Genomic DNA, 54,966 nt, shown 5'->3' with positions numbered 1-54,966 from the left:
CCGAACAGAAAACCATTCGGGAGCACGGGGAACCAGCGAGCTATCCGATGCGCCGCACACGCCCTCAAGGTAAAACCCGAGGGGGATGCGGGCGCACCGATGCGACGCGCTTAGCGAGCCTGGTATGCCGCGATCAGGGTGGCCAGCTCAGCCTTGGTCACCATGTGCTGAGCATCAAAAGTGCCGTTAGCGTTCAGCACCACCTTGTTCTGCTGAGCCCACAGAATCTCACGGTAGAAGGCCGAACCGGGGGTCACGTCCTTGTAGGAGGAGGTGCCCGTTACCGCAGGCGAACCCGCCGCGCGGTAGGTGAAAGCCGCAACGGTTGCGTTCGAAACGCCGGCGTCAGCGTGGAACTTGCCGTCCGACCAGCCGAAGGTGATGCCCTTCTGACGGGCCCACACGTAGGCGGGGAAGTTCGGGTCGGTGGTCTTCACATCCGGCCACGGGGAAGTCTCGGGGAGCTTCACCTCGGGGGTACCCGCCTGCACGTAGAGGGCAGCCGTGAGCTCACCGCGGGTGGCCTTCTGAAGCTGGTTCTGGTCGGGCTGCGGGGTCGGCTGAGGCTTCGGCTCGGGCTTGGGGGTCGGCTGCGGTGCCGGGTCAGGCTTCTTGTCATTGTCCTGAGCCGTGGGCAGGTTTGCATCCTTGTAGCCGTTAGTGCCGTTCAGATCCAGGTCCTGCCATGCGAGCAGGGTGCCGCGACCCTCGGTGGACTTGCCCACGACCGGCGCGAGCAGCTCGCCGTTCTCGCTGTAACCGTCGTTAGCCCAGACCTCAATCACGTACTTCTTCGAAGCATCCAGGGTGTTTGCCGGAAGATTCACGGTACCGTTCAGGTTGCCGTCACGGTAAGCCGAAGCCTGGGTGGGGTGGTCAAACTCGATAATGTCGCTGGTTGCCAGAACCGGGGTGTTCGAGCCCTTCTCGCGAACCACGAACTGAACGCCCTTAACGGAGTGGATATCGCCGTTGAACCCCTGACCGCCAACGTGCAAAACCTGTGCCTTTGCAGAATCAGCCACAGCGTTGTAGCTCAGGCGCGGCGCGAACGGCTCCGGCTTCTCGCCCAGAGTGTTCAGCACCCGAGTGCTCACTACGTTCTTGCTGGTCCACAGCTCCTGGGCGGTCAGCGGCTTCTGGCCCTTCTGCTCAGCAACTACGTGAATATTGTAGCGGACGTCGTATTTCGTGCCGCCGGTCGGGTCGTGGAAAATGTCGTCGTCAATGAAGTAGTAGGCGGCAAGCTTGTACGCCTCAACCTTCAGATCAGCCTCGAAGGTGCCGTCATCGGCAATGGTAAAGTCCTGACCCTCCACAAAACGCAGCATATCCGAGGTCGGAATCCTGTAGCCAGAGGGTGCGTATTTTGCGGGGGCAATGTATAGCGCCACGGTGCCGTGCTGGGCACGCCATTCCTTGGTGTAGCCCGAACCCTTCACGTGAACGGTGCCGCCCTCGGTCGTGATGAGGAAGGGGACCACGCCGTCGTACTTGTAGCCGTCGGGAACGGATGCCTCAAAAGTGGTGGTCTGCTCCACTGGCTTGGGATCCGGCGTTGGCTCGGGCTTCTTGTCGTTGTCCTGAGCCGTGGGCAGGTTGGCGGCCTGAACGCCGTCCGAACCCTTGAAGTTCAGATCCTGCCAGGCCAACAGAGTGCCGCGGCCCTCGGGGGCCTGACCCACGACGGGAGTGACGAGCTTGTCGCTGCCCTCGTAGCCGTTGTTGCCCCACACCTCGACGGTGTACTGCTTCGCCGAATCCAGGGTGTTAGCGGGAATCTTAACGTTGCCGATGAGGTACCCGTGCTGGTACTGGAACGCATACTCGGGGTCGTTGTACTCGACAATGTCGCTGATAGCCAGGACGGGGGTGTTCGAACCCTTCTCACGAATAAGAATCTGCACGCCCTTGGGGGAGTTAATATCGCCGTTGAAGTCCCAGCCATTGAAGTGAAGATCCTGGTCCTTGGACGTATCGGTAAGGGCACTGTAGCTCCAGTGCGGGGTGAAGGCGTTGGTCTCAGCCTTCTGGTCACCGCCGGCCTTCGGGGTGTGGTCAGCCGGCAGGGAGCCGGCGGCAACGGCCGCGGGTGCTTCCGCAGTCACATTCTGAGCCAGCGCCGGGCTCATGGGAAACACCATGGCACCGGCGAGAACCAGCGCACCGCATCCTTGTGCTGCGCGGGCAAAAGAAGAAGGGGCCTTAGAGTTCGGCAGAGAAGACATCATTATCCCTATCGGTTCTATTGTGTCTCGCACCGCGGTGTGCGGTACCGCGGGAAGCGGCGCGCAACATTGCGGAATACCGCACCGAAAACGGTGAGGCACCCCCGCGCGTATGGGGACGCGGGTGCGATGGGTTGGTTGGTTGTCCCCGTCGGTTTCGGGGATGATTTCACCCTACCAAACCCTCAACCGGAAATCACAGACCCGCTCAATGATGAGTTGAATGTTTCCCTTTATTTCAACCTCTAAGACCCCGTGGGCCATCGGCTACAGCGTGCGGAAGTACAGGTACAGCATCATCGCCATGCGTGCCTTCGACGTGTGCTCCGTCGGGGCGAACGCGTCGCCCTCGGACACGGTCGACACGCCGCGGCGAGACGCCCACACAATCTGGCGATAGAAGGGGGTCGAGGAAGTCACGTCACTAAACGGTGAGGTGCCCGTCAGCTGAATCTTCGAGGAGCCGTCAGCACGGTGCAACAGGGCGACGGTCGAGGCGTTTGACAGGGGTGCCTCCGGGTGGAACTTGCCATCATTCCAGCCGCTCGTAATCTGCTGTTCGCGCGCCCACAGGTAGGCGTCGTAATTCGGGTCGGACTCGTCAACATCCTCGTAGGGGGAATGGTCCGGCCGAGTCACGGACGGCGAGCCCGCCAGACGATAGAAGATGCGAATCAGCTCGCCTCGTGTCACCGTATTATCCGCGCCGAAGAGAGTCTCGGAATCGGGATCCATCACCTGCGCGCGCACGGCCCAGCGCACACCATCGTAGTAGGCAGAACCCTCGGGTACATCCTCGAAAGCGGGCTGGTAATCGGGCGAGGCAATGACCGGACGGTGCAGCTTCGTGTCGGGGGAAGAGAGGCTTAGCGAGGGGCTACCGTCCGCGGAGGCATAAAGGCTGGCCGATGTCGGGACGGTGGCATCTGCCGCCGGAGTATTCGCCTGCGAGGGATCGGTCATCGAGAGAAGGGGAGAGAACGGCAGGTACAGCACACCCGCCAGGATTACCGCGCCCACGCCCAGCTCGATGCGGCGGCGGGAAGTCGACTTCTTCCGCTGCTCGGCGGATGCGTCGGCAGAATCGGCGGGGCTAAGAACCTGTGCGGACTCGTGATGATTAGGTGAAGAATTAGACGTGGCGGAACGCTTCGCGTTGCGGGACATAAATCCTCGATGTGGTTGGTGTGTCGGTGTGTTTCTTGTACCGCGCTACCGCGTGTTCCCCGCCGGAAAAGGGGAATACGCGCACGGATATGCAATAGACCTAGCATAAAACCGCAGGACCCAAAATGCGAACTCAACCCGCTGAAAGGCCTTGGACACGCTGGAATACTGTCGGGGTGGTTTTATGGAAATAGGCTCAACGGTGAGAGATGAGCCAGGTGATCGGCGCGGCTTCCAGCCCCGCAAAAACCTGCCGGGCGGATGCGCGACGCACCTCTCGGTAACATCTGCATCCGCCCGGCAGAAGAAGGCCTTGTCAGCCCTTAGCGGCCCGCGTAGTTCATCAGGAACCCGGCCAGCTCGCCACGGCTTGCCAGAGCCGTGGGGTAGTAGTTGCTGCCCGGGAACACCTGAAGATTACGCTGCTTAGCCCAGGTAATCTCGCGGTAGAACGCCGAACCCACCTTGACGTCCGTGTACGGAGCCTGGGTGACGGTTACGCGCTTCTTGCCGTCGTAACGGTACAGGAAGGCCGCCACGGTGGCGTTCGAGACACCGGCCTCGGCATGGAAATTACCGTCGGCCCAACCGTAGGTAATACCCTTCTGACGAGCCCAAATGTAGGCAGAGTAGTTCGGGTCGGTGGTCTTCACGTCCTTATAAGGGCTGGTCGCGGGAAGGGTGACCTTCGGCGAACCCGCCAGACGGTACAGGGCAACGGTCAGGTCGCCGCGGGTCGCGTTATCGTTCGCCCCGAACCAGGTCTTCTCGTGCGGGTCCAGGAGCTTCTTCTCGTTGGCCCACTGCACGGCCTTGTACAGTGAGTGGGTGGAGGGAACGTCGGCAAAACCGTTCTTCTGCTGCGGCGAGGTTCCGGTCAGGTTCAGGTAGGTGGCCGAGACGCGCTTGCTCTCGCCCTTGGCCGATACCACGTTCACGAAGATCGCGTAGTGGCCATCGGCCTCGAGCTGGGTTCCGTCAATCGACAGGGCAGTCTCGAAGGCACCCTGGGACACACGGTTGGCGGGGAGCACAACCTTCTGGATGGGGTCGCCGGTGGGCTGACCGTCAGCCTCGGCCGCGGAGAAGAGAACCTGGACCGAAGAACCGGCCGGAACATTGAGGTGGGAGCCCTTCACACGAACCGTCGTGGAAGAGCCCAGATCCACCGAATCGGTGCTCAGGGTAACCGAGGGGTCTGCGTGGACGGCGTTCACGCCGGTCACCGGCACGAATGCCTGGGTGCTCAGGGCCTGCTCGTTCGCCTGGTCGTTGTCTTCCGGGACGGTGTACTCGAAGGTCTGCACCACATAGGAAGTGCCAGCCTTCAGGGTGCCCGCGGGGATGTTCAGGTTCGTGCTGAAGCGGCCGTTAACGTAGCCCATGTACTGGCCGAAGAAGGCCGAGTAGTAGGTGAACTTTGCCTCGGACTGAGCCAGCGCGGGGCCGGTCGGCTTGCCGGTGGCCGGGTCAACGGCGCGCACGGCCAGAATCAGAGACTCGTTGCCGTTGTAGGAGATGTCCTGGAATCCAGCGCCGTTCACGGTGATCGAGGTGTTTGCCGAAGCATCCACGGTCGAAGCGCTGTAGCTCAGGGTCGGGGACGAAACCGTGGGAACGGCGGCAACCTTCAGCTCGGTGCGAGTCTCGCCCGCCGGAATCCAACCGTCCTGGTCGGAGTCGCGGTAGCCGAGCACCACGTCGAAGGAGGAGCCTGTTGCCTCAAAGAAGTTGGCGTCCACCGATGCGGTGAGCTTCACGGTGCCGTCCGCAGCAAAGGCGGTGGAGGGCACGTCCTGGGCGTAGTAGGGGTAGCTGCGCGGGTGATGCGGCGGGAAAGCGATGCTCTCACCCTTGGGCACGATGTAAAGACGGAAAGACTTATCGTGCACGAACTCGGGGGAGAATCCGGAGCCGTTAACGGTGATGGTGCCGCCCTTGAGGATGTCGAAGGTGCCGGAGGTGACCTGCAGGTGCTGCGTGTTCTGTGCTTCTCCCTGCTGCACGGCACCGGCTACTGCCGGGGTATTCGCCGTGGGGGCCGCCATGGCCGGGGAGAGAGGCAGGAGCATCGCGCCGGCAAGGGTGAGGGCGCAACCGCCCTTCACCATATTCTTAGAGAATACGAAACGCGGATGGCTCTGAAGTGAGGACATTGGTATCCAATCAGTTTTATCGGTGTGACGCATTGTGTGGAAGTGCGTATCAACACCGTAGCAAATAGATAAGACCTGCCGTAATCGGGGCGGTTGTGGACTTGGAAAAAGTTTCACACCAGAAGGCTGATCTTAAGCTGAAGTATAACTTTAAAAACTATGTGCATGAGGTGGAAAATATGCCTAAATATTGTGCTGATAAGCACAAACACTGAGTCGCGGGCAAAGCTCCATGCTCCAAACGGGGCAGAAAACCCACCGCACAATCGATAAAAACCAAATTATCAACTATATAAAGTTGATAAGTCTCGTCGTGCGGTGGGTTTGATACGCAATTGCAAGATGGGGTATCTAGCGATGAAAAATTAGGGAAAGGCCGGGTGAGGCCCGACCCGCCCTTAATCTCGCATATTGGCACACAGGGTATCCGCGTGCAGCATAATCAGAGCTCGCGCCCATTCCGCACGGGTGACTTCCTGGTCCGGGAAGAAATTTGCGCTCTTGTACGCGAAATTCGGGTCGATATTCGCGCGCGTATGCAACCACACGGATTCCCTAAAGAAGGGAGAACCGGGGTGCATATCCGCAGGCACCACCGGAGTGGGGTGGGTTCCTTCGGTAAGGGCCGGGTACGCCTCGTTGAAGCGATATAGGAAAGCGGCCATCGTGGTGCGGCGAGCCACCGCCTCCGGATGCATCTTGCCGTCGGACCAGCCGCTCGTCAGTCCCTTCTGCACGGCCCAGATGTAGGCGGCGTACCGGGGATCCTGCGGCGAAACATCCGGGTACGGCGAAACTGCGGGGAGAGCTACCTTGGGCGAACCCACCGTGCGGTACAGCGTATCCATAAGGTCGCCGCGCGTGGCCGCGCGGTAAGGGTAGATGCGGCGGTTCTTGTCGATGAGCATCATCTTCTGCTGGCACACGGTGTACACGTCGTAGGAGTACGGATCTTCGTCTTCCAGGTCAATAATGAAAGGCGCCCGCGCGTAATCGGTATTGACGGTAACGTCAGAAACCATCGTGCGCAGAATGGTGTACTGCTTATTGTAGGGGCGCAGGGTAAGGCGAATACCGTACTTTCCCTTCGGGCCGGTCGTCATATCCGTGGGAAGAATGACCGTTTGGCGGTACACATTATCGGTATCCAAGCGATTCTTCTCGAGGGAAATAAAATAGAATACTTTAAATCCCTTATCCTTGGTGTAGTTACCGATTTCAAAATAGGGAGTATATAGCCCGTTTTCAAAAATCGGTTGCAAACCGGAAACTTCGTAGGAGAGGGTAAAGCCGCTGATATCAATCATTGCCTGATTGACCCGCAAATCCAGAGGAACGCTCTGAATGTCCAGGGTTGCGGCCTGTGCACCCTGCAGGGCGAGCTGGCCAGCGCCTAGCGCCCCGGCGATACCGAGGGCGGCGGTGCCCTTCAGGAAGAGGCGACGAGATGACGAGGTAGACATATCGTGTCCAATCGGTGTGTTTCTGAATGAATTGTTATACCGCCGCTAGACCTGTAGCTCGGCCATAATCCGAGCGAGACCTATCGGCGTGCAGGACGTACCGGGCTTCGATAGCGCTGAGTCGAGAGAACGCGAGGTGAATATGCAATCCCTCTCGGTGAGGGGTTAATTAATACTATAAACACATCGAATGGTTAAAGAAAACGGTGCGCTGAGTGATACCTCTGCCGTAGAGCGCATTAGGAAAGCGTCGATGAGAGGAAATGCTAAATCACTGAGAAAGAATGTTATTTCCCGCGACTCTTTTAAAGGTAAAAATTTCTTAATATTTAAATTTTTAGCCGGGCAGCACGATCGCACCGCCCGGCTAAAATCACGACATAAAGCCCGCTGGGATTTATTGCCCCTCGTGCACGAGGAGGGTCAGGACACCCGCCTTACGAGCCGTGGGCAGAGCGCACTCCACCGCCCAATCCTCGCTGACCGCCTCCAAGAATTCGGCGATACCCGCCGTGGAACCATCCAGGGGGCGCGCCGCCAATCCCGACTGAATCAGATACCGAGCAAAGAGGCCGCGGTAATACTTCGCCATGTGTGAGACGACCTTGCGAGAACCATCGGCCGCCACACGCTCCACGCGAACCGCCAGAGTCTGCGACGGGGGAGTCACCCACGACTTCGCGTAGGCTGCAGAACGGCAATCCAGAATCAGCTGGTCCTTCGCGGTTGCCTCCAGGGCGGTGCCCAGCGCACCCTTCCAGAAGTTTGCCAGCGCACCAATCGAACCCAGCTTCACACCCATGGACAGACGGTAGGCGGGAATCGCATCCTCGGGGCGCAGAACACCCCACAGGGCCGAAGAAATCAGCAGCGACCAGTGCGCCGCATCGCGCTCGGCGGGGGAGAAGCTCGCGTAATCCAGCGCCTCAAACAGCACGCCCGTATAGGTGCGAATCGCGGGCTGCGCCGGCTCGGACAGCAGACGCGTGTTGCGCTCCACCTCGGCTTCGAGGGACGCACCCACCTTCAGCTCCGCCAGGGCATCGGGGCCCGAGCTGACCGCGGTCAGCTCCTCCAGGACGCTCTCACGCTCGGCAGTCAGCTCCGGAAAGGAGAGATCGGCAAAAGAAACCGGTGCGTTGCCCGCCGGGGCGGGGGTCTTACCTTCAGACGGGGGAAGAAGAATTAGCATCTACCCAGTATACCTGGCAGGCTGCCAGCGCATCCGCGAGATTCCAGCGTACCCGCGAGACGAACCCGGGAAATAACCGCCCCGAGAGGTATGCGTATAATGAGTGGGGTGAAAACGGGCCGTCCGGGCAATCGCGAGGCACTCGGATGCTTCGAGGAAAGTCCGGGCTCCACAGCACAGGATGGTGGATAACATCCACTCGGGGTAACCTGCAGGCCAGTGCCACAGAAAGTAAACCGCCGCGGTTCGCCGCGGTAAGGGTGAAAGGGTGGTGTAAGAGACCACCAGCGGGCGCGGTGACGTGCCCGGCTAGGTAAACCCCATCCGGAGCAAGGTCAAATAGGATGCGCCATGGTAGGGTAGTGCGCCCGATCCCCGGTTCTCGGGGTGCGTATTCGGGTAGGCTGCTTGAGACGTGCGGCAACGTACGTTCTAGATAGATGATTGCCTCGAAACGCCCCTTCGGGCGGCGTTTTAGACAGAACCCGGCTCATAGGACGACCCGTTTTCATGTCACCATCCGCAGATGGTAAGCGAAGACCGCGAACGCATTTTCTAACGCGTTCGCGGTCTTCGCTTTAAAGCTTCGCGGGAGGCCCGCCCGACCTTTGGGAAGGCTCTAGGGGAGCCCGCGATTAGTGGCCGAAGGGATCGGGATCTACGCCCGGCATCCACGAGTTGCCGTCCACGGTCCAGCCTTCCTTCTTGACGACCTTCTTCATCTTGCTGGTCCACTTCTTGTTCAGGCGGTTCACGTACAGCTTGCCGTCCAGGTGGTCGGTCTCGTGCTGCATGCAGCGTGCGAACCAGCCGGTCGCCTCGAAGTGGACGGGGTTGCCGTGCTCGTCAAGGCCGTTCACAGTGACCCACTCGGCGCGCTTGAGGGGGAAGCCGTAACCGGGGAAGGACAGGCAGCCCTCTTCCTCCTCGTAGGGGTCCGGGTCGGCGGTAGAAATCTTGCCCAGGGTCAGCACCGGGTTGATGATGCAGCCGCGCGGGGGAACGCCGTCCTCGTTCTCCATCTTGTAGGTGAAGATGCGCAGGCCCACACCGATCTGCGGTGCCGCCAGACCCACGCCGTTGGATGCGTCCATGGTCTCGTACATGTCAGCCACGAGCTCCTTGAGCTCATCATTAAACTCGGTGACGGGTGCCGCGGGGCGGTGCAGAACGGGGTTGCCGTGAATAACGATGGGGCGAATAGCCACAGAATCATCCTTTGCTTGTGTTGAACGGGGACCTATCGGGTGCGCCTGCCGCATGAAGTCGCGGGGCATGCTGTTCTCGTTCGAAGGGTTGAAAATGCTGGTGTAAAAGTTTTTGCTCCGGTAAACCTTGTACGGGTAAACCGAGGTGAGGGTAAAGCGAAAGGGCCGTTACGGATAACCATAACGACCCTTTCCATCGGGGTGATCGACGGGGGTTGAACCCGCGACCTCCTGGACCACAACCAGGCGCTCTGCCAACTGAGCTACGACCACCATGTGCTTCGCTTGGTTTCCCTTGCGATGTGCAACGGATACTACTGTACATGAGTTCACGAACCCTGCCAAGCTGAGATCGGGTGATGCTCGTTACAGTTTGAGATAGGGGTTGGGGGGCGCCGGACGCACGCCCCGGGACCCCCTCGAGGGCCCGGAGGACGCGCATCCCGGTGCACAGCTACATCGCGCTCAGGCGCCGTTGCATAGCGCTCGGCTACTGCTCGGCAGGTTCGGCGGCCTTCGCCTCCAGCTCGACGCGCTCCGCCTCAACCTCGCGGGCAATCTTAGCGGCGGCCACGGCATCCGGACCCTGCTCCACAAAAATTGCGCGACGGTAGTACTTCAGCTCGTCAATCGAATCCTTAATATCGCCCAGCGCGCGGTGGTGACCGGTCTTCACCGGGGCGCTGTGACGGGCGGCGGGGTACCAGCGCGAAGCCAGCTCCTTAATCGTGGACACATCAATCACGCGGTAGTGCAGATGGTCCATCACCTGCGGCATGTAACGTTCCAGGAAGCGCTTATCCATGCCCACCGAGTTACCACCCAGCTGCGCCTTGCCCGCCACAGGAACATACTTCTTCACGTAGCGGAGCACCTGCTCCTGGGCGTAATCCATCGACACGCCGTTCTCGAGGTCGTCCAGCAGACCCGAGGACTCGTGCATCGAACGCACGAAGTCGTTCATGTTCTCCACCGCACCCGCGGGGGACTCGTCGCCGGGCTTAATGACGAACTCCACGCCCGAACCCAAAATGTTGAGGTCGGCATCGGTGACCAGAACGCCCACCTCAATCAGGGCGTCATTGGCCACGTCGAGGCCGGTCATCTCGCAGTCAATCCATACAATACGTTCACTAGAAATACTCACACTCCAACTCTACCCTCATTCGCGCCCGCCCGCCCCTCCGCGCGTCGGAACATAGTCGGAACGTATAAGAACGCTCAGGTGTGTGCAGAGGCGCTGTCCACACCGCGCGCTCGCACCCGAATCCGCCGAGCTCCGGTGAAGCGCTCGGGTATGATAAAAGCCAAAGAGACGACGCATACAGAAAGGGAGTAATGCGCTCACTGAAAGAGCCCGCACACCGGCTCGCCGCCACCAGAGCACACGACGCACCCCTCTCACCCCGGCTGCTGGATTACGTCAATAACCACCGTCTGCGAACGCTCGTCATTGGCACCATCGGCTCAATCATGGTCACCCTGGGGTCCTACACCGTCGGATGGCTCTCGGATAGCTCCAACTTTTGGCGCTACGACCTGATTCGCGCCATCAGGTTTGACGCCGTATGGGTCATCGCCGGCATTATCCTGCTGGCCCTCGGCGCCATGATTATGTGCCGTGAATGGCTGCGCATCTACCAGAAGATGGGCGATTGGAACGAACCCAACACCATGCGTTGGATGATTGCCGTCATCACCAGCTGGTCCCTGCCGCAGATCTTCGCCTTCACCATCTACAGCCGCGATATGTTCTCTTACTACGGTCAGGGCATGGTCATGGCGCACGGCCTCAACCCGTACAAGCACGGAGTCTCCGAAATCTCGAACTTCATGCAGAACGGTGCGGACCCCATGTGGGCGGAATCCCCGCCCCCGTACGGCCCGGTCTCCCTCAAGCTTGAAGAGTGGATCGTGCGCCTGGCGGGGGAGAACATCGACCTCTCCCTCTTCTACTTCCGCCTGCTCTCCGTGCTCGCGGTCATCGGTATTCTCTTCTACGTGGCAAAACTCGCCAAGGCACACGGCTTCAACCAGGTCCGCGCCCTCTGGCAGATCGGCCCGAACCCGCTGTTCATCGCATCGTTCATCGCCAGCGGCCACAACGACTCGCTCATGACCATGTTCATGCTCGGCGGCCTCTACTACGCCAAGCGCTACCGTCACACCCTCTGGGGCGGCCCGCTCGGCGTGACCTTCGTAGCCCTTGGCGTTGCCGTCAAGCCGCTCGCCCTCGTGGTGCTGCCCTTCGTGGGTCTGCTCTGGGCGGGCAAGAACGCCTCCTGGCCGCGCAAGTTCATCTTCTGGGTGCTCTCCGGTGTGCTGTTGCTCGCCGAAATGGCGCTCATGGGCTGGGTGACCGGACTGGAATTCGGTTGGATCAAGGCACTGTCCACCACCGGCGGCCAGTACATCTGGTACACCCCCTTCGGCCTGGTGATTGGCGCGGCATCCCTCTTCACGCAGGGGGATACCTTCGAGGTCATTCGCAAACTCATCGAGACCGTCGGCAAAGGCATCGGTATGCTCGGAGCGGTAGCAATGGCATTCGTTGGACGCGACCGCAACATCGTGCGCCACGCCGGCCTGGCCATCCTGTTCATGCTCCTGTGTAGCCCCATGATTCAGCCGTGGTACCTGCTCTGGGCTATCCCAATGCTTGCCGCGACCGGTCTGCGCTCGCACTTTCAGCTCATGTGGTACTTCATCACTACGCTGTTCTTCATGGCCTACGGCGTGAGCGACCAGCTGAACGTTTCGCCCTATCTGCGCGATTTCAACCAGGATATGGGCCGACTTATCGCAACGGTGGTCTGCCTGGGCTACATTGTGTACCTCATGGTCCTCGACCCGGCAACCCGCCGCATGGTGTACGTGAGCTTCCGCCCCACGCAGGTGCGCCGCACCGCGATTCGCCTGTGGTGGCAGCTGTTCCCCGGCGCATCGAGCCGCCGTGCACGCCGCCGCGAGGCGAAGAAGCAGGATCGCGAGGTGCTGACCGGCTCCACGCGGAGCTAACCCCCTCGAGTGTTCCGCCCCGACGGTTCCTCTGGGCGTCCAAACGTGCGGGGAACAGCTAGGACTCGTGTACCCTAGAGGAAGGCCCCAGTAGCTCAGAGGATAGAGCAGGAGCCTTCTAATCTCTTGGTCGGGGGTTCGATTCCCTCCTGGGGCGCCGTAACGAAAACCGCCCCGCACCCTTCAACGGGGGTGCGGGGCGGTTTTCTTTATACCCTTGAGCTACCGCAAAGATGCGGGGCGCGTTACTTCTTGGTCGGGTTCGTGTCCTTGCACGAGTTGAGGGTGCGCTCCATGACCTTCTTCTCGTCGGCGGTCACCCACAGCTTGTACTTGGCCTTCACGTGCACCTGGCGAGCCACGTAGGTGCAGCGGTAGGAGGCGTTGCTCGGCAACCATTCGGAGGCATCCGCATCGGACTTCTGCTGGTTGGCCGGGCCGTCCACGGCGAGTAGGTTCTCGGGGTCGTTTGCCAGCTGGCGACGCTGCTCGGCGCTCAGGTCCTGCGCGCCGGTCTGCCATGCGTTCGATAGGGCGACCACGTGGTCAATCTGTACGGCCGCGGAGGTCTTCTTGCCGCGCTTGAACTCGATGGTCTTACCGGTGTACGGGTCTGCAAGCGTGCCGGTAATGACGGTGCACGCGTGGGTCTTGACCTTGAAACGAATATTGGTCAGGTCGCGGCGCAGAATGTCGTCGCGGGTATTGCACTTGTTGCCGTCAACGTCATCCCAGGCGGGGCCGAACTGATCACGAGAGTAGCCAGCCTTCGACGCGCGTTCCTTCACCTGCAGGGACGCCAGCTCGCTCTTCGCGGTGGCCAGATCCGGCGCGAGCGCGGTGGCGGGATCAACCGCCTTGTACGGGTTCTTGACCTCGGAGAGCGTCTCGGTTGCTACGTTGGCGTCATCGTCGTCGGTAGCGGAGGTCGAAGACTCCGAACCGAAGAGGCCGCCCTCGCCGTGCTTGCTCACGTAGATCATGCCGACAATCAGCAGAATGATGGCCAGAAAGGCCAGCAGGCCGTAGATGAGGCGCTTCTTCTGCGGGTCCATGGACTCGGGGAGCCTGGGTAGGTTGCGTTGAATCCGCTGAAGATCCTGCAGCGTGGGCAGGTCGTTGCTGTTCATGGGCTTTTTGCTCACGGAAACTCCGGGGGTAGCACGGTGTATCGGTCAAGTATTGGTCAAAGCAGCGGGTCGCCGCTCCATCAAGGATAGAGGGCTTGCGGTGTAAAAGGTAACTCGCTCGCCGTGAATTAGCTCGCCTCTGCGAGGAGGGGAGCGAGGATGCGGATGGCGTCATAATTCGTTCCAATGACGGTTCCTCGCGTCGGTTTTTTGAAAAAACTACCCCAAACGTTCAAATATTTCGTCCACAGGCGGGATGATAGCGCGATAAGACCGTGAATTATCCACAGATGCGCGAGGGGCGGGCACCCGGTGGCGGCGCACGCGGCACAGTAGAAGAAACCTACCCTAAGAACCGACTGGGTAACCTGCCGGCCCAACTTGACCGAGGCTGATCAACCGGCCCAACCCAACCTGGGGCAACCGACCGGGAGCCCGAACGGAGGCGCCTCAACCGGTTCGGGCCAGCCGGTGCAGAGGCTTTAGCCCGGGGTTAACCCCAAGAAATCATAGGAGATATCGTGAGCGACACCATCGTAATCCGCGGATTCACCGCATCCAACCCGACCTTGGCGGCCCTGCCGAACGGCGTGCCCGTCGTGAACTTCCGCCTGGCCAGCACACCGCGCTGGCAGGACGCTACCGGAACCTGGAAGGAGGGCACGACCAATTGGTACACCATTAAGGCCTACCGCCGCCTGGCGCAGAACATCGCTGTCTCGGTGCAGAAGGGGCAGCCGCTCGTCATCAGCGGGCGCCAGCGCATCAACCGCTGGAACCGTGAGGACGGCACGCAGGGAACTACCGTGGAGATTGACGCGCAGGGCATCGGCCACGACCTGAACTACGGCACAAGTTCCTTTGCCCGCACCGTGGAGAAGCGCGCGCTCCACGAGGATGCCCCGCTGGGCGCGCTGCCGAATACGCCGCAGGGCGCGCCGGATGCGGTATTGCATGTGCCCCAGAACGCCGAGTTGCCGAGCACGGTGGCTCAGAGCGCTGGAGTGCAGGTTGCGGGAGCACCGGGCGGAGGAACGCCGGGCGGCGCATCCCAGGGTGGGGGCGTGCAGGGCAGCGCATCCCAGGGTGGGGGAGCTCAGAGTGACGAACCCCCCTTCTAAAAGTGCTCCCCGGATGCTTGCATAAACGCGGGTGCATTGGGATAATGGAGCATTGTGTTGACATTGGGCACGCCCCTGCCGCAGGGGGGAGAGCGACCAACGATGTCAACCTTCGGGCACCAATCCTGTCCGAAGCATGAAGTTTTCTGTCCCGCTGTGGGGCAGAGCAATCTGAGTCTATTTGACCTGCGGCAGATGGCTCTGGAGATCTACAACTATGCAGACTCTTGACTTCCTCGACAAGAAGTCCCTCCGTGACGACGTCCCCGCCTTCGGCCCCGGTGACACCCTGAACGTTCACGTTAAGATCGTTGAAGGTAAGAACCACCGTATCCAGGTCTTCAAGGGCTTCGTCGTTGGCCGCCAGGGTGCAGGCGTTCGCGAGACCTTCACCGTCCGCAAGGTTTCCTTCGGCGTTGGTGTTGAGCGTACCTTCCCCGTTCACTCTCCCTCCATCGAGAAGATCGAGGTTGTGACCCGCGGTGACGTCCGTCGTGCAAAGCTGTACTACATGCGCGACCGCCACGGTAAGGCTGCTCGTATCCGCGAGAAGCGCGAGTTCTAATCTTTATCGATTCAGAATTCTGTTGCAAACCGCTCCCATCCGCACCCGTGCGGAGTGTGGGGCGGTTTTTGCGTATCCGGGCGAGCACCCCGAATACGGTGATGCGCTGTCTAGAAGCGGGGGAGGCGAACGGAGGAGCACTCCCGCGGCCCCTGCTGTCGGCGAGCTGTAGGGCTCGGAGGGGCTTCGCTATACGAGTCAAAGAGGCGGCGGCACGGGTGCTCTCGTTACAATAGCTAGGTACCGCCTCACTCAGGTTGGCCTACATGTCTCTCAAACGAAAGGCTCTTCAGCATGGCAGATGACAAGACGACTGCGAACAACAGCCCCTATCCCGAGGGATATAAGCCCCAATCCCGTCGCGAGCGCCGTGAGATGGAGGAGTACGCCGCGCGTCTGGCTGAAGAGAAGAAGCGTGAACAGGCCGAGCTGGCCTCCTCCGAACAGGGCGAGGAATCCCACGTAGGCGACGCTCGACCCGCCGCTGCCGAGGCGGCGAGCGCATCCGCTCAGCCCGCGGAAGCACCTGATACCAAGGGCTCGGAAGAAGAGGGCGCCGCAACCACCGCCGATAAGAGCGCCGAGAAGGACGAGGAGAAGCCCGAAGATCCCTCGACCATGACCGCCAAGGAGCGCCGCAAGGCCAAGCGCGCCGAGCAGGCCGAGCTGACTTTCGCTAAGGCCCGCGAGGAGGACCGCCTGGGTGAATGGGCCTGGGTTCAGGTGCGTGAGGGCGGTACCGTGGTTCTCTACGCTCTGATTATTGCGTTCCTGATTAAGACCTTCCTGCTGCGCGGTTTCTACATTCCCTCCGGTTCGATGGAGCAGACCCTGCAGGTCAACGACCGCGTGTTCATCAACGTGGCGGGTTCCTATTTCAACGAGCCCAAGCGCGGTGACGTCATCGTGTTCAAGGATTCGCAGGGCTGGATTCCTTCGACCCAGAAGAGCAGCAACCCCATTAAGGAAGGCCTCTCCTTCGTGGGTGTTCTGCCCGATACCTCTTCGAACTACCTGGTCAAGCGCGTTATCGGTACCCCCGGTGACGTGGTGGAGAGCGACGGCTCCGGTAAGATCAAGGTCAATGGCGTGGAGATTAACGAGCCGTACCTGTACCCGGGTAACCAGCCCTCCGAGCTGGCCTTCAAGGTGACCGTGCCCAAGGACAAGTACTTCGTGATGGGCGACCACCGTAGCAACTCTGCGGATTCCCGCTACCACATCTCTGACGGCACCGCCTTCATCTCGAAGGATGACGTTCAGGGTAACGTCTTCGTGGTGGCCTGGCCGCTGAACCACTTCGGCCTGCTGACCGACGAGAGTTCCGTGTTCTCCTCGGTTCCCTCTCCGACCTCGACCCCCGAGCAGTAGGAGAGAGGCCGTGACGGTGAGCGCACAGGCTGGGGAACCCACAAAAGCGGAGAAATCCAAGGCTGCGAAGCCTCGGGCGCCAAAGCCCGCCGCCGACCTGGAGCATGAGAAGCGACTCTTCGAGGCGGGGGCTCGCGCGGTGGCGGGTATCGACGAGGTGGGACGCGGCTCCATGGCTGGCCCTGTCAGCGTGGGCGTCGCAATTCTTAGCCCGGACGCCACTCTTGAGGTGGGCGGGCTGATTGACTCCAAGGCCCTCTCGCCTGCGCGCCGCGAATCCATGGTCCCCGAGATTCGCCGCTGGTGCGCCGTTGAAGTGGGCCACGTGGACCCGCAGGACGTGGATGCGCTGGGCATGACCCTGTCGTTGCGGCTTGCCGCCCAGCGGGCCCTGGCCGCTCTGGCACGCCGAGGCTACCGTGCCGATGCCGCCCTACTCGATGGTAAGCACGACTGGTTCACCCCTCCGCAGGAGGACCTGTTCAGCGCGCTGGTACCGGACCCGGCACAGGCGCGCTACGACGCTCTGCTGGCCGAGGCCTGGGAAGGAGTGGGAGAACCCGCGGCTATGCCCGTGACCATGGTCATCAAGGGCGACTACAAGTGCGCCTCGATTGCGGCTGCCTCTGTGGTGGCGAAGGTTGAGCGAGACGAGCTGATGGTGGCCCTCGACGGGGTTCACCCGGGGTACGGCTGGGCGAAGAACAAAGGCTACGGCTCGGCCGCCCACCGTGAGGCAATCAGCGCGCGGGGCCCCAGCCCGATGCACCGCCTGTCCTGGTCGCTACCGGCCACCGCCGAGCAGATAGCGGCTGCGCAGCGGGCCCGCGTATTCGGGGAGAAGAGCCCCGAACGCTAGGGGAGAGCGCCGTTGAGGAGGCCTGAGTCTTGCTTGGAGCACCCCGCAATGCTGGTGAGGTACCCGCTGAGAGACACCCGAGTTGCACGCGCAGCAGAGAATGACTATAGGAGGAAGAATGAGCGCAGAAGACCTCGAAAACTACGAGACGGACGCCCAGATGGCGCTGTACCGCGAGTACAAGGACGTCATGTCGCTCTTTAGCTACGCGGTGGAAACCGACCGGCGCTTCTACCTGGCGAATCAGGTGGACGTGACCCCGCACGTGCAGGACGGCACCCTCTACTTTGAGGTGCTCATGAGCGATGTCTGGGTATGGGACGTGTTCCGCTCCAACCGCTTTGTGAAGAAGGTGCACGCCTACTCGGTGCGCGATGTGAACGTAGAGGAGCGCCTGCCCAACCAGGAATTCACGGTCCCCGAGATGCCGGATTTCAGCGCCTAGTGTTCCGGTAGCCGGTGTGTATATGACATTCCCCTCGACCGGTTTTTGAAAAAACACCCCCAAAATTTCAAATAAGAAGCTGTGGATAACCTCCCTGACCGCGATGCGGCCGAGGTTATCCACAGTTTTTTCTTTCCGATTCCTCGGCCCGGTTCGCCTGGGCACAGTAGAAGCACGACCAAGCCATCTACCGTGGGAGGGAATCGTGACCCCCGAACATCAGAGCATCGCAACGCAGACAACCGCACAGGCACCCCGAACGAACGAACCTGGTGGCTCGCCCCGCAGAGGCGCGCGACGCGCCCGGAAGAACCCCGCCGCGGTCACGCGGGCCCTGCCCCGAGCTCACGGCGTCGGACGCTGGGGCGAAGAGGTGGTCAGCCACATCCTTGAGGCGAACGGCTACCGCATCGTCGACCGCAATTGGCGACCGCCCGCCGGGCTGGAGCACGAACAGATTCGCGGCGAAATCGATATTGTCGCAATCGACCCCGACGATGAGCTCGTCTTTATCGAGGTCAAAACCCGAAGCACCGAGGACTTTGGGCACCCCTTCGCCGCCATCGACCGCGACAAGACGCGCCGCACCCGTTCACTGGCGATTCTCTGGTGCCGCCTGCGCGAGAGCCTGGACTTCGCGCGTTTTCGCATAGACGCGATTGCGGTGACCGGAACCTGCGAAACCTTTACCTTCGAACACCTGAAGGGGGTGGCGTAATGGGCTTCTCACGCACCTACTCCGTAGCCCTCGTGGGGCTGAGCGGGCACATCGTGGACGTCGAGGCCGATATCTCGCAGGGACTTCCAGGCTTCGTGCTGCTGGGACTGCCAGATACCGCCCTCAACGAATCCAAGGAGCGCGTTCGCTCCGCAGCCAAGAACACCGGAATTACCCTGACCCAGCATCGGCTCACCGTCAACCTGACCCCGGCGACCCTGCCTAAGCGCGGATCGGCCTTCGACCTGGCTATCGTGGTGGCCGCGCTGCAGGCAGAGAAGAAGCTACACCCGAGCGGGGACAGCGTGTTCCTGGGGGAGCTGGGCCTCGACGGGACGATTCGCCCGGTTCCGGGCATCCTGCCCGCCGTGAAGGCCGCGGTTGCCGCCGGGCACCGCAGGGTCATCGTCCCCGCCGAAAATGCGGAGGAGGCGGCCCTCATCCCCGGCGCGCAGGTGAGCGGATTCCGCTGTCTGGCCGAGGTGTTCGCGGCTCTGGGGGCACAGACGCAGAAGCTAACCTACCCGCCCGCCCCGAACCTCGAGGAGAAGGCCCTCCCCAAGAAAAACGCGGGTATTCCTTCGGACATGAGCGACGTAGCCGGTCAAGCGCAGGGCCGCTTCGCCCTGGAAATCGCGGCAGCCGGTGGGCACCACATGCTCCTCACCGGCCCTCCCGGATCGGGCAAAACCATGCTGGCCGAGCGGTTGCCGAGCATCCTGCCGCCCCTGGACGACGATGCGGCGATGGAAGTGACCGCCATCCGCTCCCTCTGCTCGGCGGGTGAGGCGCTCAGCGAACTGGTACGTGAGCCTCCCTTCGAGGCCCCGCATCACAGCGCATCCGCGCCGGCAATTTTGGGAGGCGGCAGCGGTATTCCTCGGCCCGGATGCGTCTCTAAAGCACACCGCGGCGTGCTCTTTCTCGACGAGGCCCCCGAATTCAAACGCACGGTCCTCGACTCCCTGCGCCAGCCCCTCGAATCCGGGGTCGTAACCCTGGACCGTTCCACCGCATCCGCCACGTATCCCGCGCGTTTTCAGCTGATTCTGGCCGCCAACCCGTGCCCCTGCGGCATGAACGTGGGGCTCGGTACCGAGTGCACCTGCGCGCCCCGGGAGCGACGCGCCTACTTCGGGCGTCTTTCCGGGCCGCTCGTGGACCGCATCGACGTCAACGTGACGGTCCCGAAGGTCTCGTCCACGGAGCTTGCGGGAGGTCAGATGAATGAGAGCTCGGCGCAGATTCGCAAGCGCGTGCTGGCTGCCCGTGAGGCTCAGTGCGAGCGATTAGAACCCTACGGCCTGAAGACGAACGCGGAGATGAACGGCAAGATTCTGCGCGGCCCGCTGCGCCTGGACGCGAAACTCACCGGCGAGCTCAACGCCGCTGTCGACCGGGGAAACCTGACGGCGCGCGGCTACGACCGGGTGCTGCGCATCGCCTGGACGCTGGCCGACCTGGAGGGAGCCGCCTACCCGAGCCGGGAGCACCTGGACGTGGCCCTGTTCCTACGCCAACAGGGCCAGCTGCACTAACGCGCGATGCACGCGAACCAAAGCGTTTCAAGACATGAAAATCAATGATGATAGGGGAAAACGATAATGACCTCAACCACAAACCGCCGCTCAGCCTCCACTCGTCACGGTACGAAGCGGAGTAAGGGGAACGCCCGAGAGGGGACGTCACACGCCGCGACCGGAACGAAACCGAAGGGGCAAGGGTACGTGCAGGGAGAGCTTGCCCTAGAGGCAGACTTTGACCTGCGGGCCCTGACCCGCTGGCGGGCCCGGCACATCCTTTCCCTGGGGAACGAGCCCTCGCCGAGTCCCTATAGCGCCGCGCGCGAGCCGGGGTACCTCGCCGCGTGCCTCAACCCGGTGTACCTGCCCGACCCGCAGGACGGGCAAGAAGATTCGGCAGACTCCGGTACGTTGAGGGCCGACCCTTCGATGAACGCTGAGCCTTCGGCAAATGCGGAGCCCTCGGCGGTCCCTGAGCCTTCGGCGGTCGCGGGGGAGCGGGGCGCGGAGGAGACTATCGGCGACCCTCAAAAGACTGATGCAGGGGAGGAAAAATCCGGGGCTGAGAAACTCGACGGAGTTTTAACGAACGAGGAACCCGGCGGGCTACCTCCGCTCTTCAATCCTGGCCTCAGTCCCGAAGAGCTTGCCGCCGCGTGCCGCGAATACGTGCGCTGTTGCACCGCCCAGCTGATGCGCTGCGCAGAACCCGCCGATGAGCTCGTGGTTGAGGCGCTCGCCTGCCTGGGAACGCCCCTCGCGGTGTACTACCTGCTCACCGGCGAAAGGGTGCCGTCCGAGATCTGGGAGCTGGGCGAACCGGACCCGCAGATTGGTGATTTTCTACGCGGGGTCGCGGGCGACGAGAAGAGCCCCCGACTCATGACGAATACGTGCGACTACTACCGCCCCGGAGAGCATCAGATGAACCGCGATACCTTCCATACGGAACTCGCAACCCGCCGTCTGCGCTGGCACCGCCGCATGGAACGCACCCTGGCCTCCGAGGCCCATATGGCCGCCACCTTCGGCGCGTGGCTCGTTACCCCCGCCGACCCGCTCTGGCCCGAACAGCTCCGCGACCTGGGCCCGGCCCAACCCTACGGACTGTGGTGTCTGGGGGATTCACGGCACCTGCTCGACCTCGCTAACCTGCCGAGTGCTGCCCTGGTGGGTTCGCGAGACCCCAGCATCTACGGTAGCGAGGCGACCACGCACCTGGCCGCTGAGCTCGCCCGCCGGGGGTACCTCGTGATCTCCGGGGGTGCGATGGGCATCGACATCACGGCTCATCGCGCGGCCCTCACCCACAGCACCGCTGAGCTACCCACCGTCGCATTCATGGCCGGAGGCCTGGACCGTCTCTACCCCGCTCAGAACGGCGATACGCTCAGAGACATCGTCGAGCGCGGGCTCATCATGAGCGAAGTGAGCATTGGCAACACCCCGACCCGCTGGCGTTTTCTGGAACGCAATCGCCTCATCGCGGGGCTGGCTAGGCACACGGTCGTGATTGAAGCCCGTTGGCGCTCCGGGGCGCTCAACACCGCACGCCACGCTCTTGAAATAGGTCGCCCCCTCTGGGCTGTTCCCGGGCAGATTAACTCTCCCAACTCGGTGGGCACGAACCGCCTGTTGCGCGATGGGCTCGCCCAGATTTTGACGGAGGCCTCCGACCTGTTGGAGTACGATGCCGCAGCGGGATACGAGCTCGGCGCAGAGCACGCCGGAGACTGGGACGCCGAGGAGTCGGCGGCCTCCACCGTTCTTGACGACCTTACGGAACGGCAGGGAAGGGTGTGGGACGATTTGGGTTTGCGTTCTTACCGCGGTGTGGACGATATCGCCAGCGCTCTGGGGCTGGGCGCTCGAGAGGTCATGATGGATCTTGCTCAACTGGAACGGCTGGGCCTGGCCGAGAGCAACGGCACCGGCTGGCGTAAGATGCGCCCGAAGAAGGGAGCATGAGAAGACAGCCGGGGAGAGCCCACCCCGGCTCCACCTCAACGCGGGGATGCACCTTGCCTCACCGCCAACTGGGGTTTAGGTCTCGTGTAGGCCCGTGGAGCACGCCAACGCTTAGAATGGGGAGAACCGGTTTGTGCCGCCGTTGCACCCCGACGCATCGTGCCACCCCTGGGAGGCGCGCATCGGTACCCGTCCACCGGTACTACGGCAGTTACCCAAGAGGTCGAGAGGAGACGCTATGAACCAGCCGGCGCATCCTGTGCAGTCCGACACGAGCCGGGATGCTCCCTCGACCACGCTTCCCGTTGCCTACACCCGACCGATGGAGGAACCGGAGGGCCGGGCCTCCGGCGAATCGGCAAACGGTGAATCGGCCCTGGGCGTCTCGGGTGAGGTCTTCCGCCCGGTTATCGAGCGGTTCGAACGCTTTCTGCGTTACGAAAAGCACCGTTCCGAGGAGACCATCCGATCCTACGTATCCGATCTGGAGGGGTTCTTCGGCTACGTGGCTCGTCGCGGCGTGCGGCATGTGAACAGCATCGATGCCTCCCTCATTCGCGAATGGTTCGGCTCGCTTCACCTGCGCCGTGCTGCCCGCTCGACCGTGGCCCGTCGAGGCTCGACCCTGCGAACCTTCTTCTCCTGGGCGCAGGAGGAAGAGCTCGTGCAGGCCAACCCCACGCGCGGTATGAGCACCCCCAAGCGTGAGAGCCATCTGCCGCCTGTGCTCAGCCGAGACCAGATGAGCCAGCTCATCGAAAACGTTCAGCGGCAACGGGCCGAAGACCCCCGGAACCCTCGTCTGCTACGCCTGGAAGCCGTCGTTGAGGTTCTCTACGCCTCCGGGATGCGCATCTCCGAACTCACCGGCCTGGACCTGCAGAGCATCGACCGCGTGAATAAGACGGTGCGCGTGCTGGGCAAGGGCAACAAGGAACGAGTGGTTCCGCTGGGAACCCCGGCTCTCAAAGCCCTCAACCGCTGGGTTTCCAAGGGGCGCCCGCAGTGGATTCCCGAGGGCTCGAGCGGGGTGACGGCGCTGTTCATCGGGCCTCGCGGCGGGCGGGCCAATGCCCGTCAGATTCGCGAGGACCTGACGCGCCTGCTGCGCACCGTGGAGAACACTCAGGCCTCCGGCGCGCACGTTCTGCGTCATTCCGCGGCAACCCACCTGGTCGATGGCGGTGCCGACATCCGTTCGGTGCAGGAGCTGCTGGGGCACTCATCGCTTGCGACAACGCAGATTTATACGCACGTGTCGATGCGGCGCCTGGCCGAAACCTACGCTCGTGCCCACCCCCGGGCCTAACCGACGGGGGAGAGGGCCCTGACAATGCGTCGTTGGGCCGCCCGAGGCCGTCTCTCTATATGGGCGGGGCACGTTCGCTCTAAGCTATACACCGTTCAACTTGCGCTGAAACTTTATGCACGGCAGTGGAACGCGGTAGCATAGGTAACAGATTATCCGAGGGTGCCGCACCCGTTGCGGCGCCGCGTACGAGTACCAAAATCAGAAAGGTCGCACCGCATGCGCGCACTCGTTTGCCCCGGTCAGGGATCCCAGAAGAAGGGCTTTCTGAGCCCCTGGCTTGAGATTGAAGGGGTGCGCGAGCACCTGGAACGACTCTCCGAGGCTGCAGGTATCGACCTGATTCACTACGGCACCGAAGCCGAAGAAGAAACCATCAAGGACACCGCCATTGCCCAGCCCCTCATCGTGGCAGCGGGTATCGTGACCGGTCGCCTCGCACTCAAAGATCTCGAGGGTGAAGAGCTCGTCTTCGCCGGACACTCCGTCGGTGAAATCACCGCCGCCGCCCTGGCCGGCGTGCTCAGCGAGGAAGACGCCATGCGCTTCGTGCGCGTGCGCGCCAACGGCATGGCGGAGGCCGCCGCAGCCTCCCCGACCGGCATGGCCGCAGTCCTCGGCGGCGTTGAAGATACCGTTCGCGAAGCCATCGCCGCCGCAGGCCTGGTGGCCGCAAACTCCAACGGCGGCGGCCAGATTGTTGCCGCAGGCCCCATTCCCGCCATCGAGGAATTTGCCGCCAACCCGCCGGCCCGCACCCGCGTGATTCCCCTGAAGGTGGCCGGTGCATTCCACACCGAGGCCATGGCACCCGCCGTCCCCGCCCTCAAGGAATTTGCGGACTCCCTCAAGGTCTCCGACCCGAGCTCGCCGCTTCTGACCAACCGTGACGGCTCCGTCGTCACCTCGGGTGAAGAGTTCGTGCAGACCCTGGTTTCGCAGGTCACCAGCCCCGTGCGCTGGGACCTGTGCATGGCAACCCTGCTCGACCGTAACGTCGAGGGCATTATCGAGGTGGCCCCCGCCGGCACCCTCATCGGCCTGGCCAAGCGCGCCATGCGCGGCGTCCCCGGCACCGCCATCAACACCCCCGAGGACCTCGACGCTCTCAAGGCCTAAATACGGGCACCGACTCAGCTTCACCCCATAGACAGCAGCCCGCAGCCTGCGAGCCGCAACAGTATAAAGGATTGAATACGTGACTACCCTCAAGCAGTACGAGATCAACCGCTACTCCCGCATCCTCGGCTACGGTGCCGCCCGCGGCGAGGTCATCGTGCCCAACGATGACATCGTCGAGGCCATCGACTCCTCCGATGAGTGGATTCGCCAGCGCACTGGCATCATTACTCGTCACCGCGCCAGCGAAAACCAGTCCGTCACCGACCTTGCCATCGGCGCCGCAAAGGACGCCCTGCAGTCCTCCGGCGTATCCGGCGAAGACATCGAAGCGGTCATCATCTCGACCATTTCGCACCCCTACGCAACCCCCTCCCTGGCCACCATCGTCGCTAATGCCATTGGCTCCAAGTGCCCCGCCTACGACATCTCCGCAGCCTGCGCGGGCTTCTGCTACGGCATCGCTCAGGCGGATGCACTTGTGCGCGCCGGTACCGCCAAGAACGTCCTCGTGATCGGCGTTGAAAAACTGTCGAACTTCATCGATAACACCGAGCGCTCCATCTCCTTCCTGCTCGGTGACGGCGCGGGCGCCGCAGTTGTCGGCGTCTCTGACGAGCCCGGCATCGCCCCCACCGTCTGGGGTTCGGACGGCTCCCGCTGGCATACCGTCGGCATGACCCACTCCCTCCTCGACATTCGCAACCGCGACTTCGTTGCCAACCCCGTGCAGGAAGGCGAGAAGATTTGGCCCACCCTGCGCCAGGACGGACCCTCCGTCTTCCGCTGGGCCGTCTGGGAGATGGCCAAGGTCGCTAAGAAGGCCCTTGAAGAAGCCGGCATCACCCCCGACGAGCTCGGTGCCCTCATCCCGCACCAGGCTAACGCCCGCATCATCGACCAGATGGTCAAGACCCTCAAGCTTCCCGACACCGTCGCCGTTGCGCGCGACATCGTCGATGCCGGCAACACCTCCGCCGCATCCGTGCCGCTGGCAGCTCACCGACTGCTCAAGGAAAACCCGGAGCTTTCCGGTAAGTTCGCCCTGCAGATTGGCTTCGGCGCGGGTCTTGCCTTCGCAGCTCAGGTCGTCGTTCTTCCGTAACGGCCCCGAGCCGGATCCACGCGGATCCCCACACACTCCGAGTTGTCACATGCGTTCACAGCGCATACACGATAAACTCGGTAATGCACGCGTACCCCCGTCCGGTGGGTGCGACGACCATCGAAATAACAAAAGGAGCCCCTGAATGGCTAACAAGGAAGAGATCCTCGCAGGTCTGGCAGAGATCGTTAACGAAGAGACCGGCGTTGAGGTTGAGGACGTTCAGCTGGACAAGTCCTTCACCGAGGACCTGGACATCGACTCCATCTCGATGATGACCATCGTCGTGAACGCCGAAGAGAAGTTCGAAGTTACCATCCCCGACGAAGAGGTCAAGAACCTCAAGACCGTTGGCGACGCAGTCGACTTCATCGCAAACGCAGCCTAAGCTGTAACGCGACCGACGCGGCGCGGGCTCTCACCGGTCCGCGCCGCATCACCATACCCCCCCACTGCATACTCCCGGCCCCGCGAACGTGCCCGCGCACCGAAGCTTCCCGGGGACCACAGGTTTTTATCCACACACCACCGGATAGACCACCCACAAAACCACCCAAGAGAAAGTGCCACAATGTCTCGAAAAGTGCTGGTGACCGGCCTCGGCGCAACCACCCCCATCGGCGGCGACGTCCCCACCACCTGGGCAAACGCCACCAAGGGCGTTTCCGGTGTCTCCACGATTGATCAGCCCTGGGTTCAGGAATACGACCTGCCGGTCTACATCGCCGGTCAGCTTGCCGTTGAACCCCTCGAATCCGGCCGCCTCACCAAGGTCGAAGCCAAGCGCCTCGATCCTTCGGGACAGCTCGCCCTCATCGCAGCTCGCGAGGCGTGGGAAGACGCAGGTTTCTCCGGCCTCGACGCTGAATCTGCCGAGGAAGTCGATCCCCTTCGCACCGGTGTCGCCTTCGGTACCGGTATCGGCGGTGTGTGGACCCTCCTGGACGCCTGGGATACCCTCCGCGAAAAGGGTCCCCGCCGCGTCCTGCCCATGACCGTGCCGATGCTCATGCCCAACGGCAACGCAGCCGCGGTTTCTATGAACCTCAAGGCACGCGCGGCAGCCCAGACCGTTGTCTCGGCTTGCGCATCCTCCACCGAGGCCATGCAGATTGGCGCCGAGATGATTCGTAGCGGCAAGGCCGACGTGGTTATCGTTGGCGGCTCCGAGGCTGCCATCCACCCGCTGCCCATGGCGGCATTCGCCAAGATGCAGGCGCTCTCCTCCCGTAACGATGAGCCCGAGAAGGCATCGCGTCCCTATGACGTCGACCGCGACGGCTTCGTCATGGGTGAAGGTGCAGCGGCCCTCATCCTCGAGTCCGAAGAGCACGCCAAGGCTCGCGGCGCACGCGTCTACGCAGAGCTCGCCGGTACCGGCGTCTCCGCAGACTCCTACCACATCACCGCGCCCGACCCCGCAGCGCTCGGCGCAACTCGCGCGCTGCGCGAAGCCCTCGAAGACGGCAACATCGACCCCAAGACCGTGGTGCATATTAACGCCCACGCGACCAGCACCCCCGCCGGTGACCTCCCCGAAGCAACCGCGATCCACGAAACCTTCGGCGAGCACACCAAGGACATTGCTGTCTCCGCAACGAAGTCGATGACCGGCCACCTGCTCGGTGGCGCTGGCGCTCTCGAGGCCGTGCTGACCGTTCTCGCGCTGCACCACCGCACCGCCCCCTGCACCATCAACCTTGACAACAGGGACCCGCAGATTGACCTGAACGTTGTCACCGAGGCACGCGAACTGCCCGCCGGTGAGGTCGTCGCCATCTCGAACTCCTTCGGTTTCGGCGGCCACAACGCTGTCGTGGCATTCCGCTCGGTCGAAAACTAAGCATCCTGGGGCTTTTAGCTCCTGATAGACGTAACGCTCCCTCAGCTACCGTGTGTAGCGGGGGAGCGTTGCGTTTTGAGCAGGATTGCTGGGGCGGGCGTTCCATCTGCACGGTTAACCCTTTAGGGAGTCAGCGTTGTGTACCGAAATCACGTGAATTAGTCTGCGTCATATTTTCCGCGGATATCGCGTTCAACGTCTTAACGGCATAACCTACCGGTATCCTATAGGTAAATTATTTACCAAAGCGCATAACACATAGCAGTTTCAGCACCAGGGTATCCAAAACCCCATCGGACTATACACTCGAGAGCAGTATGGCTAAACATCTGAACCGGGCCGCGCCCTCCTCCACTACCTCAAACATCAGCGATCAAGCGTTGACCCCCGACGAGCCCCGCGTCTCGACGAAGAGTGCGGGGACGGCTCGGTCTGCCCTCCCGGTAACGGCTGGTTCCTCGGATGCTCGTCCTACTCGTCGGCTGCCCGCATACCGTACCTGGGTCCCGGCGCTGCTGATCTGGATTCTTTCCTGCGCGGTTCACTTCGGCATCTTTGCTCTCTCCCTCACCCGAGACCTGCAGCATCCCATGAGCAAGGTCAACCGGAACCTCGACTACCTGTCTTACCTGAACATTTGGGACGCTCTCTTCTACGAGCGCATCCACAAACACGGCTACCCCCAGGAGTTGCCTTTCCTTCCCGACGGAACGGTAAACCACAACACCTGGGCGTTCATGCCCCTGCAGTCGGTGCTCAGCGGTGGGGTATCCAATGTTTTCGGTATTGACTACCGCCTGGCGTCGGTCCTGGTGACTCTTGTGGCCGGGTGCGCGTTGTCCCTCGTGCTCTACCGCCTTTTCGTGGGTTCCCTGAACTGGAGTGCCCGGGGCGTCTTCGACACCCGCCCGCAGGCGGGGGATGAATCCCGCAACCGCCTGGCGCTGTGGGCCCTGGCCGTGTACGCCCTGAGCCCCGCAAGCCCAATATTTGTCACCGGTTACGCTGAAGCCCTCTCGACCCTGTTCCTGGCCCTGTGCGCGTGGTGCGTGGTGCGTAACCGCTACCTTCTGCTGCTCCCCGTGGCCCTTTGCGCGGCCCTGTCCCGGCCGGTGGGTGTGCCGCTGGGTGCCTTCGTGGGTCTGTGGTGGCTCTGGTGCACGGTTGCCGACTACCGCGACCGCACCGGCGGCATCCTGCGGCTATCGCTCTCGGATGCGTGGGCTGCGTTCCGCGGCCGCCTCGGCCAGCTTCTGAGCGCCCTGGTGGTGTGTTCCTTCGCCTTCGTGCACCCTCTGCACGCCGCCCTCCGCACCGGACGCCCCGATGCGTACCTCGCGACGGAACTGGGATGGAGCGGTCGCAAGCCTGAAGAGGGACACCTCATCTTTATCCAGTGGGTCAAGCAATGGGACGAATACCTTGGCGGATCCCTTCCCTGGGAAATCGTGGCGCTATTCTTCGTGGCGCTCATCCTGGGCTTCTACTGGTGGATTTCGCTCAAGGGCAATCGTTCCCTGCTACACCCCGCACTGTGGCTGTGGACGGCCTGCTACGCCGGATACCTCTTCATCTTCTGGCTCCCCATTACCTCCACGCCTCGTATCATCCTGCCGATGTTTACCCTCTCCCTGCTGGTGGCCTCCTATCTGCCCAAGAGTCGCGTCTACCGCCCGGGGCTGGTCCTTTTCGGGGTGTTGGCCTCCGCTGCGTGGGTCCACATGTTCTGGGGAGGTCCGGATACCATTAGGAACATTTGGTTTATCCCCTAGAAATCTATCCCGAGAAATTTATCCCCAAGAAAGCGGGTGCTCCACGGACTAGGTGCTGGGAGCGCGCGCACCGACCCGTACTCGCGGGGGAGTTAGGCTTCCGTGGGTTGGTTGTTTGAGAGTGCATACCGGACGCCGCTCGCGGGGGAGTGCCCCCTCTGCGGCGCCTTAACCTTCAAAGAACCCAGCCGCTTTGAGGAGGGAACCCCGTCGCGTGTCCGGTACGCCCTCTAGGTCGCCTACACCCCTCGGTGAGGTTGATATAGGGGTTGTCTGTGGTTGGGTTTCAGAGGTAGCACACCTAATTTGGGTTGAATAAGGGGTTGTTCTGTCGTTAGGTTGCGCTGTCGGTTTACCTGGGTGCGTGGTTACTAAACGTTTCACAGGTTAAAAACGGGTGGCGTATCCGCTCCGGCACTGCAGATACGCCACCCAAACACACCACACTCCACAAGACAATGCAGAGCGCGCGGGAATAAACCATCCCGCAAGGTTCCCGCGTTCCCTGCCTCGCACCACGGTAGGCGTAGACAGAGAAGACGGGAGTATGCGACCTTCGGGGCGAGGTGCCCGTCCGGAAGATTTATAGAAGCTCCCATACCGGTTCCATCAGGTAGGAATCGGAGTGGTCGCTCCTTCCGATGGTGAAGCATTCCCGTGCGGAGTGAAGACCACAATGGCAGGAGTCAACATCTTGCAGGAAACGCTCGGAGGAGTCCGAAAATAATCGATGCCCTCATGGAACCGGATGATCGGTGATGGGAGCTCCTGTAGATAGAATAACCTTAAAGCGCGCCTAAAGTAAACCTTCAACCAATAATTTAACCTTATTGTTATAATTCCTAGTCATCGCGTTATTGATAGTCGTTCAACACCCTCTGGGGGTTGCATAACTAGACTCCCGGAACTTTGGTCCGTTTGACGCTCTTCATCGTTATTAAATCGTGATAAATTCCATGACGCTGATGTCTAAAAGAGCCTCGGATCGCGCGCGGTCAATCGTCACGGAGCGTCAAAAAACGTCATTTTGTCACGTAATTTATTCCGGCGGCGAGAAAATATGCGCCCCGCCCGCGCTGTGGCATAATCAGAAGCGTCATCGTGCTCCGGGGTCGGTGAAATTCCGAACCGGCGGTCACAGCCCGCGAACCGTTTCGCCCGCATCGAGCAGACTCGCGTTCACCGCCCGACTATTTACGGCGGCGAACCACCGAGCACCCGAGCAGGCAGACGGCCGAACCGGTGAAAATCCGGTGCCGACAGTACAGTCTGGATGGAAGGTAGCACGAGCAGAAAACGGCAGGTCCCGCCCCTCACGGAGGTGTCTGCGACCCCACCGGCGGTACAACGCGGTGGGGGTCGTGTTCGACGTTTCGTCGTGGTATCCCGAAGGGCCCGCGGATCCTGCCCACACACCGGAGCCGGTGCATCCACCCCGTGATGCGCCCGGAATCGATGAGTTCTGTTCCTCTCCCCGGAGCCGCCGCAGATGCGCACACAGCGCATCCGGAATACGTCCACACATGAGAGGAAAGAATCATGGACATTCTGCGGTGGCTCTTCGACGCACAGATCCACGTGGGGGATCAATCCCTCCTCGTGCGCGAAGTCCTCGGCAACGTATTCGGCCTGGCATCGGCGCTGGGTGGCATGCGACGCAAAGTATGGGCATGGCCCGTTGGAATCCTCGGCAATCTGCTGCTCCTCACCGTCTTTCTGGGCACCCTCGTCGGTAGCCCCCACCCCGTGACCATGCTCGGCCAGGCGGGCCGCCAGGTCATGTTTATCGCCGTGTCCATCTGGGGTTGGTACCGTTGGCGCGCAACCCGAGCCTCCGGCGGTAACGCGAGCGCGGGTGTTGCCGTCATCCCGCAGTGGGCAACGAACACCGAACGCGCCGGCCTCGTCGTCGCAATGGTCGCCGGAACCCTGCTGCTCACCCCCGTCTTCCGCGCCCTCGGCTCCTACGAGCCGGTCTGGTCCGACGCCTGGATCTTCACCGGTTCTCTGCTCGCCACCTACGGCATGGCGCGCGGCTGGGTTGAATTCTGGCTCATCTGGGTGGCCGTCGACCTGGTTGGCGTGCCGCTGCTGTGGAGCGCCGGCTACTACGCGACCTCCCTCATGTACGTGTTCTACGGATGCTTCACCCTGGTCGGCTTCTTCGTCTGGTGGCGCACCCGCAACCTGGAGGTGCAGAAGGCCCGCGTGCAGACCCAATTCCCGGACGTGACCGTGGACGTTGCAGACCTGGCTTCCGCGGACTCCGTGGCGGAGTGCGAGGTCGCCACCAAGAGCAACACCGCGCAGAATGTAGCTTCGCAGAACGTAGCATCGTAGAAAGAGGCGTAAGCGAGATGACCCCCATCAGCCGCCAGCACGAGGCCCAGGGCCCGGCGGGTACCCTGCCCGAGCGTATTGGCGCCGTGCACGAGCGACCCATTCCCAAAGACACGGGCTACCTGCCCGCGACCACGCCCTCGACTGTGCCGCTGCCGCACAACGACCTGGACTACTCCGCCGCCGAGTACGGGCACCTCACCGGCGTACCCGCCGCCCGCGCCCTGAACCTGCCGAGTCCCGAGCAGGCCCTCAGCCATGATGAGGCGATGAGCCTGGCCCTCGACGCCGCCCGCCAGGGTATTCGCGGCGCAAACCCGCTCGTCGGAGCCGTCATCACCGACAGTGAGGGACACCTGCTGCACGTGGGCTACCACCGAGGCGCAGGCACCCCGCACGCCGAAGCCGACGCCCTCGCCGCCGCCCGAGCCGCGGGAACCGACCTGACCGGCGCCCGCATGTACGTGAGCCTCGAGCCCTGCAACCACACCGGACGCACCGGCCCCTGCTCCCACGCCGTCGCCGAGGCGGGCATCAGCGAACTCTACTACGCCTACAGCGACGACACCGAAAACGCCGCCGGAGGCGCCGCCTACCTGCGCTCGCAGGGCGTCACCGTGCACGCCATGGAGGAGTTCGCGAACGCCTCCTACCTGCTGAACGAGCGCTGGTTCATTGCCGCCGCCGAACGCCGCCCCTTCATTACCGCAAAGAGCGCCTCCACCCTGGACGGGTTCATCGCGGCTGCTGACGGCACGAGCAAGTGGATTACCGGCCCCGCCGCGCGCATTGACGGGCACCTGATTCGTCACCGCGCCGACGCCGTCATGATCGGCACCCGAACCACCCTCATGGACGACCCGACCCTGGACGCGCGCGACGCCAACGGGGAACGCTTCGAGAAGCAGCCGCTGCGCGTGGTCATGGGCAAGACCGAGATTACGGAGAACTACCGGATTCGCGGCATGAACCCGCCCGAAGGTGTGGAGGCGGACCCGCAGAACTTCCTGCAGGTCTTCACCCACGACCCGCGCGAACTGCTCGACGAGCTGTACGCCCGCGGGGTGCGGCACCTCATGATTGAGGGCGGCCCCGGCATGGTCGGCCTCTTCGCCGGTGAAGACCTCATCGACGAAATGGTCTGGTACCGCGCCCCCATCATCATGGGCCGCGGCAAAAGCGCCGTGTATCGCCTGCTCGTGGACACCCTCGCGCAGGCACCGCGCCTGCAGCTGGACGACCTGGGTATGTTCCCGGCGGTGCGCGTGCTCGGCAATGACACCGCGACGCACATGGTGCCCGAACCACGCGGCACCGCGAAGGATCCGGGGGAGCGGCGCGTGTTGCAGAAGCTGGACGCCTGCCGCGCGCCCGAACCGCGGCTGGATTAGCCCCCGTACGTGCCGGGCAAATCGGGCCCGGTAGAACTGCGTCGGTAGCTTCACTGAACGCTACCGGGTTCGCATACTGGCACGTCCCGCATCCGACTACAGGGAATATTCGAAAAATACGTATAGTTATACGTAGAGCAAACCATCGCCGCCCGTCACCCTCAACGACGACAACCGGCGGATACGGCGAGAAAAGGAAAACACATGTTTACCGGAATTATTGGCGCCCTCGGCACCGTAGAATCCATCACCCCCATCGAGGGCAGCGACGCAGCCTACCTGACCCTCAACGCCGGTGACATCGTCGCCGACCTCGACCACGGCGGCTCCCTCGCCGTCAACGGTGTATGCCTCACCGCTATCGACCTCGACCGTCTGCAGTCCGGCCAGTTCCGCGCCTACGCCATGGGTGAGACTCTGCGCCGCACCAACCTCGGCGACCTGACCCCCGGCGATACCGTCAACCTGGAGCGTTGCCTGCCCGCCGGCGGCCGCTTCGACGGGCACGTGGTGCAGGGTCACGTGGATGCGGTCGGTACCCTCGCATCCGTCACCGCGCACGAGGCATGGAGCACCCTGCGCTTCACCCTGCCCGCCGAGCTGGCACCCCTGCTGGCGGAGAAGGGCTCCATCGCTGTCTCCGGCGTGTCCCTGACCGTCACCGCCGTTTCTGAGCCCGGTGAGAGCCCCGCGTGGTTTGAGGTCGGCCTGATTCCCGAAACCCTGAAGGCAACCAACCTCGGCACGCTCAAGGTCGGCGACAGCGTGAACCTCGAGACCGATGCGCTCGCCAAGTACGTGCAGCGACTGACCGCCTTCGCCGGCGCGCCTCAGACTGCTTCTGAGAAGGTTGCGCCGCGCCGCGCCGACGCCGCAAGCGTGCTCGACAGCGTGCAGACCGCGGTGGACGCCATCGCCGCCGGCCGCGCCGTGGTCGTGGTGGACGACGAGGACCGCGAGAACGAGGGCGACATCATCTTCGCCGCCGAGCACGCAACCCCCGAGCTGATGGGCTTCATGATTCGCTACACCTCCGGCGTGGTGTGCGCCCCCATGAGCAACAAGCGCGCCGACGAGATGAAGCTACCGCCCATGGTCACCAACAACGAGGATCCCAAGGGCACCGCCTACACCGTCTCCTGCGATGCGGCCTCCGGCGTGAGCACCGGCATCTCCGCGGCGGATCGCGCACGCACCGTGCAGATTCTTGCCGATGCCTCCTCCAGTCCGGCGGACATCACCCGCCCCGGCCACATCTTCCCGCTGCGCGCCGTTGACGGCGGCGTGGCTCAGCGCCCCGGCCACACTGAGGCCGCCGTGGAGCTCTCCCGCGCGGCGGGCCTATCCGGCGTGGGCGTCATCGCCGAGGTCGTGCACGACGACGGCTCCATGATGCGTTTCGATGCCCTGCGCGCCTTCGCAACCGAGCACAACCTGCCCATGATTTCCATTGAGGACCTCATCAAGTACGTGGCACAGAACGCTCCGACCGGGGAGAACGCATGAGCGGCGCGATGAACGCGGCCGAGCAGGTGACCGCGAAGGCGACGGGCCCCGAGAGCCTGAGCGCCGAGTCCCGCGCTACGGCCGCGCGTCTCGCGGAGAGCTACCGCGTCAGCCCCCTCGACATGGTGCCCAACCCCAGCCCGCTGCTGGTCGAAAGCACCGAGGAGGTTGCCGTTCCCACCCCGAACGGCCTCTTCGGTCTGCGCGCCTGGCGTTTCGCGGACGGCGCCGAGCACCTCAGCGCCCGGGCCCTCGACCGCGACGGCAACCCCGTACCCTACGAGGGCGGGGGAGCGCCCGCCGTGCGCATCCACTCCGAGTGTGCGACCGGCGATATCTTCGGCTCCTTCCGTTGCGATTGCGGACCCCAGCTGGAGAACGGCCTGCGCATTATCGGCCGCACCGGCGGGTACCTCGTCTACGTGCGCAACCACGAGGGGCGCGGCATCGGCTTGGTTAACAAGCTCCGCGCCTACGCCCTGCAGGATGCCGGGCTCGACACCCTCGACGCGAACCTGGCCCTCGGCCTGGACGGCGACATGCGCGACTACTCGCAGGCGGCGCTGATTCTGCAGGAGCTCGGCGTGCACGAAATGCGTCTGGTCACCAATAACCCCGCCAAGCAGGAGGCCCTCGAAGGCCTTGGCCTGCGCGTGACCGAGCTGATCCCGGACGAGATTCCCGCCCGAGTCGAGAACGCCCACTACCTGCACACCAAGCGGGAGCGCATGCGTCACCTGCTTGAGCGTGCCTAACCCTGCGGGCCAGCAACCCTGCGAACCCCGGAAAACAGACACCCCACTATTTCAAGTCAACCCACCTCAACCCACCAAAAGGAGAACACCATGAGCGGCGTCGGCGCAGCAGACACCTCCCTCAACCCCGAAGACTACAAGGGCTTCAAGCTCGCCATTATCGCGGCCAGCTGGCACACCCGAGTCATGGACGGCCTGATCGACGGCGCGCAGCGCGCCGCCCGCGACGCCGGCCTTGAACCCACCCTCGTGCGCGTTCCGGGCACCTTTGAGCTGCCCGTCGCCGCAACTCGCCTCGCCGATAAGTTCGACGCCATCGTCGCGCTCGGCGTGGTGATTCGCGGCGGCACCCCGCACTTTGAGTACGTCTGCCAGGGCGCAACCGGCGGCCTGACCGACGTTTCTGTGCTCACCGGCCGCCCCATCGGCTTCGGCGTGCTCACCTGCGATAACGAGGAGCAGGCACTCGACCGTGCAGGCCTGGAAGGCTCCAACGAAGACAAGGGCTACGAGGCAACTGCCGCCGCACTGCAGACCGCGGCAACCCTCAAGAACCTCGCCTAACGGCACGTCTACCCCGTAGCGGGGCCGCCCTCGGCGGCTTCACGGCGTTCGCGGATTGGCGCCTCCGGACCCCTTGAGGCTCGGAGGCGCCGGCCCGCATCGTCCCTGCCGTGACCGGCAGGCTCGACGAGGGTCGCACCTGCTGTGCCGGCCACAGACCAATACCACGGGCCAACACGAATTAACACCCCCGCGGGTAGACTGAACACAGAACCCGCCACCTACCCCGACACATCGCGGCACCACCGGCGTCGCCCCACCCCAAAGGAGTACAGTAATGCAGGATTTGGGCACCATCACCCCCTCGCGCGAAGAATTCCGCGCCCGTGCAGCCGGAACCCGCGTGATTCCCGTCCACATTAAAATCCTCGCCGACTCGCTCACCCCCATCGGCATCTACCGTTCCCTCGTACTCCAGGACGACCAGGGCGCGCCCGCCGAGGCAGCCCACGGCACCTTCCTGCTCGAATCCGCCACGATTTCCTCCGAGGGTGAGTCCGCTTCGTGGGCACGTTACTCCTTCATCGGCGCGTCTTCCCGCTCGACCCTCACCACCGTTGACGGCGCCGTCCACTGGCAGGGCCGCACCCCCGCCGGCGCACCCGTCGACGGCGACCCCGTGGAGGCCATCGCCAAGACCCTGCAGATGCTTTACACCGAGCCCGACCCCACCCTGCCGCCGCTCACCTCCGGCCTGGTTGGATACCTCGGCTGGGATGTCGTTCGCCACTGGGAGAACCTGCCCAACCCGCCCGCCGACGACGTAAAGCTGCCCGAGTTCGCGCTCAACATGGTCTCCGACATGGCCATTCACGACAACCAGGACGGCACAGTCCTGCTCGTCGCCAACGCCATTAACTTCAACGGCACCAGCGAAAACGTCGACGGTGCCTACGACGATGCCGTCGCGCGTTTGCACAGCATGCTCCGTCGCCTGCAGTGCGGCGCCGCGGCCACCACCTCCATTCTCTCGGGCGTGGACGAGGTCAACCGCAAGGTTCGCGAGGACGTCACCCTCACCTGGAGCGACCAGGACTTCAAGGACATCATCGCGCGTTCCAAGAAGAACATCATCGATGGCGACGTCTTCCAGCTCGTGCTCTCGCGCCGCTTCGAGGCGCAGACCGACGCCCGCCCCCTCGACGTGTACCGCGTGCTGCGCCAGTCCAACCCCTCGCCGTACATGTACCTCTTCAACTTTGACGACGCTGAGGGAACCCCGTTCCACATTGTCGGCTCCTCCCCGGAGGCGCTCGTTACCCTCAAGCACGGCATCGCCAGCACCCACCCCATCGCCGGCTCCCGCCCGCGCGGCGCAACCCGCGAGGAAGACGTGGCCCTGGCCGAGGAGCTGCTCGCCGACGAAAAGGAACGCTCCGAACACCTCATGCTCGTCGACCTGGCACGCAACGACCTCTCGCGCATCGCCAAGCCCGGCACCGTCTCGGTTGACCAGTTCATGATCATTGAGCGTTTCAGCCACATTATGCACATTTCCTCCGCCGTCAGCGCCGAACTCGACCCGCAGTTCAGCGCCTACGACGTGCTGCGCGTCGCGTTCCCCGCCGGTACCCTCTCCGGCGCGCCCAAGCCCCGCGCGATGCAGCTCATCGACGAATACGAACCCACCCGCCGCGGCGTCTACGGCGGCGTGTGCGGCTACTTCGACTTCGCCGGCAACATGGACATGGCCATCGCCATCCGCACCGCCGTACTCAAGGAAGGCACCGCCTACGTTCAGGCCGGTGCGGGCCTCGTCATGGACTCCAACCCGGACTCCGAAACCCTCGAAACTGTCAACAAGTCCGCCGCCCCGCTGCGCGCCGTGCTGACCGCCTCCGGCCTGGCACCCCTGGACGCAGACGCAGCCGTCAACGCCACCAAGTAACCCAAGGAGACACCATGAGCACCGTTCTCGACGAGATCATCGTCGGCGTCCGCGAAGACCTCGCCGCCCGCGTACAGCAGGTTCCCCTCGAGGAGATGAAGAAGCGAGCCCTCGCCGCCGCACCCGCCCGTGACGCGCTCGCCTCCCTGCGCGGTGAGGTACCCGGCGGCGGCAACGGCTCGACCGCACGTATTATCTCCGAGGTGAAGCGCTCCTCACCCTCCAAGGGCGCCCTCGGCGAGATTCCGGACCCCGCCGCGCTCGCCGCACACTACGAGGCGGGTGGCGCCGCAGCAATCTCCGTGCTCACCGAACAGCGTCGCTTCAACGGCTCCCTCGCCGACCTGGACGCTGTGCGCGCCGCCGTGAACATCCCCGTGCTTCGCAAGGACTTCACCGTCGACGAGTACCAGATTTGGGAGGCCCGCGCGCACGGCGCCGACCTGGTGCTGCTCATCGTCGCGGCCCTCGACGAGAAGACCCTGCGCGAGTTCCTGGAACTCACCGAGTCGCTCGGCATGAACGCCCTCGTCGAGACCCACACCCCCGAAGAGATTGAGGTCGCCCAGCGCATCGGCGCCAAGATCGTGGGCATCAACGTGCGCAACCTCAAGACCCTTGAGGTCAATAACGAGCACTACGCATCCCTCGCAGCGCACCTGCCCAACTCGGTCATCAAGGTTGCCGAGTCCGGTGTCGCCGGCATCGAGGATGTGCGCGCCTACGCCGGTGCCGGTGCGGATGCGGTACTCATCGGTGAAGCGCTGGTTCGCTCCGGCGACCCCGAAGGTACCGTGCGCGAATTCTCCAAGGTGCCTGTGACCCGATAAAGGTTTTCTCTGGTTGTGAAGCCGGTGTCTGCTCCCACGCAGGCACCGGCTTTTCTGCGGTCTTTTAACAAGCCACCAGGTGCCCTGTGACATAAATCTATGGGTAGATTACAGGTGGAGAGTTTGTTATACGTGCCTGGTGGGTTAGTGGCTGGTATTCTATGGGGGACATTTCCCTAAAGTACAGTGCATACCCCCGGCCCATGACCCATGACATGCTCTAAAAAGTCTGGGAGTAGCGCCGAAACACACCAACTATTTCACTCATTCATACACACGGAACACCATGGCTGAACATCATGGACGGGTCGTGCCGTCCTTCAACTTACGTAACTTTTTTTATGGCTTCCTCTCCGGTCCTGTACCGACTCTAGAAGCACTCCGAACCTCCACAAAGAGTGGAAGCGGAGATTCTCCCTCCTCTGAGGCCGGCGCCAACCGACCTGAGCTACTGCCCGCTCGCCGCACCTGGATTGCTGCCCTGCTCATCTGGGCTGTAGCATGTATCCTCCACCTGGGTATGTTCTCCATCGCTCTTGAACAGCACAGGACCCACCCGCTCATTGACTTCGGTCAGCACAATGACCTCCTTGGGTTCCTGAACAGATGGGACGCTCTGTTCTACGAACGCATTTATACCGAATGGTATCCTCAGAACCTGCCGCTCCGCGCTGACGGCTCTGTGGATTACAATGCTTGGGCGTTCATGCCGCTGCAATCCCTTATTGCCGGTGGAATCGCCAATACGTTCGGTATTGAGTATCGCGTCGCAACACTTGTTCTGACCTTCGCCGCGGGCTTCGCTTTGGCTTACGTACTGTATCGCCTATTCATCGGCTGCCTGAACTGGCGTGACCGCGGCGTCTTCGACACTCGTGCGTTCGTAGGGGATGAATCTCGCAACCGCCTGGCGCTATGGGCTGTTGCCGTGTACGCATTCAGCATGGCTAGCCCCGTGTTCATTACCGGTTATGCTGAGGCACTGTCCATCCTGCTCATTGCTTTGAGTGTGTGGTGTGTGCTCCGGGGACGGTATGTATTGCTTCTGCCTGTGGCGCTTCTAGCGGCTCTTTCCCGCCCTGTGGGCGTGCCCCTCGGAGCTTTTGTCGGTTTGTGGTGGCTGTGGTGTACGGTGAACGACTATCGTCGCCGTCGTATCGAGGATGCATCGCACTCTGCGCTATCGGATACGTGGGCTGCCTTCCGCGGACGCTTTGGACAGCTCCTCAGCGCTCTGCTCGTCTGTTCCTTCGCGTTCGTACACCCCCTGCATGCCGCCCTATACACGGGTCGTATAGACGCCTACTTCGCAACGGAACTGGGCTGGTCTAAGCGTAAACCCAGTGAAGGACACCAATACTTTATTCAGTGGATCAACCAGCATTATTACTACTTCGGCGGAATGATTCCCAAGATTGTTGTGGCAATCTTATTTGTGGTAGCAATGGTGGGTTTCTACTACTGGATTTCCCGTAAATTCAGCCGCACTCTCATCCACCCCGCCCTCTGGCTGTGGACCGCTTGCTACATGGGATACCTGTTCATTTTCTGGCTCCCGATTTCTTCTACGAATCGTATTCTGTTGCCACTGTTCCCTCTGGCGTTGCTGGTAGCGGCATATTTGCCGAAGAGCCGATGGTACCGCCCCTCGCTAGTGGCATTTGGGATTCTGATTTCTATTCCTTGGGTCTTATTACTCTGGGGAGACCCCGCGATGATGGGCAATATTGTGCTCGTCCCCTAAATCTCATATAGGTTAAAAGCCGGTGCCCGGTCCTGCCAATAGCAGGAACCGGGCACCGGCTTTTCACGTGTCAGAGGGAGCTTTAGCGACCCGTGTAGTCGGCGTCCGCAATATCCTTCGGCCAACGCGCCTTCTGGAACGGAGCCCACGTGAAGGCCGCCGCCACCAGCAGTAAACCACTTAACATGAACGCCGGGACGAAGCCCCACGCATCCGCAATCATGCCGGCCACCAGCGGGCCCAGAATCATGCCGAAATCGCTGCACATCTGGTACACCGCCAACACCTGGCCGCCACTGCGGCGGGTGCCAATCACATCAGAAACCGCGGCCTGAATCGACGGGCCCATAAACGCCGCACCAATACCCAGGCACGCCGTCAACGAGACAAACACCCAGGCCACAGGCGCGAAGCCCATGAAAGTCACCGCAGAGCCCGAAAGCAGCAGACCGGAGAACGCCATGACGCGGCGGCCGAAACGGTCCGAGAAACGACCAGAGAACGTCTGCGTCAGCGCGTTACCCAGCGAGTTCGTCGCCATCGCCAACGAGGCCAGCAGAGTACCCGCCACGGCGTTCGACATGTCGCCGCCAGTCGCCAAATATGCCGCGGCCAGCGGAATAATCGAGGACTGCACGCCGAACACCGACCAGCCAATCGCCCAATTCGAAACCAGGGCGGAGCGGTAATTCGTGAACTTCAACGCGTCACGAACCGTCATCGCCGGCAGGTTGCTCCTACCCGAAGAATTCTCGGGCGAAGTGGGTTGAGCGGTCTTGTCGGAGGCGTCAGCCTGGGCCTCGGCGGGGGAGTTAGCCTCGGAGCGCTCGGCGCTGTCAGAAGTGGGGGAGGGAGCCTCCGACGGCAGAGTCCCGGTGCCCTTACCCTCAGCCAGCCGCGCCGCCTCGGCAATCGCGTCACGCTCAGCCTCCAGGGTCGCCTGCGACGGCATCAAGAACCACACAATCAGGCCCGCCACCAGCAACGAAAAACCGTACACGATAAACGGTGCGCGCAGACCAAACGGAGCCAGGGCGCTCGCAATGACCGGGCCCAGCAGGTTGCCCAGCAGGAAGGCCGTCGCGTAATAACCGGAAATACGGCCGCGCATATGGGGAGGGGAGAGACGCACCAGCAAGCCCATCGCGGAGACCGTGAACATGACCGAGCCAATGCCGGCTACCGCGCGGGCAGCCAATAGCACCCAGTAATCCCAGGCGAACGCAATCATAAACGAGGTCACGGACACAATCAGCATGCCGATCGTGTACACCGGGCGCTCACCGAAACGGGTAATAATCTTGCCCGCCGTCGGCGCAAACAGCAGACGCGTAATCGCCAGCGCAGACACCACCATCGTCGCCATAGTGACCGTTGCGTTAAAATTCTGCGCGTAATTCGGCAACACCGGCGCGACCAGGCCGAAACCCACCGCAATCATGAACGAGGCAACGATCAGAACCTTCAGACCGGTCGGCACGCGGTTCGGGTTAATCGTGCGAGGGTCAAAAACGGGCGGTGTTATGGCAGGTTTCCTCATGCGCATCCTCGTGTGTGTGGGCTGATGCAGCCGCGGGGCCCCACCCCTAAACACCGGCTGCGCTCAGCTAGAAAACTTCAATAGTGTCCAGTCTACTCCGGGCCGGGCCGGGCACGCGCGTCAACTAGACCGACGAAACCTCCCAAGCCGGTAAGCTAGTAGTGTGAATGAAACGATGATAATCTGCGCGATTGTGCTGGGCGTACTGGTAATTGCCGGTGTGCTTTTCGCCGTTCTGCGTCGACCCAAGAAGACCGCGAACCTGCAGTCTTTGCGCCAGGAGGCGGCCGCCGCCTCCGGAGAGTCGGCACCGGAAGCTGAGAGCTCGGCACCTCGCTCCATTGAAATTGAGATGCCCGACCCCTCCGCGGGTCGCCTGGTTCGTCTGCGTGCCCGCCTGGCCCGTTCGAACAATATGCTCGGTCAGGGCCTGCTTTCCCTGCTGTCTCGCGACCGCATCGACCAGGACGTGTGGGACGAGGTTGAGGAGACCCTGCTGCTAGCTGACCTGGGTTCCGAGCCGACCACCCGCCTGGTTGAGGCCCTGCAGAAGCGCGTGCGCGTCGAGGGTACGAACAACCCCGCCGCCGTGAAGAAGATGCTTCGCGAGGAGCTCGTGAAGATTGTCGGCCCCGACATGGACCGCGAGCTGAAGACCGCCGGCAGCGACGGCAACCCCGGCGTGGTGCTGGTCGTTGGCGTGAACGGCGTGGGTAAGACCACGACCGTCGGTAAGATTGCCCGCGTGATGGTTGCGGACGGTCAGTCCCTGATTCTGGGCGCCGCCGATACCTTCCGCGCCGCCGCTTCGGAGCAGCTGACCACCTGGGGTGACCGCGTGGGCGTGAAGACGGTGCGTTCCGAGAAGGAGGGCGCCGACCCCGCTTCGGTCGCCTTTGACGCGGTTAAGACCGGCAAGGAGGAAGGCGTCGACACCGTGCTGGTGGATACCGCGGGCCGCCTGCAGAACAAGGCCGGCCTGATGGATCAGCTCGGTAAGATCAAGCGTGTGATTGAGAAGGAAGCCCCGGTGACCGAGGTGCTCCTGGTCATCGACGCGACGACCGGCCAGAACGGCATGATTCAGGCGAAGGTCTTTGGCGAGATCGTGGACGTGACCGGTATTGTGCTGACTAAGCTGGACGGCACCGCGAAGGGCGGTATCGTCGTGGCCATTCAGGAGGAGCTGGGCGTTCCCGTCAAGCTCATCGGCCTGGGTGAGGGCCCGGACGACCTGGCACCGTTCGACCCGGAAGCATTCGTGGACGCGCTGCTGGACTAACATTCGCTGCATCTACGCCATTACGCCGAGAAGCCACATGTGTTGCGAACACATGTGGCTTCTCGGCGGAATTGGTCTGATACATTTTGAGGACGCACAGAGAAGCCTCGAGGGAGTGTAGAAATTACACCCTCTCGAGGCTTTGCCGTTTATACGCTCACTGGTAGAACAGGACGTCGCGCTGTGATGACTTCAAAATAATGTTGAGGTACGCGCGACTTCTCTCTCAATATCTCAACTGGAATGCCTGACTCCTCGATGAGACTAATCGCGTGAGGAATTAGGGACGGTTCTTCGAGAGAAGAAATAAGACCTGGTTCCTTGGAACGCCATCCGTTACGAGAAACGGTAACCATTGCGTTTCGGTAGGCATCGTCTGAAAGGCGACCCAGTTCTTTAGCCCTATACAAAAGAGCCTGCATACTGATGCCCCAATATTCCTTAAGCTCCTTCAGCTTCATCCAGCCTTGACCATTCATGACTGTAGGCAATTCATCCTGAATGCATGCACTTGGTGCCAAAAATTCTGCGGCAAATGCATGAGCCTGAGCCTCAAGAACCTTATGACCAGGATCAGCATCAGCATGCATTACTAGGTGGCCTAGTTCATGGGCGGCATCAAAGCGTTGACGGTAGTAATCACCCTTTGTCGGGTTCAGAACTACTACTGGAGCCTCGCTACCAAAAGTGGAGTATGCATCAATTGCTGCACTATGGAATGGTGCAAAGACAACGACGATACCATGGTTCTCCATGGCGCGGACAACATGTTGGACAGGCTTATTTCCTAAACCCCAATCTTTACGAACCTGCTCAGCTGCTAGACGAGGAATCTCAGAACCGGGAAGGTCAGAATCAGTCAAGATGTTGGGAAGTACCAGGTCCGGGAAATCGACGTACTCATTCATTGTATGAACAACATCCTGGACAACCTGCGTATACGCTTGAGCCTGGTTGCGGCTAAGCTGAGTTGTCGAGCGTAAGGACCTAAAGTGAGGTGCGCCAGAAATTAATGGGGCTTCTGAGAACTGACTTTCAAGAAAAGATGGAGCAACGCCAAGAGTCAAAGCTAGTGCGTAGACATTATCTTTAGTTGGGTTTCGGTTACCCGACTCCCAATGAGTGATAGTGACAGCACTAACTCCAAGACTCCTAGCCAAATCGCTCTTGCGGACACCTTGAAGTTCTCGAGCTAACGTGAGCCTCCTTGGGTCAAAGGAGAGTATGGGGGAAGAATCTTGTACAGACATAATGCTTTCGCGGACAAAGAGTGTGGTGTATGAGTCATAACAGCTCCTACTCGGCTGCCTTCTTCAGCTTAACATGAGCGTCAGGAACTGCCGGGGCCTCAGGATGGGTCGTAGACTGAACTTCTTCCTGCGCGGAATCGATGGCGGCAAGGAATTTCGGCGATGCTGCATGATCGAGTACATCAATGGTCCATACCCAAGGGCTCTGGTTGCGACGTTCGACCGGAGCAGGTAGACCAAGGGCAAACTCCTTGAGTTCACCTTCGGGGGAAATATTATACGCTACTACCAAAATGGGGAGACGCAACGGCAAATCTTCGACGAGATCATCCAACCCCGGAATATCGAGAGTGTCCTGAACGTAGTGATTCGTTGCTGAAATAATTCGCTTTTTCGTGCTGCTCTCCCAACGAATCTTGTCAATGCCACCGAAGCGGTTAGCGCTTTGCATTACCAAGGAGCAACAGGTGCTGACCTCCCAATAGGGCATGTTCTTGTACGAATCACTGCGGTAAAGACCACGCCGACGGCTCAACGCAGTGAGAAGCGGATATGCTTCCTGCGGAAGGTCAGTTGCCAAAGCGTTGAGATTCTTAGTGATAGGTTCATTTTGAAATGAGACAAACTTATCACCGGTAAGGGTGACACGATTAAGATTTTCAGCAACAAGCTCGTAGTGGTTCATGCCCTTGCTGGCGTTCCGTGCATGTTCAGGGTAGTCCGGGTTATTCGCCGCAAGCTGGATAATCTTTGCCGCAGTGGCCAGAGTATCCAAAACCCCGAGGTCTTTAAGCCAGTCCTCCATGACCTTCTTGTTGCTATAGGGAGAGTGGGACATTATTAACTCCTTTGAAAAATGTTGTTTGAAAATTAACTAAATAATACACTGCGATTCTATCATTAACAACTGGTGGGTGCTTGTATGTGTCGATGGAGGGTATGGCGAAGGCGATAAAAAGCACTCCGAAGCCCATAATGACGACGGGCAGCACACGATGCGAGGCTCTGGGATATTCTGAAATCAGAAGATGCTCCGGGCCCTCAACCGAGCATCGCACACCATACAACCCAATTCACCCCATAATTCAGCGAAGGAACCACCATGGCAGCCACCAACCTCCCCGGCACTCTTCCCGGAACCCTCCCCAGTGCCAACTACCAGCCCGCCTACCGTTCCAACGGCGCCTGTGACGACCTCGCCGAGCTCGTTGCACCGTACAGCCTTTCGCGCGCCCAGCTGGCTGAGGCTACCGGCATTGCCGACGAGGCTACCGTGAACGGCTGGGTTGAGCTGTGCTGCCCCGACCTCGCCGCGCCCGCGCCCGCGCCCCTCGAGCCCGTGCTGCGCTACCTGGACGAAACCTACCTGCCCGACCCCGCCAACTGGCCCGGCACCAACCCCTACGACGAGTTCATCCTCGAGAACATTGCCGCCCGCATGCTCGCCCGCGTTGTTGCTGACACCTTCGGCGCCGACCGTTCGGATAGTTACCGCGAGCTCCTCGCGCTTATCGCGACCCTCGTGCTGATTGCCCGCTACTGGGATACCCCCGAAGAAACCTTCCTGACCCTGCTCAACGCCGAGCCCACCGCGGAGGCAGGCGAATACCTGCAGGAGGCTATCGCGAACGCCCCCGAGTCCCTGTACCCGCTCCTGACCGAGCTTCTGCTACCCGCCCTGCGCGAGGCGCGCGGCACCTTCACCGCCGACGAGGCACGCCTGCTGACCGGCTACGCTCTTGCCGCCGGATACTACGCGGGTGAGCACCCCTACGAGACTCTGAGCGGCATCCACATTGCGTTTGCCGCGGATGACCGCGCCCTGCCCGATGCCGACCTGATTCGCCGTGTTGAGGATGTCCTCAAGGCTAACTTTTCCGCCGCCCGAGTAGGAGCCGATGCTAGCGCTACGGAGGCTAACCCGGAGCCGCGCAACTTCGTCCTGCCCGGCAACCAGGACGGCTACGAAACCGCCGCGCACCTGGTCGCCGTCCTGCCCCAGGCGCACGACGTTATCGCCTTCAGCACCCGGCCCGGCGAAGGAACCAGCGCGCTCGCTGAGGACGCCCGCGCCGCCTTCACCCTGTACCTGTGCTACCTGATGCTCGGCGACGACGAGTCTTCGGAGGAGCGCGCCGCGGAGCTCTACCGAGCCAATCGCGGGGAGTAGAGCTAGGTTTTCGCGTCCTTAGATATTCAGATATTCCGGCCCAGCAGATACCCTGCCTGGTGCCCCTGCCAGCCACCTGCCGCGGCCGCTAACGCCTAACGTTCTAGCCGGCAGACGCTAAGAAGCCACATGTGTTTGGAACACATGTGGCTTCTTTTGATTATCTGTGGTGGGTGTGGCGTGGTTTGATTATTCTCAATGCCGCGGCTTTACACGGCGACGGGTTCTTCGGCGCGTACCGCATGGTAGGTGGCATCGCTGACCGTCACACCGTACTGGTGCGAAGCGAGCTTGAGGATTTCCTCCACCGTGTAAATACGGAACACGCCGCCGTCGGTGGTCTGCGCGTACTCGCGCAGTAGCTGGCGGTTGGCGAGCTGACGAATCGGTTTACCGCTGGCAGCTGCGGCGCGAACCTCCGCGCTATTGCGCAGCCACAGGTCGCGCACCCCGGCGGTAACGAAAACGCAGTCGGTACCCTTCACTCGGGTTGAAGCCTCGGCGAGGCACTGGGTCCACAGCGCAAAATCGGCGTCAAAATTGGCGCTGGGCAGAAGCGGGTGGCCCTGCTCCGCGGCCTCTGCAAGCTGCTGATTGTAGCGTTCCGGGCTGGGGGCCGCACCCACGTGCCCGGTGAAGAGGCGGTTCAGTCGCGGCAGAATCGTGTCATCTTCGCGGCGGGCCACGTTGATGGAACCGGTATCGGTTGTGGGCTCGAGGATCCTCATGATCTGGGCAATAGAGTGGTCCAGCTGGTGGGTGACGGAACGCAGGGCACTCCAGGGTGAGCCCTTCTCTTCGGGGAGAGTCTCTTTGAAAGACGCGAGGGCCGAGCGAACACGGTCGGCGGCGGCCGGTACGGGGGAGGCGCCGTCTAGGGCCGCCCAGAATTCCTTGAGTGCCTGGTGGGGGAGGAAAGCGTGGCCGCGCAGCTGCGAGAAAGCACGGATGATTTCGTCGCTGGTGCGAGCGGGGTACTGGTAGAGACTGGCCAGTGCGGTGGAGTCAAAGATGACGAGGATTCCGGGGTGAATCGATGATAGGGTGGCGCGATCGAGTTCCTTGTACTCAACGAAGTCGGAGTACAGGGTTCGCGTTTGTCGGGTGATTGACATGTGTCCCCTCCGGGTATGCGGGTATGGTCGGTCAAATGCGAGTGCCGGAGAAGTCGAGGAGAATAATCCATTCCAGTTTATCGACCTCCGGGAGCAGGTGAGGGACTTTCTGGACAAATATTTGGTTTATTACTTGCGTACCTGTCGCAGACGGGTGTTATCGCAGGTCAGGGCCTTCTGGGGAAGACTGTGAACACCTGTGAGATCGGCCGCGTGGGGTGCATTTGAGCAGGTGTGCAGGCCTGTCGCTGTCGCAGGTTTCGGCCTCGCTCTTCTGGCCATCGGAGGAAATATCACAGACCGTCCCATGAGGGTCTATTGGAAGTATAAAACAAAATATGCAATTCAGTGCAAAATGTGGACGTTGTGTTACATCTCTACAGGTCACGCCCACAGGACACACGGCAGAACCCGGGCAGTAGTAGATGAACTTTTGTCTACTCCTGTAGACTTGAGGTGATTGAAATTTAATAAAGGAGATAGAGTAATGTCAGAGCTGACCACTCAGAACCAGGCGGAGGAGCAGGCTCCGGCTCGCACCGTTGTCGTGGCGGAAGACGAGGCACTGATTCGCCTCGATATTGTCGAAATTCTGAAGGACCAGGGTTTCGATGTTGTCGCCGAGACCGATAATGGTAAGACCGCCGTTGAGCTCGCACAGAAGCACCGCCCCGACCTGGTTCTTATGGATGTGAAGATGCCGATCATGGACGGCATCACCGCTGCGGAGGAGATCGCGAAGGAACAGATCGCCCCCGTGGTCCTGCTGACTGCCTTCAGCCAGAAGGAACTCGTGGACCGCGCCGTGGACGCGGGCGCTATGGCATACGTCGTCAAGCCCTTCACCCCCAACGACCTGATCCCGGCCATCGAGGTGGCCATGAGCCGCTACGAGCAGATTCGTGCGCTCGAGAAGGAAGTGGGCACCATCCGCGACCAGTTCGAGACCCGCAAGCTGGTGGACCGCGCCAAGTCCCTGCTCATCACCAAGATGAACCTGACCGAGCCGGAAGCATTCCGCTGGATTCAGAAGACATCCATGGACCGCCGACTGTCCATGCGCGAGGTGTCTGACACCATCATCAAGCAGCTCTCCGCTTAGCGGTTCTCATCTCGCAACTCATCGCAGAGCGATTCGGCGTACGACTTTCGCGATGTGCGAGATAACCAGGCACGAATACGTGTCAGCACCCCTTTGACCGTGCTTTTGAAGACTTCTCAACCGACGAGAAACCAGCTCGAAAGTGCACGCACGACAGGCTAAAGAGATAGGCAAACATTCGGATTTGCCGACACACACGCAAAGCATTAACAAGCGCCCCGCCCCTCACGAAGAAGCTGAGGGACGGGGCGCTTGCGTTGCCTATGACGGATTGCGCTTATGAGTCGCGGCGCGCGATTAGCGCAGGTAACGGTTGAGCTCGTCGTCGGAATCCTGCGGGCCGTTGAGCGGACGCGCGGTGGGCGAACCTGCCCAGAGCATGCCAATGGTGCCCAGCATGACGCCGAGCCACCAGAAGGATCCCGGGTTGTTAATCGCGGTCACCAGGCACACCAGCATCACGCCGATGGCGATGGGCAGAATAATGCGCTTGGCGCGCACAATCTTGGGGTAGCGCTTGAAATAGGGGGTGCGCTCGCGGGCCATGGTCGTCCTTTCGTCGGGGTCGTTCCCTCTACCTTAGCTTAGGCCTTGTTAGCTTAGGCCTTGGGGCGGGGAATGAGCATGTTCGTGATGCGCGCGGTGCAGGTGGTGCGGCCGCGCTCATCCACAATATCGATGGTGTGGATGCACAGCGTACGTCCCAGCTTGACGGCGGTGCAGGTCGCGGTGACCACACCGGATACCGCCGGACGCACGTGGGTTGCGTTGATGTCCACACCCACGGCCACGAGGTCTTCGCCTCCGTGCACGCCGGATGCGAGCGAACCGAGGGTCTCGGCGAGCACAACGTTCGCGCCGCCGTGCAGCAGGCCGATGGGCTGGGTGTTGCCGGCGACCGGCATGGTGGCGACGGCGCGCTCGGCGGTCAGCTCCTTGAACTTGATGCCCATGGCGGGGATAAGTTCGCCCATGCCGCGGGGGAAGTAGGAGTGCAGGTGCTCGGGAACGCCGGTCTCAATCAGCTGTGCTTTGATCTGTTCGGGGGTGAGTGTGGTGGGTGCCGCCGCCCGGACGGGTGCGTGCTGCGTGTTGTTTTCAGTCATGGTCTCCAGTGTACCCCTCGGCGTTTGATGCTTCGGGCGGGTGGTTTTTCGCGAGCGCCCGCGGGCACGCGTGGGCCCCGCCTCCCGAACGGGGGAGACGGGGCCTAAACGTTATGCAAGCGGGGGATGACTAGGCGGAGATGGCCTCTGCCTTTTCGATGTCCTCGTCGCGGATTTCCTTATCGGGGTTCGCTCCGATTGCCTTGGAGATACGCTCGGTCAGAGCTGCGATGGTCGCGTCACCGGTCACGTTGGTTGCGGTGCCGAAGGAGTCCTGAGCCAGGTACAGGGCAATCATCAGGGCAATCATGGAGGCATCGAAACCAAGCATGGACTGCAGCAGACCGATTGCGGTCATCACGCCACCGCCGGGAACGCCGGGGGCTGCCACCATCATCACGCCGAGCACCAGAATCATGGGAATCAATGAACCAAAGTCGGGGTGCTGACCGGTCATGAACAGCACTGCCACCGAGCAGGAGGTAATGGTGATCATGGAGCCGGAGAGGTGAATGGTCGCGCACAGCGGAATCGCGAAGTCCACCACGCGGGGGGAGATGCCAGCCTTCTTCGCCGAACGCACGGTCACCGGGATGGTCGCAGCCGAAGACTGGGTACCGATTGCGGTGAAGTATGCCGGGAGCATGGTCTTGAGCATCTGGATGGGGTTGCGGCGAGAAATCGCGCCAGCCACCGAGTACTGCAGCGCCAGGGTGACCCAATGCAGAATAATCACCATGACGAACACAAGACCGAAGACCGAGAGGATCTTCGCCACCTGACCGGCGAGGGTCATGTTTGCGAACACGCCCACGATGTGCACGGGCAGCAGGGGGATAATCACGTAGCTGAGCAGCTTCTCAACGATGACCTGGAAGTCCTCGAAGAGGTTCAGCATCGTGCGGGTCTTCAGTGCGGTAATGCCCAGACCCAGGATGAAGGAGAGAATCAACGCGCTCAGCACGCCCATAATCGGGGTCAGCTCGAAGGAGATGTAGCCCTTGGACAGCGCGTTTTCGGGGTTATCGAAGGAGGCGAGCTGCTGACCCTGCAGGATGATGGGGTAGAGTAGCAGTGCGCAGGTCAGTGCCAGGAAGCCAGCAAGGATGCTGGAGAGGTACGCCAGACCCACGGTGATGCCGAGCATCTTGCCCGCACCCTGGGCGAGGGAACCGATGCCGGGCACGATGAAGCCGATAATAATCAGCGGGATGGAGAAGCTCAGGAACGCGCTGAACACGGTAGAGAAGGAGACGAAGAGCTGCACAATGAGGTCGGTGGGGATGGCTGCACCGGTGGCGTCGTTAATGCCGCTAATCATTCCGGGGGTGAAGAGACCGATGAGCACACCCGCGCCGATTGCGATTGCAATCCACAGGATCAAGGGGATTTTTTTGAGTACCTTCATGGGTTCCTAAATGAGGGTTCGTTGTGTGTTGAGCGCGGGGGGTGCCCTCACGGTCCGGTGAATCCTGCCGGTGAATTCTGGGTAGAGCTCTGCCTATGAATACACGGGGGTGTGGGGGTTTCCTACGCTGGAGGCGATAATTAAGGTTATATATTATCTGGAAACTGTATTATTATCCACCTCATATAGTGGCTTGGGGCACAATTTTTTAGAGAAAATTCATCAAACGCACCCCACCGGCACCTACATATGAGGTAAAACTCTTTCCCAGCACCCCGTTATTCCGCAATATGGCACGGCGCCGGCACCTCGTGTAGCGGAGGCGACCCGCACCGAAACCCGCGGGACCGGAATCGATACACTAGAGGGGTGACTACTGCGAATAACACCCTCCTGCTCATTGACGGACACTCCCTGGCCCTACGCTCCTTCTTCGGCATCTACACCATGGCCGAAAAGACCGGCCAGCACATTTTCGTGCGTAGCGACGGCCAACACACCGAGGCCGTGCACGCCTTCCTCTCCACGCTGCTGAACATCATCAAAGATAACCAGCCCAGCCACATCGCCGTTGCCTTCGACCTGCCCGGCGGCACCTTCCGCACCGCCGAATACGGTGAATACAAGGGCGGCCGCAACGCCATCCCCGAGGCCTTTGACGGCCAGATCGACCTCATCAAGAAGATGCTCGGCGCGCTGAACATTCCCGCGCTCACCTACGAAAACTACGAGGCTGACGACATCGTCGCCACCCTGACCCGCCGCGGCACCGAAGCCGGATACAAGGTCCTCATCCTCTCGGGCGACCGCGACATCTTCCAGCTCGTCACCGACGAGGTCACCCTGCTCTACCCGGTCACCACCGGCCCCTCCAAGGGTATTCAGCGCATGGACCCCGCCGCCATCGAAAAGAAGACCAAGGTGCCCCCGCACATGTACCCCGACCTGGCCGCCCTCACCGGCGAGCAGGCCGACAACCTGCCCGGCGTACCCGGTGTGGGTCCCGGCTTCGCCGCCAAGTGGCTCGGCGAGTATGGCTCCCTGCAGGGTGTGCTCGACAACCGCGACAAGATTGGCGGCAAGAAGGGCGAGGCGTTGCGTGAGAACGTGGATAACGTGGTGCGTAACCGCCGCCTCAACCAGCTCGTCAACGACCTCGACCTGGGCGTCACCCTCGAAGACACCGCATTCACCCCCGACCTGGACGCTCTGAACGCCTTCTTCGACGAGGTGGAGTTTCGCACCATCCGCAAGCGCGCCGCCGACACCCTCGGCCCCATCGTGCGCGCCGCCGGTTCCGCAGGCGCTACCAGCTCCGCCGCAGAAGCGGGGGAGGAGGGCCCCGCAAAGAAGGCCCCCGCCGGCCCGGTCTACGCGCCCATCCCCGTCGAGGCCCCGCAGGATGCCACGGATGCGGCCGCCTTCCGCGCCTTCTGCGCCGCCGCGGCCGAAGAGAACTACGGCGAAACCCCCGAAGGCGCACCCATCCCCGTGCCCGAACGCCTCGAAGGTGCCGTGACCCTCTACCCGGTCACGAACCTGCCCGTGGCGCGCCCCGCCGTGGGCGACGAACCCGCCGTCAAGGTCACCAAGACGAAGATTCGCGCCGCCGAGGAGAACCCCGAACTACTCGGCGTGCTCCTGACCAGCAAGAGAGCCAGCCTGTGGGTCGACACCCGCAGCATCGACCCGGAGCTTGATACCGCCCTCGCCGCGTGGCTCTCCGACCCCGCCGCCCGCAAAATCGTTATGGACCTCAAGGTTCAGCGCAAGCTTCTTCGCTCCTACGGCTACGAACTGGCCGGCGCCGTCGAGGACCCCGCGCTGTCTTCGTACATGTGCGGCTTCATCCCCACCGCAACCCGCAAGCTCTTTTCCGAACGCATGGAAGACCTCGCCGAACGCTACCTGTGGATTCCCAAGGAACCCTACGCGCAGCTGGTCTTCCAGCCCGAGACGCGCGAAGAACCCTCCCTGTTCAGCCTGCCCGGCGAAACCGAACCCGTCGAGAACCTGCGCTACTTCACGCAAATCAGCCGCATCATCCACGAGCTTGCGCGCCTGCTGCACTACGAAATGGAAGAGCACGGCCAGCTGAAGGTCTACGAAGAAATCGAGCTGCCGCTACTGTACGTGCTCGCAGACATGGAGCAGGCCGGCATCGCCGTCTCCGATGCGCTCCTGACCGAGCTGCACGAAACCTTCTCGGCACGCGCCAACCAGGCGCAGGAATCCGCCCGAGCCATCATCGGTGGGGAGGTCGCCACCGAGGACGGCGAAGAACCCCTCAACCTCGCCTCCGTCAAACAGCTGCAGACCGTGCTCTTCGAGACCCTCGGCCTGCCGCACACCCGCAAGATTAAGTCCGGCTACTCCACCGACGCCGAATCCGTCACCGAGCTGCTCTCCAAGATCTCGCCTGAATCCGACGGCGCAGCCTTCCTTGGTGCGCTCATCGCCTACCGCGACAACATCAAGCTCGCCCAGACCGTCGAGGGCCTGCAGAAGGCCGCCACCGAGGACGGACGCGTGCACACCACCTTCCAGCAGGGCGCCGCATCCACCGGTCGACTCTCCTCGACCGCGCCGAACCTGCAGAACATCCCGATTCGCACCGAGGAGGGCCGCCGCATCCGCGGTGCCTTCATCGTGGCTCCCGAGCCCATCGACGGCGTGGAGTACGAGGGTCTGCTCACCGCCGACTACTCGCAGATCGAAATGCGCATCATGGTGCACCTCGCCGCCGACGAGAAGCTCATCGCAGCCTACGAAGCGGGGGAGGACCTGCACCGTTACGTCGGTTCCGAAGTCTTCGGCGTAGCCCCCGAGGACGTCACCCCCGAGCAGCGCTCCAAGGTCAAGGCCATGTCCTACGGTTTGGCGTACGGCCTGTCCCGCTTCGGCCTCGCCAAGCAGCTGAACATCAGCTCCGACGAAGCAGGCGAACTGCGCACCAACTACTTCAAGCGATTCGGACGCGTGGGCCGCTTCCTGCGCGGCGTGCTCAAGCAGGCACACCAGGACGGCTACACCGAAACCATTTTCGGTCGCCGCCGCGTGCTGCCCGACCTGGACTCGCCCAACCGTGTACGCCGAGAAGCCGCCGAACGCGCCGCCCTCAACGCCCCGATTCAGGGCACCGCCGCGGACATCATCAAGATCGCCATGATTAACATTCACCGCCGCCTGCGCGAAGAGGGCCTGAAGACCCGCATGCTGCTGCAGGTGCACGACGAAATCATCCTCGAAGTCGCCACCGGTGAGCGTGAAGCCGCCGAACGCGTGCTCGTCGAGGAGATGAGCGGTGCCGCCTCCCTGCGTGTTCCTCTGGATGTGCAGGTCGGCTGGGGTAAGTCCTGGCAGGAGGCGGGCCACTAGGCTCAACTCCTCAGTTTCCGCTTGGAAAGACCGGGGACGCTTGGCTCGGCGGGGGATGCACGGTTCCGCTTGAAAAGGCAGTGCTCAGCTTTGCTCCGCTTGGAAAGACGGTTATCGTCCTCGTTCCTACAGGGAACCCGCCCTCGCTTCGCTTCGGGCACCCTGATGTCACTTCGGACGATACCGCCTTTCCGTGCTGGGGTACTGTGCGGATGCGGCCGCGTTTTCCGAACGTGTACTTCGAGTAGCCGCTCTCGGCCCCGCTGCCGGAGCGTGCCGGTGCACCTTCCGGAAGCGACATCAGGGTACCCTCTCGG

General features: G+C 62.0%; 42 protein-coding genes, 2 tRNA genes, 1 other RNA gene and 1 riboswitch. Of the genes, 29 read left to right on the top strand and 16 right to left on the bottom strand.

All coding sequences use genetic code 11. The features are described 5' to 3' along the window. Positions 1-110: 110 nt before the first annotated feature. The 5 genes from HMPREF2674_RS08890 to HMPREF2674_RS08870 all read right to left on the bottom strand — a co-directional run bounded on the left by HMPREF2674_RS08890 (position 111) and on the right by HMPREF2674_RS08870 (position 8,206). Positions 111-2,228, bottom strand: a complete 2,118-nt coding sequence (locus tag HMPREF2674_RS08890) for an S-layer homology domain-containing protein (protein WP_070825463.1) — start codon at positions 2,226-2,228, stop codon at positions 111-113. Positions 2,229-2,495: 267 nt separating this feature from the next. Continuing rightward, on the bottom strand, positions 2,496-3,395 hold the full coding sequence (locus tag HMPREF2674_RS08885; RefSeq protein ID WP_070825462.1) for an S-layer homology domain-containing protein: 900 nt from the start codon (positions 3,393-3,395) through the stop codon (positions 2,496-2,498). Positions 3,396-3,718: 323 nt separating this feature from the next. Continuing rightward, complete coding sequence (locus HMPREF2674_RS08880; RefSeq protein WP_049334071.1) at positions 3,719-5,551, bottom strand: S-layer homology domain-containing protein; 1,833 nt, start codon at positions 5,549-5,551, stop codon at positions 3,719-3,721. Between the two features lie 398 nt (positions 5,552-5,949). Continuing rightward, on the bottom strand, positions 5,950-7,014 hold the full coding sequence (locus HMPREF2674_RS08875; RefSeq protein ID WP_070825461.1) for a twin-arginine translocation signal domain-containing protein: 1,065 nt from the start codon (positions 7,012-7,014) through the stop codon (positions 5,950-5,952). A 397-nt stretch (positions 7,015-7,411) separates the two neighbouring features. Beyond that, positions 7,412-8,206, bottom strand: coding sequence for a YaaA family protein (locus HMPREF2674_RS08870; RefSeq protein WP_070825460.1), 795 nt, complete (start codon positions 8,204-8,206; stop codon positions 7,412-7,414). A 115-nt stretch (positions 8,207-8,321) separates the two neighbouring features. Here HMPREF2674_RS08870 and rnpB point away from each other — a divergent pair. Beyond that, positions 8,322-8,715: RNase P RNA component class A (gene rnpB, locus HMPREF2674_RS08865), an RNA gene on the top strand. Between the two features lie 126 nt (positions 8,716-8,841). Here the strand turns inward: rnpB and def are convergent. The 3 genes from def to orn form a co-directional block, all read right to left on the bottom strand. Further along, positions 8,842-9,414, bottom strand: a complete 573-nt coding sequence (gene def, locus HMPREF2674_RS08860) for a peptide deformylase (RefSeq protein ID WP_049334074.1) — start codon at positions 9,412-9,414, stop codon at positions 8,842-8,844. Positions 9,415-9,614: 200 nt separating this feature from the next. Further along, positions 9,615-9,687 (bottom strand) — tRNA-His (locus HMPREF2674_RS08855). 217 nt (positions 9,688-9,904) lie between these two features. Beyond that, complete coding sequence (gene orn / locus HMPREF2674_RS08850) at positions 9,905-10,561, bottom strand: oligoribonuclease (protein WP_070649527.1); 657 nt, start codon at positions 10,559-10,561, stop codon at positions 9,905-9,907. Positions 10,562-10,752: 191 nt separating this feature from the next. On the opposite strand from orn, the gene mptB reads away from it, so the two are divergent. Both mptB and HMPREF2674_RS08840 read left to right on the top strand, forming a co-directional pair. Then, positions 10,753-12,432 (top strand): polyprenol phosphomannose-dependent alpha 1,6 mannosyltransferase MptB, encoded by a 1,680-nt coding sequence (mptB, locus tag HMPREF2674_RS08845; protein ID WP_070825459.1) that lies wholly within the window; start codon positions 10,753-10,755, stop codon positions 12,430-12,432. 84 nt (positions 12,433-12,516) lie between these two features. Beyond that, positions 12,517-12,589: transfer RNA gene (locus HMPREF2674_RS08840), tRNA-Arg, on the top strand. A gap of 88 nt (positions 12,590-12,677) precedes the next feature. Here the strand turns inward: HMPREF2674_RS08840 and HMPREF2674_RS08835 are convergent. After that, positions 12,678-13,577 (bottom strand): HNH endonuclease family protein, encoded by a 900-nt coding sequence (locus HMPREF2674_RS08835; protein WP_049345443.1) that lies wholly within the window; start codon positions 13,575-13,577, stop codon positions 12,678-12,680. A gap of 506 nt (positions 13,578-14,083) precedes the next feature. Between HMPREF2674_RS08835 and HMPREF2674_RS08830 the strand changes: the two genes are divergently transcribed. The 22 genes from HMPREF2674_RS08830 (at position 14,084) to HMPREF2674_RS08725 (ending at position 40,298) form a co-directional block, all read left to right on the top strand. Then, positions 14,084-14,683 carry a single-stranded DNA-binding protein gene (locus HMPREF2674_RS08830; RefSeq protein WP_070825458.1) on the top strand — a complete coding sequence of 200 codons (600 nt, stop codon included), beginning with the start codon at positions 14,084-14,086 and terminating at the stop codon, positions 14,681-14,683. A 217-nt stretch (positions 14,684-14,900) separates the two neighbouring features. Then, a complete protein-coding gene (rplS, locus tag HMPREF2674_RS08825) occupies positions 14,901-15,248 on the top strand; it encodes a 50S ribosomal protein L19 (protein ID WP_005507488.1) in 348 nt (115 codons plus the stop codon). A 294-nt stretch (positions 15,249-15,542) separates the two neighbouring features. Continuing rightward, on the top strand, positions 15,543-16,619 hold the full coding sequence (lepB, locus tag HMPREF2674_RS08820) for a signal peptidase I (RefSeq protein ID WP_049334079.1): 1,077 nt from the start codon (positions 15,543-15,545) through the stop codon (positions 16,617-16,619). A 16-nt stretch (positions 16,620-16,635) separates the two neighbouring features. After that, a complete protein-coding gene (locus tag HMPREF2674_RS08815; RefSeq protein WP_084824476.1) occupies positions 16,636-17,478 on the top strand; it encodes a ribonuclease HII in 843 nt (280 codons plus the stop codon). 118 nt (positions 17,479-17,596) lie between these two features. Next, a complete protein-coding gene (locus HMPREF2674_RS08810) occupies positions 17,597-17,923 on the top strand; it encodes a DUF2469 domain-containing protein (protein WP_049342768.1) in 327 nt (108 codons plus the stop codon). A gap of 334 nt (positions 17,924-18,257) precedes the next feature. Then, positions 18,258-18,641, top strand: coding sequence for a YraN family protein (locus HMPREF2674_RS09335; RefSeq protein ID WP_070825490.1), 384 nt, complete (start codon positions 18,258-18,260; stop codon positions 18,639-18,641). Then, entirely contained in the window at positions 18,641-20,179 is a 1,539-nt protein-coding gene (locus HMPREF2674_RS08800) for a YifB family Mg chelatase-like AAA ATPase (RefSeq protein ID WP_070825457.1), read from the top strand. Before HMPREF2674_RS09335 ends, HMPREF2674_RS08800 begins: the two co-directional genes overlap by 1 nt. Before the next feature lie 189 nt (positions 20,180-20,368). Then, positions 20,369-22,132 carry a DNA-processing protein DprA gene (dprA, locus tag HMPREF2674_RS08795; protein ID WP_246826213.1) on the top strand — a complete coding sequence of 588 codons (1,764 nt, stop codon included), beginning with the start codon at positions 20,369-20,371 and terminating at the stop codon, positions 22,130-22,132. Between the two features lie 238 nt (positions 22,133-22,370). After that, entirely contained in the window at positions 22,371-23,441 is a 1,071-nt protein-coding gene (locus HMPREF2674_RS08790; RefSeq protein ID WP_084824471.1) for a tyrosine recombinase XerC, read from the top strand. Positions 23,442-23,660: 219 nt separating this feature from the next. Beyond that, on the top strand, positions 23,661-24,560 hold the full coding sequence (locus tag HMPREF2674_RS08785; protein WP_070825456.1) for an ACP S-malonyltransferase: 900 nt from the start codon (positions 23,661-23,663) through the stop codon (positions 24,558-24,560). Between the two features lie 79 nt (positions 24,561-24,639). Next, the gene (locus HMPREF2674_RS08780; RefSeq protein ID WP_070825455.1) at positions 24,640-25,665 is read left to right on the top strand and encodes a beta-ketoacyl-ACP synthase III; all 1,026 of its coding nucleotides are present in this window, start codon (positions 24,640-24,642) and stop codon (positions 25,663-25,665) included. A gap of 145 nt (positions 25,666-25,810) precedes the next feature. Beyond that, the gene (locus tag HMPREF2674_RS08775; protein WP_049334085.1) at positions 25,811-26,053 is read left to right on the top strand and encodes an acyl carrier protein; all 243 of its coding nucleotides are present in this window, start codon (positions 25,811-25,813) and stop codon (positions 26,051-26,053) included. 183 nt (positions 26,054-26,236) lie between these two features. Further along, the gene (gene fabF, locus HMPREF2674_RS08770) at positions 26,237-27,508 is read left to right on the top strand and encodes a beta-ketoacyl-ACP synthase II (protein WP_070825454.1); all 1,272 of its coding nucleotides are present in this window, start codon (positions 26,237-26,239) and stop codon (positions 27,506-27,508) included. Between the two features lie 317 nt (positions 27,509-27,825). Beyond that, positions 27,826-29,280, top strand: a complete 1,455-nt coding sequence (locus HMPREF2674_RS08765; RefSeq protein WP_141761827.1) for a hypothetical protein — start codon at positions 27,826-27,828, stop codon at positions 29,278-29,280. Positions 29,281-30,377: 1,097 nt separating this feature from the next. Next, positions 30,378-30,571: riboswitch (FMN riboswitch) on the top strand. A 248-nt stretch (positions 30,572-30,819) separates the two neighbouring features. Further along, positions 30,820-31,620 carry a nicotinamide riboside transporter PnuC gene (gene pnuC / locus HMPREF2674_RS08760; protein ID WP_246826212.1) on the top strand — a complete coding sequence of 267 codons (801 nt, stop codon included), beginning with the start codon at positions 30,820-30,822 and terminating at the stop codon, positions 31,618-31,620. 17 nt (positions 31,621-31,637) lie between these two features. After that, positions 31,638-33,011, top strand: a complete 1,374-nt coding sequence (gene ribD, locus HMPREF2674_RS08755) for a bifunctional diaminohydroxyphosphoribosylaminopyrimidine deaminase/5-amino-6-(5-phosphoribosylamino)uracil reductase RibD (RefSeq protein WP_246826211.1) — start codon at positions 31,638-31,640, stop codon at positions 33,009-33,011. 204 nt (positions 33,012-33,215) lie between these two features. Then, positions 33,216-34,517, top strand: a complete 1,302-nt coding sequence (ribB, locus tag HMPREF2674_RS08750) for a 3,4-dihydroxy-2-butanone-4-phosphate synthase (RefSeq protein WP_070825452.1) — start codon at positions 33,216-33,218, stop codon at positions 34,515-34,517. Next, positions 34,514-35,272: a GTP cyclohydrolase II gene (locus HMPREF2674_RS08745; RefSeq protein ID WP_141761826.1), complete on the top strand. Its 759-nt coding sequence runs from the start codon at positions 34,514-34,516 to the stop codon at positions 35,270-35,272. The genes ribB and HMPREF2674_RS08745 overlap by 4 nt, the downstream gene beginning before the upstream one ends. Before the next feature lie 90 nt (positions 35,273-35,362). Continuing rightward, complete coding sequence (ribH, locus tag HMPREF2674_RS08740; RefSeq protein ID WP_070681671.1) at positions 35,363-35,836, top strand: 6,7-dimethyl-8-ribityllumazine synthase; 474 nt, start codon at positions 35,363-35,365, stop codon at positions 35,834-35,836. 277 nt (positions 35,837-36,113) lie between these two features. Next, complete coding sequence (locus HMPREF2674_RS08735) at positions 36,114-37,724, top strand: anthranilate synthase component I (protein ID WP_070825451.1); 1,611 nt, start codon at positions 36,114-36,116, stop codon at positions 37,722-37,724. A 14-nt stretch (positions 37,725-37,738) separates the two neighbouring features. Continuing rightward, positions 37,739-38,554 carry an indole-3-glycerol phosphate synthase TrpC gene (trpC, locus tag HMPREF2674_RS08730; RefSeq protein ID WP_070825450.1) on the top strand — a complete coding sequence of 272 codons (816 nt, stop codon included), beginning with the start codon at positions 37,739-37,741 and terminating at the stop codon, positions 38,552-38,554. 286 nt (positions 38,555-38,840) lie between these two features. Continuing rightward, positions 38,841-40,298, top strand: a complete 1,458-nt coding sequence (locus tag HMPREF2674_RS08725; RefSeq protein WP_070825449.1) for a hypothetical protein — start codon at positions 38,841-38,843, stop codon at positions 40,296-40,298. 82 nt (positions 40,299-40,380) lie between these two features. Here HMPREF2674_RS08725 and HMPREF2674_RS08720 read toward each other — a convergent pair whose 3' ends face one another. Next, positions 40,381-41,838 carry an MFS transporter gene (locus HMPREF2674_RS08720; protein ID WP_070825448.1) on the bottom strand — a complete coding sequence of 486 codons (1,458 nt, stop codon included), beginning with the start codon at positions 41,836-41,838 and terminating at the stop codon, positions 40,381-40,383. A gap of 175 nt (positions 41,839-42,013) precedes the next feature. Between HMPREF2674_RS08720 and ftsY the strand changes: the two genes are divergently transcribed. After that, positions 42,014-43,120, top strand: coding sequence for a signal recognition particle-docking protein FtsY (gene ftsY, locus HMPREF2674_RS08715; protein WP_070825447.1), 1,107 nt, complete (start codon positions 42,014-42,016; stop codon positions 43,118-43,120). A gap of 149 nt (positions 43,121-43,269) precedes the next feature. Here the strand turns inward: ftsY and HMPREF2674_RS09180 are convergent, their stop codons facing one another. Further along, positions 43,270-44,370: an XRE family transcriptional regulator gene (locus HMPREF2674_RS09180; protein WP_080978714.1), complete on the bottom strand. Its 1,101-nt coding sequence runs from the start codon at positions 44,368-44,370 to the stop codon at positions 43,270-43,272. A 46-nt stretch (positions 44,371-44,416) separates the two neighbouring features. Beyond that, entirely contained in the window at positions 44,417-45,208 is a 792-nt protein-coding gene (locus tag HMPREF2674_RS08705; protein ID WP_049342755.1) for a hypothetical protein, read from the bottom strand. Between the two features lie 264 nt (positions 45,209-45,472). On the opposite strand from HMPREF2674_RS08705, the gene HMPREF2674_RS08700 reads away from it, so the two are divergent. Further along, positions 45,473-46,540 (top strand): glycosyltransferase, encoded by a 1,068-nt coding sequence (locus tag HMPREF2674_RS08700; protein WP_070825446.1) that lies wholly within the window; start codon positions 45,473-45,475, stop codon positions 46,538-46,540. A 209-nt stretch (positions 46,541-46,749) separates the two neighbouring features. On the opposite strand, the gene HMPREF2674_RS08695 is transcribed toward HMPREF2674_RS08700, so the two are convergent. Next, positions 46,750-47,655 carry a PIN-like domain-containing protein gene (locus HMPREF2674_RS08695; protein WP_070825445.1) on the bottom strand — a complete coding sequence of 302 codons (906 nt, stop codon included), beginning with the start codon at positions 47,653-47,655 and terminating at the stop codon, positions 46,750-46,752. Positions 47,656-48,142: 487 nt separating this feature from the next. Between HMPREF2674_RS08695 and HMPREF2674_RS08690 the strand changes: the two genes are divergently transcribed. After that, positions 48,143-48,757 (top strand): ANTAR domain-containing response regulator, encoded by a 615-nt coding sequence (locus HMPREF2674_RS08690; protein ID WP_049334095.1) that lies wholly within the window; start codon positions 48,143-48,145, stop codon positions 48,755-48,757. A 297-nt stretch (positions 48,758-49,054) separates the two neighbouring features. Here the strand turns inward: HMPREF2674_RS08690 and HMPREF2674_RS08685 are convergent, their stop codons facing one another. From HMPREF2674_RS08685 to HMPREF2674_RS08675, 3 genes are all read right to left on the bottom strand, one after another. After that, positions 49,055-49,303, bottom strand: a complete 249-nt coding sequence (locus HMPREF2674_RS08685; protein ID WP_049334096.1) for a hypothetical protein — start codon at positions 49,301-49,303, stop codon at positions 49,055-49,057. Between the two features lie 53 nt (positions 49,304-49,356). After that, positions 49,357-49,863, bottom strand: coding sequence for a PaaI family thioesterase (locus tag HMPREF2674_RS08680; protein ID WP_049346240.1), 507 nt, complete (start codon positions 49,861-49,863; stop codon positions 49,357-49,359). 130 nt (positions 49,864-49,993) lie between these two features. After that, complete coding sequence (locus HMPREF2674_RS08675) at positions 49,994-51,271, bottom strand: dicarboxylate/amino acid:cation symporter (protein WP_070825444.1); 1,278 nt, start codon at positions 51,269-51,271, stop codon at positions 49,994-49,996. Between the two features lie 369 nt (positions 51,272-51,640). Between HMPREF2674_RS08675 and polA the strand changes: the two genes are divergently transcribed. After that, positions 51,641-54,649 carry a DNA polymerase I gene (gene polA / locus HMPREF2674_RS08670; RefSeq protein ID WP_070825443.1) on the top strand — a complete coding sequence of 1,003 codons (3,009 nt, stop codon included), beginning with the start codon at positions 51,641-51,643 and terminating at the stop codon, positions 54,647-54,649. Positions 54,650-54,966: the final 317 nt, after the last annotated feature.

Origin of the sequence: Rothia sp. HMSC062F03 (assembly GCF_001836905.1) — a bacterium.
Taxonomy (GTDB): Bacteria; Actinomycetota; Actinomycetes; order Actinomycetales; family Micrococcaceae; genus Rothia; species Rothia mucilaginosa_A.
This window is presented reverse-complemented; position numbering and strand designations above follow the sequence as displayed.

Excerpts from the sequence above, each read along its gene's own strand:
- HMPREF2674_RS08775 (WP_049334085.1), top strand. The coding sequence starts at position 25,811 with ATGGCTAACAAGGAAGAGATCCTCGCAGGTCTGGCAGAGATCGTTAAC.
- ribH (WP_070681671.1), top strand. The coding sequence starts at position 35,363 with ATGAGCGGCGTCGGCGCAGCAGACACCTCCCTCAACCCCGAAGACTAC.
- HMPREF2674_RS08785 (WP_070825456.1), top strand. The coding sequence starts at position 23,661 with ATGCGCGCACTCGTTTGCCCCGGTCAGGGATCCCAGAAGAAGGGCTTT.
- HMPREF2674_RS08875 (WP_070825461.1), bottom strand. The coding sequence starts at position 7,014 with ATGTCTACCTCGTCATCTCGTCGCCTCTTCCTGAAGGGCACCGCCGCC.
- HMPREF2674_RS08880 (WP_049334071.1), bottom strand. The coding sequence starts at position 5,551 with ATGTCCTCACTTCAGAGCCATCCGCGTTTCGTATTCTCTAAGAATATG.
- HMPREF2674_RS08675 (WP_070825444.1), bottom strand. The coding sequence starts at position 51,271 with ATGAAGGTACTCAAAAAAATCCCCTTGATCCTGTGGATTGCAATCGCA.
- HMPREF2674_RS08745 (WP_141761826.1), top strand. The coding sequence starts at position 34,514 with ATGAGCGGCGCGATGAACGCGGCCGAGCAGGTGACCGCGAAGGCGACG.
- ftsY (WP_070825447.1), top strand. The coding sequence starts at position 42,014 with ATGATAATCTGCGCGATTGTGCTGGGCGTACTGGTAATTGCCGGTGTG.
- HMPREF2674_RS08810 (WP_049342768.1), top strand. The coding sequence starts at position 17,597 with ATGAGCGCAGAAGACCTCGAAAACTACGAGACGGACGCCCAGATGGCG.
- HMPREF2674_RS08885 (WP_070825462.1), bottom strand. The coding sequence starts at position 3,395 with ATGTCCCGCAACGCGAAGCGTTCCGCCACGTCTAATTCTTCACCTAAT.
- lepB (WP_049334079.1), top strand. The coding sequence starts at position 15,543 with ATGGCAGATGACAAGACGACTGCGAACAACAGCCCCTATCCCGAGGGA.
- ribD (WP_246826211.1), top strand. The coding sequence starts at position 31,638 with ATGACCCCCATCAGCCGCCAGCACGAGGCCCAGGGCCCGGCGGGTACC.
- HMPREF2674_RS08680 (WP_049346240.1), bottom strand. The coding sequence starts at position 49,863 with ATGACTGAAAACAACACGCAGCACGCACCCGTCCGGGCGGCGGCACCC.
- HMPREF2674_RS08700 (WP_070825446.1), top strand. The coding sequence starts at position 45,473 with ATGGCAGCCACCAACCTCCCCGGCACTCTTCCCGGAACCCTCCCCAGT.
- HMPREF2674_RS08735 (WP_070825451.1), top strand. The coding sequence starts at position 36,114 with ATGCAGGATTTGGGCACCATCACCCCCTCGCGCGAAGAATTCCGCGCC.
- ribB (WP_070825452.1), top strand. The coding sequence starts at position 33,216 with ATGTTTACCGGAATTATTGGCGCCCTCGGCACCGTAGAATCCATCACC.
- HMPREF2674_RS08720 (WP_070825448.1), bottom strand. The coding sequence starts at position 41,838 with ATGAGGAAACCTGCCATAACACCGCCCGTTTTTGACCCTCGCACGATT.
- HMPREF2674_RS08790 (WP_084824471.1), top strand. The coding sequence starts at position 22,371 with ATGAACCAGCCGGCGCATCCTGTGCAGTCCGACACGAGCCGGGATGCT.
- mptB (WP_070825459.1), top strand. The coding sequence starts at position 10,753 with ATGCGCTCACTGAAAGAGCCCGCACACCGGCTCGCCGCCACCAGAGCA.
- HMPREF2674_RS09180 (WP_080978714.1), bottom strand. The coding sequence starts at position 44,370 with ATGTCTGTACAAGATTCTTCCCCCATACTCTCCTTTGACCCAAGGAGG.
- HMPREF2674_RS08685 (WP_049334096.1), bottom strand. The coding sequence starts at position 49,303 with ATGGCCCGCGAGCGCACCCCCTATTTCAAGCGCTACCCCAAGATTGTG.
- HMPREF2674_RS08765 (WP_141761827.1), top strand. The coding sequence starts at position 27,826 with ATGGCTAAACATCTGAACCGGGCCGCGCCCTCCTCCACTACCTCAAAC.
- HMPREF2674_RS08695 (WP_070825445.1), bottom strand. The coding sequence starts at position 47,655 with ATGTCAATCACCCGACAAACGCGAACCCTGTACTCCGACTTCGTTGAG.
- HMPREF2674_RS08705 (WP_049342755.1), bottom strand. The coding sequence starts at position 45,208 with ATGTCCCACTCTCCCTATAGCAACAAGAAGGTCATGGAGGACTGGCTT.
- HMPREF2674_RS08890 (WP_070825463.1), bottom strand. The coding sequence starts at position 2,228 with ATGTCTTCTCTGCCGAACTCTAAGGCCCCTTCTTCTTTTGCCCGCGCA.
- HMPREF2674_RS08725 (WP_070825449.1), top strand. The coding sequence starts at position 38,841 with ATGGCTGAACATCATGGACGGGTCGTGCCGTCCTTCAACTTACGTAAC.
- HMPREF2674_RS08800 (WP_070825457.1), top strand. The coding sequence starts at position 18,641 with ATGGGCTTCTCACGCACCTACTCCGTAGCCCTCGTGGGGCTGAGCGGG.
- rplS (WP_005507488.1), top strand. The coding sequence starts at position 14,901 with ATGCAGACTCTTGACTTCCTCGACAAGAAGTCCCTCCGTGACGACGTC.
- trpC (WP_070825450.1), top strand. The coding sequence starts at position 37,739 with ATGAGCACCGTTCTCGACGAGATCATCGTCGGCGTCCGCGAAGACCTC.
- HMPREF2674_RS08870 (WP_070825460.1), bottom strand. The coding sequence starts at position 8,206 with ATGCTAATTCTTCTTCCCCCGTCTGAAGGTAAGACCCCCGCCCCGGCG.
- HMPREF2674_RS08690 (WP_049334095.1), top strand. The coding sequence starts at position 48,143 with ATGTCAGAGCTGACCACTCAGAACCAGGCGGAGGAGCAGGCTCCGGCT.
- pnuC (WP_246826212.1), top strand. The coding sequence starts at position 30,820 with ATGGACATTCTGCGGTGGCTCTTCGACGCACAGATCCACGTGGGGGAT.
- fabF (WP_070825454.1), top strand. The coding sequence starts at position 26,237 with ATGTCTCGAAAAGTGCTGGTGACCGGCCTCGGCGCAACCACCCCCATC.